Genomic DNA, 57,671 nt, shown 5'->3' with positions numbered 1-57,671 from the left:
GGTCTTGCGCATGGTCATGCCCTCAGTCGCGGTCCGAATGGGTCATGGCGGTATAGAACAGCCAGGACACCAGCAGAATGATCAGGAAGTACACCAGCGAAAACGCAGCCGCCGGCCCCAGGTCGAACTGCCCGACCGCCATTTGCGTGAGGGTCTGGCTGAGGAACGTGGTGGAATTGCCTGGGCCGCCGCCGGTCAGCACGAAGGGCTCGGTATAGATCATGAAGCTGTCCATGAAGCGCAACATCACTGCGATCAACAGCACGCTCTTGAGCTTTGGCAACTGAATGTAGCGGAACACCGCCCAGCCCGACGCCCGATCGATGCGCGCAGCCTGGTAGTAAACATCCGGAATGGCGCGCAGCCCGGAGTAGCACAACAGCGCTACCAGCGAGGTCCAGTGCCACACGTCCATGATCAGCACGGTGGTCCAGGCGTCGCGGGTATGGGAGGCATAGTTGTAGTCCACGCCCATGGCATTGAGGGCCCAGCCCAGCAAACCGATGTCACCGCGGCCGAAGATCTGCCAGATGGTCCCTACCACGTTCCACGGGATCAGCAAAGGAATGGCCATCACGATCAGGCACAGCGAAGCGCGCCGGCCCTTGGCGGGCATGGTCAGGGCGATGGCGATGCCCAGCGGGATCTCGATGGCCAGCACACAGGCCGAATAGATGAACTGGCGCAACAGCGAGTCGTGCAGGCGCGGGTCCTGCAGCACTTGGCGGTACCAGTCGGCGCCCACGAAGAAGCGGCTGGAAGTGTCGAAGATGTCCTGCACCGAATAGTTGACCACCGTCATCATCGGCACGATGGCGCTGAAGGCCACCAGCACGAACACTGGTACCACCAACCACCAGGCTTTGTTATTGGGCACCTTGTTCATTGGTCCGCCTCCACCAGCAGGTCGTTGGCATAGAGCATCAGCCAGGGCGCGGGGAAGCTGATCGGCACTTCCCCTTCCGGCAGCTGGCGATCTTCAGGCAGGCGCGCCATCAGGCGCTGGCCGCCCAGCTCCAAGGTAAGGATGCGGTAAGTACCGAGGTCTTCCACATGGCGCAGCCGCGCCATCAAGGTGTGCTCGGAAGGCGCATCCCAGATCCGTACGAACTCCGGGCGGATGCCCAGCTGCAGGCGCTGGCCGGCCAGCTGATCCATGCGCCCAGCCAGCGCCGTCGGCACCGGCAACTCGACGTCGCCAAAGACCAGGCTGCCATTGCGCAGGGTCACGTCAATCAGGTTCATGCCTGGGCTGCCGATAAAATAGCCCACGAAGCTGTGTCGCGGTCGCTCGAACAACTCTCTGGGCGTGCCGAACTGAACGATCTGGCCGCCGTACATCACCGCGATCTTGTCGGCGAAGGTCGAGGCTTCCAACTGGTCGTGGGTCACATACACCATGGTGATGTTGAACTGCTCGTGGATCTGCTTGAGCTTGCGCCGCAGCTTCCACTTCAGATGAGGGTCGATCACCGTGAGGGGTTCGTCGAACAGGATCGCCGACACGTCATCACGAACCAGCCCACGCCCCATGGACACTTTCTGCTTCTCGTCGGCGCTGAGGTTCTTGGCTTTCTTGCTGAGCACCGGAGTGAGTTCCAGCACCTCGGCGATTTCCTCGACCTTCTGCCGCACGCGGTCAGCCGCCATGCCCTGGTTGCGCAGCGGGAAGGCCAGGTTGTCGAACACGGTCATGGTGTCGTACACCACCGGGAACTGGAACACCTGGGCAATGTTGCGTTTTTCCGGGGTTAGCTCATTCACCCGCTTGCCGTCGAACAGCACCTGCCCCTCAGACGGCGTAAGCAACCCCGAGATGATATTGAGCAAGGTCGACTTGCCGCACCCCGAGGGGCCCAGCAAAGCGTAGGCACCGCCCTGCGCCCAAACGTGATCGAGCTGGCGCAGCGCGTAGTCTTCGGGGCCGGAGGGCTCGCGGGCATAACTATGGGCCAGTTGCTGCAGATGAATTTCGGCCATCAGACGACCCTCGCCGCGCGCCGACCTGGCGCCTGCACCAGGCGGCCTTCGGGCTCGAACACGAACAATTTATGGGTGGGGATGTACACCTTGATCGGTGCGTCCACGGCGAACTCATGCACGCCGGGCAGATGCGCTACCAGCCGCCACTGGTCGTTGCGCACATGCAGGAAGGTTTCCGATCCGCTGATCTCGGCCAGTTCCACCGTCACGGCCAACTCGAGGTCGTCATCGTTGGACGGCACCAGGCTGATATGGCTGGGCCGCACACCGAAGCGGAAAGCGCCCTCCCCCAAGCCTTGCAGGTCGGCATTGAGGGGGAAGTGGGCGAAGTCGGCGAAACTGGTTTCGCCGCCGCTGATCCGCCCTGGCAGCAGGTTCAGCGGTGGCTCGGAGAACAGCTCGGCGGCCAACACTTCGCTGGGCCGCTGATACACCTGGGCAGTCTCGCCGCTCTGGATGATCCGGCCCTCATGGACGATGGTCGTGGTACCGCCAAGCGCCAGCGCTTCGTTCGGCTCGGTAGTGGCGTAGACCGCGATGGTATGGCGCGTGGCGAACAGCTCGCGCATTTCCAGCCGCAGCTCCTCGCGCAGCTTGTAATCCAGGTTCACCAGCGGCTCATCGAAAAGGATCAGCTGCGCATCCTTGACCAGCGCCCGGGCCATGGCGGTGCGCTGCTGCTGGCCGCCGGAAAGCTCCAGCGGATAGCGTTTAAGGAACGGCTCGATGCGCAGCATCTTCGCCGTGGTTCTCACGCGCTGGTCGATCTCTTCCGCGTCGAGCCGTGCCTGGCGCAAGGGCGAGGCGATGTTTTCGTAGACGGTGAGGTTGGGGTAGTTGATGAACTGCTGGTAGACCATGGACACCTTGCGCGCCCGCACCGGCACGCCCGTCACATCCTGGCCGTGCATCAATACCTGGCCTGAATCGGGGCGATCGAGCCCTGCCATCAGCCGCATCAGGCTGGTTTTGCCTGAGAGGGTCCGCCCCAGCAACACATTGAACGAGCCCGCTTCGAAACGCAGGCTGGCGTTATCGATCCAGCGCTGCCCGTCCACGGTGCGGCATACGTTGCGCAGTTCCAGTGTCATGGCTGCAACCTTGTTGTTGTAGTGCGCAAGCTATAGCCACAACCGTGCCAGAGTGAACGAAGCCGCGCGGCAGGGCCTTCGACCGCCTGGTCATGTTCGGTACTGAACACAAGTGAACAAATATGGCTGAACAACTGAACACTCGTGGTGTTGACATTGTTCAGGTTTGAACAACACTGGGGGAACAAAAAAAAACATAAAGGGCACCCTCATGTCCGCCAGCAGCAACGGCATCGTTCACGAACAAGCCATCCGCGAAGCCTGGGCCCGCTCTACCGCTGCGGGGTTGCGCCCGCACGTGGCAGCCGACCATGGCGAGCCGCCGGTGGCGCAGGTGGAGCAGTGGCAGCTGCGCAGGGCTGAGGTGCTGCGGATCACTGAAGCCCAACTGCTGCCGGCCTATGCGCAAGTGCTTGCGCCGATCCAGGCATTGTTGCTGCTGGCCGATGAACATGGCCGGCTGCTGCGCAGCTGGGGCACCCCTAGATTCGGGGCTGCGCAGGCACGTGCCTTCGCCCCCGGCGCCGACTGGAGCGAAGCCCGTGTAGGCTGCAATGCACTAGGCACCGCCCTGGCGTGTGGGCAAGCGGTCGATGTAGAGCACGACGAACACTTTCTTGCCGCCAATCGTTTCATGAGCGGGTCCGCCGCACCGGTCTTCGATGCCGAGCGCAGGCTGGTCGGGGTGCTGGGCGTGTCCAGCGACAGCTTCCTGCCGCCTTCGCACACCCTAGGCACCGTCAAGGTAATGGCCCAGGCCCTGGAAAATGCTCTGCTCGAAGAGCGCTTCGGCGAGGGCTGCCACCGCCTTGTGTTCAACACCGCCCGCAACAACTTGGACAGCCCTTGGGCCGGCGTGCTGGTGTTCGACGCTGGCGGCCGGGTGATGGCGGCTAACCGTCGTGCCGACACCCTGCTCGGCAAAGACCCCCGCGGCCTGGCGATCCAGGCCCTGTTCCGGGCGAACCTCGGGGAGCTTATGGCTCGCCCGGCGGGCCAGCCCTTCCCGCTTCTGGCCGCTGGGCGCAGCCGCCTGCAATGCCTGCTGCAACCGCCAAAGCGCCTGGCCACGCCCTGCCCTGCCACGTCACTGGTGGAGCGAGCCTCTGTGCCCCAGCAACAACAAGCGTTGTTGGACAAGGGGCTACGGCTGCTCGAACGCGATATCCCCCTGCTGATCAGCGGCGAAACCGGCGCGGGCAAGGAAGTGCTGGTCAAGGCGTTGCACGCCGCCAGCTCCCGCGCCGGGGAACCGCTGGTAGCGGTGAACTGCGCAGCCATTCCCATGGAGCTGGTGGAGGCTGAGCTGTTCGGCTACGAAAAAGGCGCCTTCACCGGCGCCAGCCAAAAGGGCAACCCCGGGCTGATCCGCAAGGCGGACAAGGGCGTGCTGTTCTTCGATGAAATAGGCGACATGCCGTTGGCCACCCAGGCCAGGCTGTTGCGGGTGCTCCAGGAGCGCTGCATTCAGCCGCTGGGCAGCGGCGACCCGGTTGCGGTGGACGTTCGGGTTATCTGCGCGACCCACCGTGACCTGGCGAGCGCGGTGGCCGAGGGGAGTTTTCGCGAGGACCTGTACTACCGCATCGCCGGGTGCACGCTGCGGCTACCGCCCTTGCGCGAACGCAGCGATCGCCGTGAGCTGATCCAGGCCATCTGGGAGGAGCATCGCCAGCCGGAGCAACAGGCCGGGTTCAGCGAGGCCGCGCTGCAGGCGTTGATGAGCCACCCGTGGCCGGGCAACCTCAGGCAATTGAGCAATGTGATTCAAGTGGCACTGGCCTTGGCGGACAACGCCCGGATCGAACTGGACCACCTGCCCGAAGAGCTGCTGACGCCGCTGCCCACGCCTATGCAGCCGCGGGTGGTGGAAGTGCCCGCCCAGGACATCAACGCCCTGCTGCGCGCCACCGACGGCAACATCTCCCAGGTGGCGCGGCGGCTGGGGGTCAGCCGCAACACGGTGTACAAGCGCTTGCGCGAGATGAACGCCGGGGCCTGGCCAACCGCAGGAATCTAGGCGCTGGCGTGAGCCTGCGAACCTCTTGGCCTATGTCCGCGGGCGTCGCCGGATGGCCGCCCCCACTCCTACAGGAGGGGATGCCTGGCGCCAGCCGGCGAACCGGAGGGCGTGCTGTTCGTGGGTTTCAATCCGCCAAACGCCAGCTGGTGCCGCCCTTGCCGTCTTCGAGCACTACGCCCATGGCAGTGAGCTGATCGCGAATACGGTCGGACTCCGCCCAGTTCTTGTCGGCACGTGCTTGCAACCTGGCCTGCACCAGCGCGTCCACTGCGGCAGCGTCCACTCGGCCTTCGGCGCCGGCGCGGAGGAAGGCCTCGGCGTCGAGCTGCAGCACGCCCAGCAAGCCACCCAGTTCACGCAGCCGGCCCGCGAGGCCCGCAGCGGCTTGAGCGTCGGTATCGCGCAGGCGGTTGATGTCACGCACCAGGTCGAACAGCACTGCACAAGCCTCGGCGGTGTTGAAGTCGTCGTTCATCGCCGCGGCAAACCGCTCGACAAAGGCTTCTCCACCCACCGGCGCGCTGGCTGGCAAGCCCTTGAGCGCGTGGTAGAACCGCTCCAGCGCGCCCTTGGCGTCACGCAGGCTGTCTTCGGAGTAGTTGATGGCGCTGCGGTAATGGCTGGCCACCAGCAGGTAACGCACCACTTCGGGGTGATACTTGGCCAACACGTCGCGGATGGTGAAGAAGTTGTTCAGGGACTTGGACATCTTCTCGCCGTTGATGCGGATCATCCCGCAGTGCATCCAGGCCTTGGCGTAAGGCTTGCCGGTCGCGGCCTCGCTCTGGGCGATCTCGTTCTCGTGGTGCGGGAACTCCAGGTCGCTGCCACCGCCATGGATGTCGAAGCTCTCGCCCAGGCAGCAGGTAGACATCACCGAGCATTCGATATGCCAGCCAGGGCGGCCAGGGCCCCAGGGGGATTCCCAGCTCGGCTCGCCGGGCTTGGCGGCTTTCCACAGCACGAAATCGAGCGGGTCTTGCTTGGCTTCCTCCACCTCGATGCGGGCGCCGATGCGCAGGTCTTCGATGCGCTTGCGCGACAGCTTGCCGTAGCCTTGGAACTTGCCCACGCGGTAGTACACGTCACCGTTGCCGGGGGCGTAGGCATAGCCCTTGTCGATCAGCGCCTGGATCATCGCGTGCATGCCAGCGATATGGTCGGTGGCGCGCGGCTCCTGGTCGGGCGGCAAGATGTTCAGCCGGCGCTCATCCTCGTGCATCGCGTCGATCATGCGCGCGGTGAGCGCCTCGAAGGCCTCGCCGTTTTCCCGGGCGCGGTTGATGATCTTGTCGTCGATGTCGGTGATGTTGCGCACGTAGGTCAGGTCGTAACCGCTGTAGCGCAACCACCGGGTGATCAGGTCGAAGGCGACCATGCTGCGGCCATGGCCCAGGTGGCAGTAGTCGTAGACGGTCATGCCGCACACATACATGCGCACCTTGTTGCCGTCCAGCGGGGTGAACGGCTCCTTGGCCTTGGTCAGGGTGTTATAGATGTTCAGCACAGCGGCATCAGCTCCAGGAGTCGCGCAGGGTCACGGTACGGTTGAACACGGGCTTGCCCGGCTGGCTGTCCTTCAGGTCGGCGCAGAAATACCCCTCGCGCTCGAACTGGAAGCGATCCTCGGGCTGGGCCTGGGCCAGCGAAGGCTCGGCGCGGCACCCGGTGAGCACGTGCAGCGACGCCGGGTTGATGTTGTCGAGGAAGCTGCCGCCTTCTTCGGATTTTTCAGGGTTGGCGGAGCGGAACAGGCGGTCGTACAGCCGCACTTCGCATTCCACGCTCGCCTCGGCCGGCACCCAGTGGATCACCCCCTTGACCTTGCGCCCTTCCGGGTTCTTGCCCAGGGTGTCTGGGTCATAGCTGCAGCGCAGCTCCACGATAGTGCCATCGGCGTCCTTGATGGCTTCGTCGGCGCGAATCACGTAGGCGCCCCGCAGGCGCACCTCGCCACCCGGTTCCAGGCGCTTGTAGCCCTTGGGCGGGTTCTCCATGAAGTCGTCGCGGTCGATGTACAGCTCCCGCGCGAACGGCAGCTCGCGCACGCCCATGTCCTCCTTGGGATGGCGGGGCAGTTCGAGCATCTGCTGCTCGGCTTCGGGGTAGTTGGTGATGACCACCTTCAGCGGGCGCAGCACGCACATGGCGCGGGGCGCGGTGCGGTCCAGGTCCTCGCGGATGCTGAATTCGAGCATGCCCATGTCGACCACGCCGTCGGAACGGTTGGTGCCGATCATTTCGCAGAAGTTACGGATCGCCTGCGGGGTGTAGCCACGGCGGCGGTAACCTTGCAGCGTGGACATGCGCGGGTCGTCCCAGCCGCGCACGTGCTGCTCATCCACCAACTGCTTGAGCTTGCGCTTGCTGGTGATGGTGTAGTTCAGGTTCAGCCGGGAGAACTCGTACTGGCGCGGCTTGCTTGGCACCGGCAGGTTGTCCAGGAACCATTCGTACAACGGCCGGTGGCTTTCGAACTCCAGCGTGCAGATCGAATGAGTGATGCCTTCGATCGCATCGGACTGGCCGTGGGTGAAGTCATAGATCGGATAGATGCACCAGGCGTCACCGGTCTGGTGATGGTGCGCGTGGCGGATGCGATAGAGGATCGGGTCGCGCAGGTTCATGTTCGGCGAGGCCATGTCGATCTTGGCCCGCAGCACGCGTTCGCCGTCCTTGAATTCACCGGCCTTCATCCGCGCGAACAGGTCCAGGTTCTCTTCCACCGGGCGGTCGCGGAACGGGCTGTTCTTGCCCGGCTCGGTCAAGGTGCCACGGTACTCACGGGCCTGTTCGGGGGTCAGGTCGTCGACGTAGGCCTTGCCGGCCTTGATCAGGTCCACGGCCCAGTCATGCAGTTGCTCGAAATAGCTGGAGGCGTAGCGGACCTCGCCGGCCCACTGGAAGCCCAGCCATTTCACATCCGCCATGATCGCGTCAATGTATTCCTGGTCTTCTTTCGCCGGGTTGGTGTCGTCGAAACGCAGGTGGCAGGTACCGCCGAATTCCTGGGCGAGGCCGAAGTTCACGCAGATGGACTTGGCGTGGCCGATGTGCAGGTAACCGTTGGGTTCCGGAGGGAAACGGGTGACGATCGCCGTGTGCTTGCCGGTATCGAGGTCGGCTTGCATGATCGGCCGCAGGAAATTGGCCGGAACCACAGGCTCAGCCTTGGCGGCGGCAGTCGAAGCGTTGTCGGCAGTAGGCTTGGTCATGGAATCCTTCAAATACGATAAATGCCAGCTAGGGTTTGTACGGAAAATCGCGGGCAGCGACTTAACGTATCGAGCCTGGAACTAGGCCAGCTAAAACAAAGCCCGTATCATAGCCGAAGCTGTCAAGCCACTGACAGGTCGTCACTGCAAAACCGTGGCGCTACTTGAATTTCCGACAAGAGTGAATGTTATGTCCAAGGTCAAACTCACCACCAACCACGGCGATATCGTGCTGCAACTCGATGCAGACAAAGCCCCTGTGACCGTTGCCAACTTCGTCGAATACGTTAACGCCGGCCATTACGAAAACACCGTGTTCCACCGGGTGATCGGCAACTTCATGATCCAGGGCGGTGGTTTCGAGCCGGGCATGAAAGAAAAGAAGGACAAGCGCCCGAGCATCAAGAACGAAGCCAACAACGGCCTGCCCAACAAGAAATACAGCGTTGCCATGGCTCGTACCATGGAGCCGCATTCGGCCTCCGCGCAGTTCTTCATCAACGTCGCCGACAACAGCTTCCTCAACCACACCGCACCCACCACCCAAGGTTGGGGCTATGCCGTGTTTGGCGAAGTGATCGAAGGCACCGATGTGGTGGATAAAATCAAAGGCGTCAAAACCGGCAGCAAGGCTGGCCATCAGGACGTGCCCACCGAAGACGTGATCATCGAGAAAGCCGAGATCATCGAGTGATACTGCTGATCTCCGATCTGCACCTGCAAGAGGAACGCCCGGACATCACCCGGGCGTTTTTACACTTCCTCGAAGGCCGCGCCCGGGCCGCCCGCGCGCTGTACATCCTCGGGGACTTCTTCGAAGCCTGGATCGGCGACGACGCCATGTCCGCTTACCAGGCAAGCATCTGCCAGGCGCTGCGCACCCTTACCGATAGCGGCACCCAGGTGTTTCTCATGCACGGCAACCGGGATTTTCTCGTCGGCGAGGCGTTCTGCCGCGCTGCCGGCTGCACCCTGCTGGGCGACCCTTGCGTGGTGGACCTGGACGGGGAGCGCGTGCTGCTGATGCACGGTGACCTGCTGTGCACCCGCGACGAAGGCTACCTGAAGCTGCGCAGGATCCTGCGCAACCCCCTCACCTTGTGGACGCTCCGCCACCTTCCGGTCCGCTGGCGGCAGCGCCTGGCGCGTCGGCTGCGCAGCGAAAGCCAGGCGCAGACCCGCCTGAAGGCCAGCGACATCGTCGACGTCACGCCAGAAGAGGTGCCGCGGGTGATGGGCCGGGCGGGGGTCGCTACCTTGATCCACGGCCATACCCACCGGCCCGCGGTACACAAACTCGAAGTGGCACAGGCGCCAGCCCGGCGCATTGTGCTCGGCGACTGGGATCGCCAGGGGTGGGTGCTGGAATGGGATCGCCAAGGCGCACGGCTGGAAGCCTTCGAGCTGAATTGAGTCACGCGCCCTCAGGGGCCCCTGTGGGGAATGACCGCAGTACCGTCCACCTGCCGCAACACCTGTACTTGATATGGCTCGAACAGCCTCGCCATCTCACCGTTGGCATGCAGCTGTTCGAGGTAGCCGGCCAGTTCCTCGCCGGTAATGGGCGCCTGCGGGCGAACCAGCGCGTAGTGGTGATAGATCTGGTCGGTGCGGCGCGACACCAGCAAGGTGTCCTTGAGCTCGGGGTATCGGCTGAAGAAGCCAGTGAGATACGAGCGCGTCACCAGGGCTACGTCCGCGCGATTGCGCGCCACCATCAGCAGGTTGCTGTCATGGGAGTAGGTCAGCGTCGCTCGGTAATGGCTGGTCAGGTAATCGGGCTCGGCGTTGAACGTGGCAAAGGCATAGTGATAACCGCTGTAGAGCGCCAGGCGCTTGTCGGCAAGGTTGTTGAAGTAGTGATCATCGCGGCCGTCCATGCGCCGCGCCACGAAGACCTCCGCATCTTCCAGGCCCAGATCCACGGCCACATGCGGCACGGCCTGCCAGCCCCAGTGCGGGTTTTCAAAGATGGCCATATCGACCCGCCCCTGGCGCAGGTCCTGAAAACGCCGTGGCAGCGAGGTAGGCACCAGCTCGAAGCGGAAGCGGTCCTGTACGCGGTTCAGGGACGCCAGCAGGTCAGGAAGCAGCCCGGTATCCGCCCCGCTTTCAGGGTGCACGACATAAGGCGGGAAATGCGCCGCCGCGACGCGAACGACCTCCTGTGCCCGAGCGGCAGCGGCGCTAAACAACAGGCCAAGTAGGGCCGCGAACGCGATGGCGGCCCGCACGAACTTGGATGACAAGGGCGAACGCTCCCAATGGGCTGATCGTCATAAGCTAGGCGCTTTTTCCCCGGCGAACAATGTTGCCGCGGTTTCGTCTTCGTGATACTTACCGCCTGCCGCGCCGTCTTGGAACCTTCAAGGCTTGGCTAGGCTCTAGAAGATGATTCGCTAAAAGGACGCGCGCATGCCGCACTGGCTGATCATCGACCTCGAAGCCACCACCGACGAAGGCGGCTGGGCGGTCGAAGAAATGGAAATCATCGAGATCGGCGCTTGCCTGGTGAACCGTGACGGCCGCGAGCTGGACCACTTCCAGCGCTTCGTGCGCCCTCAGCGCAGGCCCTTGCTGACCCCCTTTTGCCGCGCCCTGACCCATATCACTCAGGCCGACATCGACGGCGCTCAGGGCCTGCCTCAGGTGTGGGCGCAATTCGAGCGTTGGCTGAGCCATCTGCCCTCGCCCTTGGCGGGCTGGGCCAGCTGGGGTGACTACGACCGCCAGCAGTTCCTGCTGGCGTGGCGAGAATATGGCCTGGAGAGCGGGCTGGCGAGCGTTCCCCACATCAACCTCAAGCAGCGCTTCGCCAAGGCGCGCCATCTCCCCCGCCCCCCAGGCCTCAACGGCGCCTTGCAACTGGCCGGCCTGCAGTTCCAGGGTAGCCAGCACCGCGCTTTGGAGGACGCCCGCAACACCGCGCGGCTGCTGCCTTTGGCGTTACCCGAACAGTACAAAAGCGGGTGACGGCCCCGCCTCGCTTGGGCATACTGGCACACCGTTTTTAGCCCCATAGCGAGAGGAAACGCCCATGTTCAAGGTCAACGAGTACTTCGACGGCACCGTCAAATCCATCGCCTTCGAAACCACCGAGGGCCCGGCGACCATCGGCGTGATGGCCCCGGGCAAATATGAATTTGGTACGGCGCAGCGGGAGATCATGCACGTGGTGTCAGGCGCCTTGAAGGTCAAACTGCCCGACAGCACCGACTGGGAAACCTTCGAAGCCGGGAGCCAGTTCAACGTCCCCGCTAACAGCAAGTTCCAGCTGGAAGTCGCCGGCGAAACGTCCTACCTCTGCGAATACCGCTGATCCTGGGCAAGCGGCCCGGCCTGGGCCGCGGAACTTCATTGCCAGGTGGCAGTCTGCCACTTGGGCCCCTTTTGTCATACGCGCGTCATGCCAGGGGCCCAGGCTATTCATATTGCCCTACCAGCCTATGAGGACCCCGCATGAGCCTGCAGCAGACCACCGAACGAACCCTGGCCGTGACTCCTGTACAGGAACACCACACGGTCGGCGGCGCCATCATCGACGGCAACGGCCGGGAAATCCCTATCACCGAGCAGATGGTGCGGGAAGCGTGCCAAACGCTGGATGTTTCCCTCCAGCCCGCCACGCGGCCCAATTGATTTGAGAAACAGGTAGCGCTGGGGCCGGCCATCCGGCCTAGCCCACGGGGCAGGCGGCGCTCCGCGTTCGTGGGCTTCGCCCGCTCATGACCGCTCCCGGCGCCTGCCGACCACGCCTGCCGCGCTTAAACCTTGGAACCCTCACAGAGTGTTGCGCCCAGCGCACTCACATACTGCCGCAGCACGGGCGCATCGCCTTCTATGCGCACCTTCAACCCGTCGATTTCGCGGCGCACCGGGTAGGCCTTGCGCAGCGCGTCGAAGGCTGCCCGCTGTTGCAACGGGTCGTCACTGAGGCTGCGGCGAAAATCGGCGTCGTCCACACGCGGGTCATAAACTCCTCGGCACAGCATCGCCAGGGCCCAGGCCGGGTCGGCCTGGGCGTCAAGGGTCACTTGTGCCAGCCAGGGCGGGGGCAGCAGGTTTTCGAGAAACACCTGCGGCGCTTCGTTGCGCCAGGCGCAGAACGCCTGGTAGATCGCCGAAGTGCCTCGCTGCTTGCCGTCGAGGCTATACCCGGCGATATGCGGCGTTGCCAGCACGCACAACTCGGCCAGGGCCGGATCTACCGTCGGCTCCTGCTCCCATACGTCCAGCACCGCCTGCAGGTCGTCCCGGGCCAGCAACACCTCTTTCAATGCCTGGTTGCTGATGACTGGGCCCCGGGCGGCGTTGATCAGCCAGGCGCCGGGGCGCAAGCGCTCCAGGCGCTCGCGGTCGAACAGGTGCCACGTTGGGCACGGGCCGCCCCGGGTCAAAGGCGTGTGCAGGCTGATCACGTCGCAGTGCTCGATGATTTCGTCCAGGGTGCTGTAGCCTCCGCCCTCGGCGGCCTGCCTGGGCGGATCGCAGACCCGCACCTGCCAGCCCAGGCCACGCAGCACCGCGGCCAGCCGGCCGCCGACCTGGCCGGCGCCGACGATGCCAAAGCTGCGGCTGGGCAAGGCCACTCCGTCGAGTTCGGCCAGGGTCAACAGGCTGCCCAGCACATAGTCCACCACGCCGCGGGCGTTACACCCGGGCGCACTGGCCCATTCGACGCCCGCGGCTTCGAGCCAGGGAAGGTCCAGGTGATCGGTGCCGATGGTGCAGGTGCCCACGAAGCGCACCGCGCTGCCTTCGAGCAGTTGTCGGTTGACCTGGGTGACCGAGCGCACCAGCAGCACGTCGGCATCGCGTACGGCCTCTGGGCTCAGGGTTCGTCCGGGCAAACGGCGGATTTCCCCGAAGCCTGCGAAGAACGCGTCGACCAGCGGAATGTTTTCGTCAGCCACGATCAGCATAGGGTGCCTATGGGCGCTCACTGCGCCTTCTTGCGAATCCAGTAAAGGTAGGTGCCTGCCTCTTCCTGCTGGCCAACCAGCTCGTGTTCGAGGAAAGCACAGAATTTGGGGATGTCACGACGCGTCGAAGGATCGGTGGCGATCACTTTGAGCAGGCCGCCGGCAGGCAAGTCGCGCACGTGCTGGTGCAACATCATTACCGGCTCCGGGCAGTTCAGGCCGGTGGCGTCGAGCACGGCGTCGACCGTCAGGTGTTCCAGGGCATCGGGCATGGGGTACCTCTATGAGCGGGGCGGCAGTGTCTGGGGGCTGCGCCGGGGGTTATCACTTGTCCAGCCGGCGCAGGTGGCAGGTCACTTCTTCACGGTCGTGGTAGAGCTGCTTGCAGCCGATGGCGACCTTTATTCGCCGGGCCTCGAAGCCCTCGCGGATGCGCTCGAGCAGGCGGCGCACTTCGGCATACCGTTGCTTCATCGGCAGCTTGAGATTGACCACCGCTTCGCGGCAATACCCCTCGCCCAGCCAGGTTTCCAGCAGGGCAGCATTGCGGGCAGGCTTTTCCACGATGTCGCAGACCATCCAGTCCACGGGGGGCCGCGGCGCGTAGGTGAAGCCGTCCGCCATCAAGTGGCGTACCAGGCCGGTGTCCATCAGGCTTTGCGCCATGGGGCCATTGTCCACGGCGGTCACCAGCATGCCGCGGTTGACCAGTTGCCAGGTCCAGCCGCCGGGCGCGGCGCCCAGGTCTACGGCGGTCATGTCGCCATGCAGGCGGTCATCCCACTGGTCGCGGGGGATGAAATGATGCCAGGCCTCTTCCAGCTTGAGGGTGGAGCGGCTGGGGGCCTGGCGGGGGAATTTCAGCCGGGGAATGCCCATCGGCCACATCGCGCTGTTGTGCTCATCGGCAATGCCAAGGAACACCTCGCGGCCGCTGATGAAGGTCAGCAGCAAGCGCTGGCCGGTGCTCGACGGGCGTAGCTTGCCGGCCTTTTCCAGGGCTTTGCGCAAGGGCGCTTCGAACTTGCGGCAGAAGGTGGACAGCTCCTTGCCGTCATTGGTGTCCAGCACTTCCAGCCACAGGCTGGCGCATGCCGGATAGTCCTCCAGGGCCTGGAGCAGCACGCTGATACGGTCCGTTTCCGGTAGCGCCACGAATTGCCCGCGCGCCCATTGGCGAGGGAAGATCAGTTCGCGAAAGCGCATGCCAGTCATCAACTGCTCGGGGCCTTGCGCGTCCGCGCATACGAACTCCGCGCAGGCGCTGGCGGGCCTGGCCTTGGCATAGCCGGCCACCCCCAGGCGCGCCGCATGCTCGCTGATTTCCGCGCAAACCTCGCCCTCGAAACCGGGGCGGCAGTGAAGCAACAAGGTATTCATCTACACTCCGCTGGCCACGCCCTATGCTTGAACCCAACGCATTGCGTAAGGCATGGCGTGACAAACCGCCGATGATAGCGCAGCCGCAGCGAGCGTGCGCCTTTGCGTTGAGGGCGCGGCGCCCGATGGTGAACCCGTGGGAACCCAGCCGGCGGCGGTAAAGTCCAGTGCAAAGAACCTTAGCCATTGGCCCGTGCCGTGCGCGCCGCTCAGGAGACCGTTGCATGCCCTCCCTCGACAGCCTGAAAACCCTGCAGACACTCAAGGTCGGCGACCGCGAGTACCACTATTACAGCCTGCCCGCCGCCGCTGCGCAGCTGGGCGACCTGCAACGGCTGCCGATGTCGCTCAAGGTGCTGCTGGAGAACCTGCTGCGCTGGGAGGACGGTGTGACCGTTACCCCGGCCGACCTGCAGGCCCTCGCCGCCTGGCTGCAGCAGCGGCGCTCCGACCGGGAGATTCAGTACCGCCCCGCGCGGGTGCTGATGCAGGACTTCACCGGCGTACCCGCGGTGGTGGACCTGGCCGCCATGCGCGCCGCGGTGGCCAAGGCCGGCGCCGATCCGCAGCGGATCAACCCACTGTCGCCGGTGGACCTGGTCATCGACCACTCGGTGATGGTGGACCGCTACGGGACCGCGCAGGCCTTCGGCGAAAACGTGGACATCGAGATGGAGCGCAACGGCGAGCGTTATGCCTTCCTGCGCTGGGGCCAGAGCGCCTTCGACAACTTCAGCGTGGTACCGCCGGGCACGGGCATCTGCCATCAGGTTAACCTTGAGTACCTGGGCCGCACCGTATGGACGCGCGAAGAGGACGGCCGCACCTACGCCTTCCCCGACACCCTGGTGGGCACCGACTCGCACACCACCATGATCAACGGCCTGGGCGTGCTCGGTTGGGGCGTGGGCGGTATCGAGGCGGAAGCCGCCATGCTGGGCCAGCCGGTGTCGATGCTGATCCCTGAAGTGGTGGGTTTCAAGCTCACCGGCAAGCTGCGCGAGGGCATTACCGCCACCGACCTGGTGCTGACGGTAACGCAGATGCTGCGCAAGAAAGGCGTGGTGGGCAAGTTCGTCGAGTTCTATGGCGACGGCCTGGCAGACCTGCCCCTGGCCGACCGCGCCACCATCGCCAACATGGCACCCGAATACGGCGCCACCTGCGGTTTCTTCCCGGTAGACGACATCACCCTCGGCTACCTGCGGCTGTCGGGCCGGCCAGAAGCGGCCGTGCAGCTGGTCGAGGCCTACTGCAAGGCGCAAGGGCTATGGCGCCTGCCAGGGCAGGAACCGGTGTTCAGCGAACAGCTGGCGCTGGACATGGGCGAGGTCGAATCCAGCCTCGCCGGGCCCAAGCGGCCACAGGACCGGGTACCGCTCGGCCAGGTAAGCCAAGCGTTCAATGACTTCATCGGCCTGCAACTCAAGCCGGCCAGCAAAGAGGAAGGCCGCCTGGAAAGCGAAGGTGGCGGCGGCGTGGCGGTGGGCAACGCCGACCAGGCCGGCGAGGCCCAATACACGGACGCCACCGGTACCTACGCGCTCAAGCACGGCGCCGTGGTGATCGCCGCCATCACGTCCTGCACTAACACCTCCAACCCCAGCGTGATGATGGCGGCCGGCCTGCTGGCGAAGAAGGCGGTGGAGAAAGGGCTGACGCGCAAACCCTGGGTGAAGACCTCGCTGGCGCCGGGCTCCAAGGTGGTGACGGACTACTACAAAGCCGCTGGGCTGCTGCCGTTCCTCGAACAACTGGGCTTCGACCTGGTGGGCTATGGCTGCACCACCTGCATCGGCAACTCCGGGCCGCTCGACGCGCCCATCGAGAAAGCCATTCAGCAGGCTGATCTGACCGTCGCCTCGGTGCTGTCTGGCAACCGCAACTTCGAGGGCCGGGTTCACCCGCTGGTGAAAACCAACTGGCTCGCCTCGCCGCCGCTGGTGGTGGCCTACGCCCTGGCGGGCAATGTGCGCATCGACATCTCCAGTGACCCGCTGGGCGCAGGCCCGGATGGCCAGCCGGTGTACCTGCGGGATATCTGGCCCAGCCAGCGGGAAATCGCCGATGCCGTCGCCAAGGTGAGCACTGCGATGTTCCGCAAGGAATACGCCGAGGTGTTCACCGGCGACGCGCAATGGCAGGCCATCGAGGTGCCGCAAGCCGCGACCTACGTGTGGCAGGAAGGGTCTACCTATATCCAGCACCCGCCGTTCTTCGAGGAGATCGCCGGCCCCTTGCCGGTCATCGCAAACGTTGAAGGCGCGCAGGCCCTGGCGGTCCTGGGGGACTCGGTCACCACCGACCACATCTCCCCCGCCGGCAATATCAAGGCCGACAGCCCCGCCGGGCGTTACCTGCGGGAAAAAGGCGTGGAGCCCAAGGACTTCAACTCCTACGGGTCGCGCCGCGGCAACCACGAAGTGATGATGCGCGGTACCTTCGCTAACATCCGCATCCGCAACGAAATGCTCGGCGGTGAGGAAGGCGGCAATACCTTGCACATCCCTACCGGCGAAAAGCTGGCCATCTACGATGCCGCCATGCGCTACAAGGCCGCCGGCACCCCGCTGGTGATCATCGCGGGGCAGGAATACGGCACCGGCTCCAGCCGCGACTGGGCCGCCAAGGGCACCAACCTGCTGGGGGTCAAGGCGGTGATCGCCGAGAGCTTCGAGCGCATCCACCGCTCCAACCTGGTGGGCATGGGGGTGCTGCCGTTGCAGTTCTTCCCCGAGCAAAGCCGCAAAACCCTGGGCCTCACCGGCCATGAACGCTTCGACGTCCTCGGCCTCACCGGCGCCACCCTCACGCCCCGGATGCACCTGACCCTGCGCATCACACCCGCCGCCGGCGCGCCGGTGGACGTGGAAGTGCTGTGCCGGATCGACACCTTGAACGAGGTGGAATACTTCAAGGCCGGGGGGATTCTGCATTATGTGTTGCGGCAGATGATCGCGGCCTGAGCCAGCGGTTCGCGGGGGCTGTCGCCCGATCTTGCAAAGCCGGTTCATCCGCGTCTTTGCAGGCGCGGGTGACAGCCGGCGAACCGTCGGCAGAAAGAGTTCTTAAACTTCTTCGCCCTTCGGCCGACACCCTGCCAAAGCCCTCAGCGGAACCTGCCTCCCCATGCGCAACAATCAGCCCGTCACCCAGCGTGAACGTACCTTCCCCGCTCACCAGCGGTTGATCTCGACCACTGACACCAAAGGCCTGATCACCTACTGCAACGATGCCTTCGTGGAGATCAGCGGGTATGACCGGGAGGAGCTGATCCGTGCCCCGCATAACCTGGTGCGCCACCCAGACGTGCCGGCGGCAGTGTTTGCCCATATGTGGAACACCCTCAAGGAGGGCCGCCCGTGGATGGGGATCGTCAAGAACCGTTGCAAGAGCGGGGATTTTTACTGGGTCAACGCCTATGTGACCCCCGTGCTGGAGAACCGCCAGGTGGTGGGCTACGAATCGGTACGGGTCAAGCCCAGCGCCGAGCAGGTCCGCCGGGCACAGACCCTCTATGCCCGTCTCAACGCCGGCAAAGCGCCGGTGGCGGCCATGGAACGCTGGCTGCCGCTGCTGCGCGACTGGCTGCCGTTCATTCTAGTGAGCCAGGTGGGCTTCTTGATCGGCCTGTGGTTGAGCGGCGGCTGGGGCTTCCTGGCTGCCGCGGCGCTGTCGGTCCCGCTGGGGCTGCTGGGCTTGAGCTGGCAACAGCGTGGGCTCAACCGCTTGCTGGAGCTGGCCGAACAGACCACCTCCGACCCGCTGATCGCGCAGATGTACACCGATAGCCGCGGCGTGCAAGGCCAGCTGGAAATGTCCATGCTCAGCCAGGACGCACGCTTGAAAACCTGCCTCACCCGCTTGCAGGACACTGCCGAGCACCTTAACGGCCAAGCCCGCCAAGCCGATCATCTGGCCCATGAAAGCTCCGAGGGGCTGGACCGGCAGAAGGCTGAAACCGAGCAAGTGGCCGCTGCGGTCAACCAGATGGCCGCCACTACTCAGGACGTGGCCAACCATGTGCAACGCACCGCCGATGCCACCCAGCAGGCCAACCGCCTGACCAGCCGTGGCCGCGGCATCGCCGGAGAAACCCGCGACGCCATCGAGCGGTTGTCTGCTTCGGTAGGCGAGACCGGCCAAACCGTCACGCGCCTGGCCAAGGACAGCGACGAGATCGGCGGCGTGGTCGATGTGATCAAAGGCATCGCCGACCAGACCAACCTGCTGGCGCTCAACGCCGCGATCGAAGCGGCTCGCGCCGGTGAAATGGGCCGCGGCTTCGCGGTGGTCGCCGACGAAGTACGCCAGCTGGCCCAGCGCACCGCTGAGTCCACCGGGCAGATCCACGGCTTGATCGCCAAGCTCCAGCAAACCGCCAATGCCGCGGTGCAGACCATGGAAGCGGGGCACCGCCAGGCCGAAGAAGGCGTGGCCCGGGTGCTGGAGGCTGACGAAGCCTTGGTGGGGATCAGCGAAGCGGTGGCCAACATCACCGACATGACTACCCAGATTGCGGCGGCCACCGACCAACAGCGCACCGTGGCCGAGGAAGTCAGCCGCAATATCAGCACCATTGCGCAATTGGCCGACCAGACCTCCGGCAAGGCACAAAGCACCGCCCTGCTCAGCGAAGCCCTGACCCAGACCGCCGCCAGCCAATACTCGTTGGTGGAGCGGTTCAACCGCTAAGGCGATCTGCCGGCTTTACCCTTACGGGAGATTCCATGGTCCCGCGCAAGCAGCAGCACGGCTTGCCGGCGACCGGGACCGGGACCGGGACCGGGACCGGGACCGGGGATCGTGCGGTGTTGGGGCCTATTGCGCGCAAGCCCTGCTGCTACGGGGCCCGCGTTGTGGAGCGATCCATGTCGTACGGCCGGTATCTACAGGAACGCGCAAATCCGGTCGGCCGCGGCCTCCAGGTGCTGCTCGTGGGTGAACCCTGAGCTTTTGAGGGGCTTGAGATCGTGGTCGGCGGCGGCCAGCCAATACACCTCGATGGCTGGCGACAGCTCGTAGGCCTCCACGCTGGCGCGGTCCCCCAGGGCATCGCGCTCGCCCTGGAGAATCAACGTAGGCACCTGGATGGCCGCCAGGTGCTCGGTTCGCGGCTTCTCGGGCCTGCCAGCGGCGTAGAACGGATAACCCAGGCACACCAGGGCGTCGGCGCCTAGCTCGTTCGCCAACAGGCTGGCCATGCGCCCGCCCATGGACTTGCCACCGATAGCCAGCCTTCCCGCCACCTGGGTACGCGCCAGCGCATATACTTCACGCCATTTCTCCAGCAACCGCGTTTGCGGGTTCGGCGGGCGCTTGCCACCGTCTACGCGGCGCTGGGCCATATAAGGGAACTCGAAACGCAGCACATCCACCCCACCCCGGGCCAGAAGGCTGGCCACGGTGTTCATGAAGGGGCTGTCCATGGGCGCGCCTGCGCCATGGGCCAGGATCAGGCAGGTGCGCTCGTCCTCGCTGGCCTGGCTGCTGGCGCTGTCCCACAACCAGCCGTTTTCGCGGACTCGCTCGGCCCATTCATCGTTCACGTCGGCTACCTCCGGGCAAAGCCCGACTGTGCCTGAGGCTGGGCGAAAGCACCACGCCGGCGGCAGCAAAAAACTTGACCAGCCAGACAGGAAAACCATAGAGTCCGGCTGCCGGCGAGGCGCCCGGTCGCATTGCGCGACGAAGCGGCTTCCCCCACACTGCCGCCGGCTGCCCCGCCCCGATTGTGGAATAGACATGAGCACGACACAGAGCACCACGGCTTATAACTACCGGGTTGTGCGCCAGTTCACCGTTGCGACTGTGATCTGGGGCATCCTCGGCATGGCGGTGGGCGTTTTCATTGCGGCGCAGCTGGTTTGGCCGGGCCTGAACCTCAACCTGCCCTACACCACCTTCGGCCGCTTGCGCCCCTTGCACACCAACCTGGTGATCTTCGCCTTCGGCGGCTGCGCGCTGTTCGGCACCTCACTGTATGTGGTGCAACGCACCTGCCAGGCCAGGCTGATCTCCGACGCCCTGGCGCAATTCGTGTTCTGGGGCTGGCAGGCAGTGCTAGTGGCAGCCGTGGTATCGCTGCCACTGGGCTATACCACCAGCAAGGAATACGCAGAACTCGAGTGGCCCATCGCCGTGCTGCTGGCCGTGGTGTGGATCGCCTACGCCTGGCTGTTCTTCGGCACCGTGATGGCGCGCAAGGTCCGGCATATCTACGTGGCCAACTGGTTTTACGGCGCGTTCATCCTGGTGATGCTGATCCTGCATATCGTCAACCATCTCGCGCTGCCGGCCAGCTTGATGAAGTCCTACCCGCTGTATGCCGGCGCCACCGATGCGATGGTGCAGTGGTGGTACGGCCACAACGCCGTAGGCTTTTTCCTGACCACGGGCTTTCTCGGCATGATGTATTACTTCGTGCCCAAGCAGGCCGAGCGGCCGGTGTACTCCTATCGGCTGTCGATCGTGCACTTCTGGGCGCTGATCACGCTGTATATCTGGGCCGGCCCCCACCACCTGCACTACACCGCCCTGCCGGACTGGGCGCAAAGTTTGGGGATGGTGATGTCGGTGATCCTGCTGGTGCCCAGCTGGGGCGGCATGATCAACGGCATGATGACCCTGGCAGGGGCCTGGCACAAACTGCGTACAGACCCGATCCTGCGGTTCCTGGTGGTGGCCCTGGCGTTCTACGGGATGTCCACCTTCGAGGGGCCGATGATGGCCCTCAAGACGGTCAATGCGCTGTCCCACTACACCGATTGGACCATCGGCCACGTGCACGCTGGCGCGCTCGGCTGGGTGGCGATGATCACCATCGGCGCCACCTACCACATGGCCCCTCGCGCCTTCGGCCGCCCGGCCATGCACAGCATTACCGCGATCAACGCGCACTTCTGGCTCGCCACCGTGGGCACCGTGCTGTACATCACCGCCATGTGGGTCAATGGCCTGATGCAGGGGCTGATGTGGCGCGCGGTCAACGACGACGGCACGCTGACCTACACCTTCGTGCAGGCGGTGCAGGCCAGCCACGGCGGTTACCTGGTGCGGCTGGCCGGCGGCGCCTGCTTCGCCAGCGGCATGCTGGTGATGGCCTGGAACCTCTGGCGCACCGTGCGCGCCAGCAGCCCGGAACAAGCGGCGCAAGCCGCCGCCATGCCCTCCGAGGCCCAGCCATGAACCACCAGCGGCTGGAAAAGAACGTCGGCCTGCTGGCGTTGATGATGATCCTGGCCATCAGCGTGGGCGGCCTGACCCAGATCGTGCCGCTGTTCTTCCAGGACGTGACCACCCAGCCCATCGTTGGCATGAAGCCGCGCAGCGCGTTGGAAGTGGAAGGTCGCGACGTGTACATCGCCAACGGCTGCGTAGGCTGCCATTCGCAGATGATCCGCCCCCTGCGCGCGGAAACCGAACGCTACGGGCATTACTCGGTGGCCGGCGAGAGCGTGTGGGACCATCCCTTCCTGTGGGGCTCCAAGCGCACCGGGCCAGACCTGGCACGGGTGGGCGGGCGCTATTCGGATGCCTGGCACGTGGCCCACTTGAAAGACCCGCGCAGCCTGGTGCCCGAGTCCGTGATGCCGGCGTATGCGTTCCTCGCCCAGGCGCCCGTGGATGGCAAGCAGACGGCCCGTAAACTGCAAACCCTGCGGGCGCTGGGCGTGCCCTACGGTGATGCGGACATCGCCGGCGCCGAAGCCGCGATGCGCGGCAAAACCGAAATGGACGCGCTGGTGGCCTATTTGCAAGGCCTCGGCACCTTGATCAAAAGCAAACGGTGACGCCCATGGATATCGGAACCCTGCGCGGGCTAGGCACCCTGGCGGTCTTCTTGAGTTTTATCGGGTTGATCGTTTGGGCCTGGAGCAAGGCCCGCAAAGCGGATTTCGACGAAGCGGCGCAACTGCCCTTCGCCGACGAACCGGCCAAGGGCCCGGGCGATGAGTGATTTCTGGAGCCTGTACATCACCGTGCTGACCCTCGGCACGCTGGGCGCCATGGCATGGCTGCTGTACGCCACCTTCCGCGCCCCGCCGCCGGCTGGCGAAGGCAAAACCACGGGCGAAAGCTTCGACGGGATCGAGGAATACGACACGCCCCTGCCCCGCTGGTGGCTATGGCTGTTCGGCGCGACCCTGGTGTTCGCGCTGGTTTACCTGGCGCTGTACCCAGGCCTTGGCAACTGGCGTGGCCTGATGCCAGGCTACGAATACCTGGACCCTACCAAGAAAGCGCATTTCGCCAACGGCCAGGCGGGCTGGAGCAGCGTGCACGAATGGGAACGGGAACAAGCCCAGGCACAGGCACAGTACGCGCCGCTGCTGGCGCGCTTCGCCGCCACCCCGGTCGAGGCCCTGGCCAAAGACCCCCAAGCCATGAAGATGGGCGAGCGGCTGTTCGCCTCTAATTGCGCCCTTTGCCATGGGCTGGACGCACGTGGCGCGCCGGGCTTTCCGGACCTCACCGACCAGGCCTGGCGCTGGGGCGGCAGCCCCGAGGCGATCACCACCAGCATCCTCAAGGGCCGCATGGGCGTGATGCCGCCGTGGGGGCCAGTGCTTGGCGCCCAGGGCGTGGCAGACGTGACCGCCTATGTGCTGCAGCTCAACCAACGCCCGCTGCCCAGCGGCGTGACCGCGAGCGCCGCCAATGGCCAAACGCTGTTCGCCACCACCTGCGCGCTCTGCCATGGCAAAGGCGCTGAAGGTAACCCAGCCATGGGCGCGCCGAACCTGGCCCAGGCCGGTGCGTTCATCTACGGGTCGAGTTTTGCCCAGGTCAGCGAGACCATCGCCAATGGTCGCCAGGGGCAGATGCCGGCGCAGCAACTGCTGCAAGGCGATGACCGGGTGCACGTGCTCGCTGCTTATGTATGGAACCTGGCCCATGACGACGCCGAGCGATAGCCGTATACCGGTACAGCTGCTGGGCAACACCCCGGCGCCTCCACGCGGCCTCGGGAAAATCCAGCCGCGCACTGCACCGGGGCGCTTCCGCCGCCTGCGGGTGGGGCTGGGCGCGGTGCTGCTCGGGTTGTTCTTCGGCCTGCCCTGGCTGCAGATCAACGGCCGCCCGGCCGTGTGGTTCGACCTGCCGCAGCGCCAGTTCCACCTGTTCGGCGCCACCTTCTGGCCGCAGGAGTTCACCCTCCTGGCCGGCGTGCTGATCGTGGCCGCCTTCGCGCTGTTCTTCACGACCGTCTACGCGGGCCGCCTGTGGTGCGGGTACGCTTGCCCGCAAAGCGTGTGGACTTGGCTGTTCCTGTGGTGCGAAAAAATCACCGAGGGCGAACGCCGGCAACGGCTTCGCCTGGATGCCGCGCCAGGATCGCTCACCAAGGCCCTGCGCCGCGCTGCCAAGCACGGGCTGTGGCTGGTGCTGGCGTTGGCCACGGGGCTGGCGTTCGTCAGCTACTTCAGCCCGGCGCGGGCGCTGGTGATAGACGGCTTCACCGGGCAGGCCTCGGCGTGGGCGTATTTCTGGGTGGGGTTCGTCACCCTGGCCACCTACCTCAACGCCGGCTGGTTGCGCGAGCAGGTATGCGTACACATGTGCCCCTATGCGCGCTTCCAGAGCGTGATGCTCGACCGCGACAGCCTGATCGTGGCCTACGACAGTGGCCGTGGCGAAGCCCGTGGCCCCCGGCGCCCAGGCAGTGACCCGCGCGCGCAGGGGCTGGGCGACTGCATCGACTGCACCCTGTGCGTGCAGGTATGCCCCACCGGGATCGACATCCGCGACGGCCTGCAGATCGCCTGTATTGGCTGCGCCGCCTGCGTGGACGCCTGTGACGAGGTGATGAGCAGGATGAACTATCCCAAGGGGCTGATCAGCTACACCAGCGAACGCGCCCTGGCCGGTGAGCCACCCACCCGGTTGCGCCCCAGGCTGTTGGGCTATGGCGCGGTGCTGGGGCTGATGCTCCTGGCGCTTGGCGCCTCCCTGGCCACGCGTGCGCCGGCCACGCTGGATATCAGCAAAGACCGCCTGCTTTACCGGGAAAGCGCCGATGGCCGGCTGGAGAACGTTTACCGCTTGAGCGTGACCAACAAAACCGCGATCGACCAGACCTACCACCTCAGCGCCAGCGGCTGGCCGGGGCTGCGCTTGCAAGGCAACGCCCAGTTGAACGTGCCGGCGTTCGCCGAGGCCAGCGCAGTAGTGACCCTGTCGCTGGCGCCCGAGCAGTGGCCCGGCCGCACCGTTGCGATCAGCTTCCACCTGGCAGCTGGCGATGCTCAGCTCAGCGCCGATAGCCGCTTCACCGGGCCGGACCCTTGAACGGGGCGGCGATGAATACAGGCGCCTGGTACCGCCACCGCTGGCCGTGGTTCATCTTCGGCCTGATGCTGGCTTCGATCGGCGGCACCCTGCTGATGGTAACCATCTCCCTGCGCCAGCCCGATGGCCTGGTTACGGACCAGTACTATGCCGCGGGCCTGGGCATCGACCGCAGCCTGGCGCGTGAGCGGCTCGCGCGGCAACTGGGCCAGCAGGCCGTGCTGCGTATCGACCAGGTCACCGGCCAGGTCGACCTTCAACTGACAGGCGACAGCCAGCCGCCGCAGCTGAGCGTTAACCTGCTGTCGCCTACCCAGCCCGAGCAGGATGCCCATTTGACGCTGAACTTCAGCGGCCAGCCAGGGCGCTATCTGGGGCACCTGGACACAGCCGTGACGGGCCGGCGCTTTATCGAAGTGCTGGGCGAGCAGCAGGGGCAGCCCTGGCGGTTGTTCGAAGAAGAGTGGCTTGCCCCCGGCACCGATGCGCGGCTTGGGGATGAACCTCTGCCCGGCGAACTGCGGCGGCAAGCCCAATGATCAACTGCTACCACTGCCAGCTGCCGGTGGCGTACCCCGGCCGCTTCGCCGCCACTGTGGGCGGCCAGGCGCGGGCGTTTTGCTGCCCCGGTTGCCAGGCGGTGGCCGAAACCATCAGTGCGGCGGGCCTGGGGCAGTTCTACCACTATCGCGAAGGCCCCTCGGCCAACCCTCGCGAGCTACCCCGGCCCTCGGCCGACGAGTTGGCGCTGTACGACCGGCCGGACCTGGCCCAGCGGTTCGCACACAACGTGGGCGACAGCCAGGAGGCGACGCTTCAGGTGCAGGGCATCACTTGCGCCGCCTGCGCTTGGTTGATCGAGCGCAGGCTAGGGCAACTGCCGGGGGTGGCGCAGGTGCAGCTGAACCTGACCAACCGCCGCCTGCACCTGCGCTGGCACGCCACGGCGACCAGCCTTGGGCACTTGATTGGCCAGTTGCAGGCTCTGGGGTACGCCGCCGAACCCTGGCAGGCAGACGTCGCCAGCCTGGCCCTGGCCGAAGAAAACCGCGGTGCCCTGCGGCGCCTGGGTGTGGCCGGGATTTTATGGTTCCAGGCGATGATGGCGGCCATGGCCACCTGGCCGGAATTCAACCTGGACCTGTCACCCCCGCTGCACCAGATCTTGCGCTGGGTGGCCTTGCTGCTCACCACGCCGATCGTGTTCTACAGCTGCGGTCCCTTGTTTCGCGCGGCGTGGCGGGCGCTGCAGGCACGCAGCCTGAGCATGGACGTGTCGGCCGCACTGGCGATCGGGCTGGCGTATTGCGCCGGGATTTACACCGCGATCCACGGCCGGGGCGAGCTGTATTTCGACACCGTGGGCATGTTCGCGCTGTTCCTGCTCGGCAGCCGCTACCTCGAGCGGCGCGCCCGGGAACGCACCCAGCTCGGCGGCCAGGGCCTGGCCCGGCTGTTGCCGGCCTCCTGCCTGCGTTGTGTCGAGGGCGCGGCGGACGAGCGCGTGCTGCTCAGTGAATTACGCCCCGGAGATCGAGTGCGGGTGCCCAGCGGCGGCCAGGTGCCCGCCGATGGGGTCATCCTGGCGGGCGATGGCCAGCTCGATGAGGCCCTGCTCACCGGTGAGTCGCGCCCCCAGCCGCGTGGCCCCGGCGGCTCGGTCAACGCCGGCACGCTCAACCTCGGCAGTGCGCTGGTGGTCGAAGTGCAGGCCACCGGTGGCGGCACGCGCGTGTCAGCCATCCTCCGCTTGCTGGAGCAAGCCCAGGCCCAGAAGCCACCGCTGGCCCAGTGGGCAGACCGGGCGGCGCGGGTGTTCCTGGCCATCAGCCTGCTGCTGGCGGGCGTGGTCGGCGCCGCCTGGAGCTGGTTCGACCCCAGCCGGGCGTTCTGGGTAGTGCTCTCGCTGCTGGTCGCCACCTGCCCCTGCGCGCTGTCGCTGGCGATCCCGACCGTTCTCACCGCAGCCACGGGCAGCCTGCAACGCTTGGGCCTGCTGGTGTTGCGTGGTGACGTGCTGGAAAGCCTGAACCGCATCGACACCCTGGTGCTGGATAAAACCGGCACCCTCAGCGAGGGCCGCCCCACCCTGAACCAGGTAGTACCCCTGGGCGATACCTCGGCGGCCACGGCGCTGGAGTGGGCCGCGGCCCTCCAGGCGCAGGTGGATCATCCGTTGGCGCGCGCCTTTGGCCCTTCGCCGCTGCTGGCCGAAGCCGTGCGCAGCGAACCGGGCCGCGGGCTGGAGGGCACCGTCGCGGGCATGCGCCTGCGCCTGGGTGACCCGGCGTTTGTCGCCCAACTGGCCCATAACGCCGCGCCCACCCTGCCGTCCAACCACGGCCAATGGCTGCTGTTGGGCAGTGCCGCAGGGCCACTGGCTTGGTTTGCCCTGCACGATCGGCTGCGGCCCGGTGCCCAGGCGCTGGTCGAGGATGCCCGTCAACGCGGCTGGCAGGTGATGATCCTCTCCGGGGACCGCTCGCCAGCGCTGGCAGAGGTCGCCGCAGCACTGGGCATACCTGCCCACGGCGGGCTCACACCCGAGCAGAAGCTCGCCACCCTGCAACGCCTGCGCGCTGAGGGCTGTCGCGTGCTGGTAGTAGGCGATGGCGCCAACGACGCGCCCGTGCTGGCGGCAGCGGATGTGGGCATTGCCATGGGCGCCGGCACGGACCTGTCCAAGGCCCGCGCCGATGCGGTGCTGCTCGGCAATGACCTGGCCAGCCTGCCCCGGGCCTTCGCCCTGGCCGGCAAAGGCCGGCGCATCGTGCTGCAGAACCTGGGCTGGGCGGCGCTCTACAACGCCCTGGTGCTGCCGTTCGCCGCACTCGGCCTGGTAACGCCGGCGTGGGCCGCGCTGGGGATGTCAGTGAGTTCATTGGCGGTGACGCTCAACGCGCTGCGCGTGGCCCACGCTTCCTCGACACCTGCACAGGAGCAGCCGGCATGGCAGCGCTCTATTGGTTGATACCGGCGGCCCTGCTGATCGTGGCGGGGGCGCTATACGTGTTTTTCTGGGCGGTGGGCAGCGGCCAGTACGACGACCTGGACAGCCCTGCCCAGCGGATCCTGTTCGATGACGACGACCCGGCGCACCACGCCGCCGGCGAGCGCACCCAGGCGCCACGCGATGAGCGCTGACTGGCTGCCCGCGCTGGCCAGCGCCTGGCTGCTCGGCCTGCTCGGCGGCGGCCACTGCCTGGGCATGTGCGGCGGGCTGATGGGCGCTTTGAGCCTGGCTGCCCCGCCAGGCCAGGGCCGACGTTGGCCGTTGCTGCTGGGCTACAACCTCGGCCGGGTGCTCAGCTACGCGTTGGCCGGGCTGCTGTTCGGCAGCCTGGGCCTTGCCGTGGCGCATACCCCGGCCCTGGCGGTGCTGCGCACCCTGGCCGCGCTGCTGTTGATTGCCATGGGCCTGTATCTGGCCGGCTGGTGGCAGGGGCTGACCCGCGTGGAAGCGCTCGGCCGCGGCTTATGGCGCCGCTTGCAACCGCTCAGCCGCCACCTGCTGCCGGCGCGCACCGTGGGGCAGGCACTGGCCCTGGGTGGGCTATGGGGTTGGCTGCCGTGCGGGCTGGTGTACAGCGCCCTGCTATGGAGCGCCGCCCAAGGCGATGCCGTCAAAAGCGCCGCGCTGATGTTGGCCTTCGGCCTGGGTACCTGGCCGCTGATGTTTGCCACCGGGCTCGCCAGCCAAGGCCTGCTGGCTTGGCTGCGCCAGCGTGGCGTGCGTGTCGCCGCCGGGCTGCTGGTGCTGGCGTTTGGCTTATGGAGCTTGCCCGGCCCGCATCAGCATTGGCTGATGGGATGGCGGCACTGGTTTTGAGACGGTTGTACCGTTATGGGCTAACAGCTGCCTAACAGCACCTCAAGACTCTCCCCTCGCCCTGCCCCGGAAAAAATCAGTTACCCTTGCGCTTTGAGAGTGATTCAAGGAATTTCACAGATGTCCGAGCCACTTAAACAGGGCGCGAGCCATCAGGCCCACTGCAAGGAATGCAGCCTGGCACCGCTCTGCCTGCCCCTGTCGTTGAACCTGCAAGACATGGACGCGCTCGACGCTATCGTCAAGCGTGGCCGCCCGCTGAAGAAAGGCGACTTTCTGTTCCGTCAGGGCGACGCCTTCGGCGCGATCTACGCCGTGCGCTCCGGCGCGGTCAAGACCTTCAGCCTCAGTGACGGCGGCCAGGAGCAGATCACCGGCTTTCATCTGCCCAGCGAGCTGGTCGGCCTCAGCGCCCTGGACAGCGAGCATTACCCAGTGTCTGCGCTGGCGCTGGAAACCACCTCGGTGTGCGAGATCCCCTTCGAGCGCCTCGAAGACCTTGCCGCGCAGCTGCCGCAGCTTCGCCGGCAACTGCTGCGGGTGATGAGCCGGGAGATCCGCGACGACCAGCAAATGATGTTGCTGCTGTCGAAGAAAACCGCCGACGAGCGCATCGCGACCTTCCTGGTCAACCTGTCGGCGCGGTTTCGCGCACGGGGGTATTCCCCCAACCAGTTCCGGCTGAGTATGTCTCGCAACGATATCGGAAACTTCCTCGGCCTCGCGGTGGAAACCGTCTCTCGGGTGTTCACCCGCTTCCAGCAAGGCGGCTTGATCGCCGCCGAAGGCAAGGAAGTGCAGATCCTCCAGCCCGAAGAGCTTTGCGCGCTGGCGGGCGGGGCGATGCAGGGCTGAGCAGCGCCTGCCGGCGGCGGGTATAATGCCCGCCATTTGTGCCTGCCGAGACGTGCCCATGCCCTTCGATGACTCCACCCTCAAGTCCTTGATCCGCCCGGTGGTGGATTTCCCCAAGCCCGGTGTGGTGTTTCGCGACATCACCCCGCTGTTTCAGTCGCCCAAGGCCATGCGCACGGTGATCGACCATTTCGTGGAGCGCTATGTGGAGCAGAACGTGACCCACATTGGCGCCATGGATGCCCGTGGCTTTTTGATTGGCGCGGTGGTGGCCCATGAGCTGAACAAGCCGCTGATCCTGTTCCGCAAGCAGGGCAAGCTGCCCGCCGATGTGATCAGCGAGGGCTATCAGACCGAATACGGCGAAGCCTTTCTGGAAGTGCACGCCGACAGCCTGTGCGAAGGCGACTCGCTGGTGCTGTTCGATGACCTGATCGCGACCGGCGGCACCTTGCTTGCCGCGGTGAACCTCACCCGCCGCATGGGCGCCCATGTGCACGAAGCGGCCGCCATCATCGACCTGCCCGAGCTGGGCGGCGGCGGGCGGCTGACCGAGGCCGGCGTGCCGGTGTTTACCCTCACCGCCTTTGCGCTGGACGAAATGTAAGAACCGGGCGCGCCAACGCCAGGGCGCCGCGCCCAACCCTGTGGGACCGGGCGGGGCCCGGGAATGCGCTCCTCCCGGCTCGCAGGCTGGCGCCAGCTTATACGCCCGGGCCGTAGCAGCCGGGCTCGCCTGCGCTCAGGCGCAGCTCGGGTAGCGCCTGTCGCCGGGCTTGCCCTACAACGCCATCGGCTTGCGGCCGGCGAAGGAATGCGCAAGGGTGCCGCCGTCGACCATTTCCAGCTCGCCGCCCAGCGGCACGCCATGGGCGATGCGTGACACCACCAGGCCCTTGGCGCTGAGCAATTGAGCGATGTAATGGGCCGTGGCCTCGCCCTCCACCGTGGGGTTGGTGGCCAGGATCACTTCCGCCAAGGCCGCCTCGGCCTCGATCCGCTCCATCAGCTGCGGAATGCCGATCGCTTCTGGCCCTAGCCCGTCGAGTGGCGACAGATGGCCCTTGAGCACGAAGTAACGGCCGCGGAAACCGGTCTGTTCTACCGCATACACATCCATGGGCCCTTCGACCACGCACAGCAGGCTGTCGTCCCGACGAGGGTCGGCGCATTGCGGGCACAGCTGCTCTTCGGTGAGGGTGCGGCAGCGCTGGCAATGGCCCACCCCGTCCATCGCCTGGGCCAGCGCCTGGGACAGCCGGGCACCGCCGCTGCGATCACGCTCCAGCAATTGCAGGGCCATGCGCTGAGCGGTTTTCTGGCCCACGCCCGGCAAAATGCGCAGGGCGTCGATCAGTTGGCGGATCAAGGGGCTGAAGCTCATGACGAAACAACCTGACAAAAAACGGCGAAGCGCGGGTTATACCCGCGCTCCGCCGGTGGGTCAACGCTCGCCGGTCAATCGCCGACCTTCACCACCAGCTTGCCGAAGTTCTTGCCCTCCAACAGGCCGAAGAACGCCTCTGGGGCATTTTCCAGCCCATCCACCCGGTCCTCGCGGAACTTGATCTTGCCATCGCGCACCCACGGCACCATGGCCGAGAAAAACTCGGAATGCCGATCCTTGAAATCGTCGAACACGATAAACCCCTGCATGCGCACGCGCTTGGTCAGCAGCACCCGTGGCAGCAGGCTGAAACGGTCCTTGCCTTCGGGCAATTCGTGTTCGTTGTAGTGGGCGATCAGCCCACACAGCGGAATACGCGCATGCGCATTGAGCAAGGGCAACACGGCTTCGAAGACCTTGCCGCCAACGTTTTCGTAGTAAATGTCGATGCCTTTGTCGCAAGCGGCCTTGAGCGCCTCGGCGAACTGCTCGGAGCGGTGGTCGATGCAGGCATCGAAGCCCAGCTCATCCACCACGTAGCGGCACTTGTCTGCACCGCCAGCCACGCCGACGACCTTCAGGCCCTTGAGCTTGGCGATCTGGCCCACCACCGAGCCCACCGCCCCGGACGCGGCGGCGACTACCAGCGTCTCGCCTTCCTTGGGCTGGCCGATGTGGGTCAAACCCATAAAGGCTGTCATGCCCGGCATGCCAAGCACTCCCAGCGCCATCGAGGGTTGGGGTATCCCGGCGGGCAGCGGCATCAGCCCGCTGCCGTCAGAGATAGCGTGGGTTTGCCAGCCCGTGATACCCACCACCAGGTCACCCTTCTGAAATTTGGGGTGCCGGCTCTCCTCCACGCGGCTTACGGTACCACCGGTCATCACTTCGCCGATTTCCACCGGCGGCGCGTAAGAAGGCGCATCGCTCATGCGGCCACGCATGTACGGGTCCAGCGACAACCACAGGGTGCGCAGCAACAGTTGGCCGTCCTGGAGCTCAGGAAGCGCCTGGGTTTCACTGCGAAAGTTCTCGGAGGAAGGCTTGCCCTTAGGGCGGGAGGCCAGGACGATGCGATGGTTTTCAGTGGCGGCGGCCATGGGGGCGGCTCCTTCAGTCAGGGGGACTGAAAGAAGACCGCGCCAGGCCGAGGGTGTTTCCTCGGCCTGGCGGCGCGCCGTTAGAAGGGCATTTTGAAACCGGGCGGCAGTTGCATGCCGGAGGTCATGCCAGACATCTTCTCCTGGCTGTTCTGCTCGATCTTGCGTACCGCATCGTTCACCGCGGCGGCGATCAGGTCCTCGAGCACTTCTTTGTCTTCCTGCATCAGGCTGTCGTCCAGGTTGATGCGCTTGACGTCATGACGGCCAGTCATCACCACGCTCACCAGGCCCGCGCCCGATTGGCCGGTGACTTCGGCGTTGGCCAGCTCTTCCTGCATCTTGGCCATTTTTTCCTGCATCTGCTGGGCCTGCTTCATCAGGCCCGCCATGCCACCTTTCATCATGGTCAGTACTCCACTCGTTCTGTTTCATTGGCCCTGGTTAGCCAGGGCGTCCAGGGGTTCGATGGTATCGTTGCGCACCGTGGCGCCAAAGCGTTCGACCAGTTGGCGGATGAACGGATCGCTGGCGATGGCCTGCTCGGCATCGTGCTGGCGTTCTATCCGCCGGCGTGCGGCGGCCTGAGCGGGGGTTTCCTGCTGCGGCCGCACCAGCTCGATCTTCACCGTGAGGGTACGCCCCAGGTGCTGGTTCAGGGCATCGTTCAGCCGCCGCTGCTGGGTTGGGTTGAAGAACGCGCCTTGGTCGGGGTCCAGGTGCAGCAGCCAGGTGTCGCCCTCTACGCTCACCAGGCTGCAATTGGCCGCGATGCTACCGGTGAGGCCAGACACCGGCAGCTTGGGATACAGCTCCAGCCACTGCAACGCCAGGCCCGTGGCCGGTTGCGCGGCGGGCTTGGGTTCCGGCGCGGGCTCAGGCTCTGCGGCATGGCTGGCAAGGTCGTCCAGGTAACCATAGCCGGCTGGGTCCGCCTCGGCCGGGTAGTAATCGTCGTCCGCCGGCGGCTCGTCGTCGCGCATCCCGGCGGGTTGGTATTCGATCGGCGCGCCGCCGTTGTCATCGAGTTCGGCGTCCACTTCCGGCGCCGGTGGCACGGCGCTGGCAGGGGTAGGCACAGGCATCGGGAGCAGCTCGGGCGGCTCGGCGCGCGTATCGAGCACCGCCTCGGGCGCCGGTGCTGGCGCTGTGACCGGCACCTCCGGCTCGTTCCATGGCAGGCTTGGGTCGTCCACGGCCATGGGCTGCGGCGCCGGCTTGGGCTCGGGATGGGGCCTGGGTTGCGCGACCGGTGCCGGCTGGGGCTGGGGCTGGGGCTGGGCAGAAACTGCCGCCGGGGCCACCGCCTTAGGGGAATCAGCCGTGGCCTGGCTGATCCCCGACACCTTTAGCTGGGCTGGGGGTGCAGTGTCACCGGCCGGGCGGAACGCCAGCATGCGCAGCAGTACCATCTCGAAGCCTGCGCGCGGCTCTGGGGCCAGGGGCAGGTCACGCCGGCCAATCAGGCCCATCTGGTAATAGAACTGCACATCCTCAGCGGGCAAAGCCTGCGCCAGGGCCAATACCCGCTCGCGATCCCCATGGCCGTTGTCGACCGCGTCGGGGAGCGCCTGGGCGATGGCCACGCGGTGCAACACGTTGAGTATTTCGGCCAGCACTCCGGCCCAGTCCGGGCCCTGCTCCGCCAGGTGGCCGATAGCAGCCAGCAGCGCCTTGGCGTCCCCCTCGAGCAATGCCTGCAGCACGTCGAACACCTGGCCGTGGTCCAGCGTGCCAAGCATCGCCCGCACATCGGCGGCCAACACACGGCCTTCGCCGAAGGCAATGGCCTGGTCGGTCAGGCTCATGGCGTCGCGCATCGAGCCATCGGCCGCGCGGCCCAGCAGCCACAAGGCGTCCTGCTCGAAGGGAATGCTCTCGGCACCCAACACATGCGCCAGGTGGTCCACCACCCGTTCGGGGGTCATGTTCTTCAGCGAGAACTGCAGGCAGCGCGAGAGGATGGTCGCCGGGAGCTTTTGCGGGTCCGTGGTGGCGAGGATGAACTTGACGTAGGGCGGCGGCTCTTCGAGGGTTTTGAGCAAGGCGTTGAACGAGTGCGTGGACAGCATGTGCACTTCGTCGATGAGGTAGACCTTGAAGCGGCCGCGGCTGGGGGCGTACTGCACGTTGTCGAGCAATTCGCGGGTGTCTTCGACCTTGGTGCGGCTGGCGGCGTCGATCTCGATCAGGTCGACGAAGCGGCCTTCATCGACCTCACGGCACACCGAGCAGCTGCCGCATGGCGTGGAGGTGATCCCGGTTTCGCAGTTCAGGCACTTGGCGATGATCCGCGCGATGGTGGTTTTACCCACCCCACGGGTGCCGGTGAACAGGTAGGCATGGTGCAGCCGCTGGTTGTCCAGCGCGTTGACCAGGGCCTTGAGCACATGGCCCTGCCCGACCATTTCGCTGAAGGAGCGCGGCCGCCATTTACGTGCAAGAACCTGATAACCCATGGAAACCCGTCACAACCTGAAGCTTAGGACCGCCAATCGTAGCCGAGCAGGGCTTAAAAAGCATCCGCCACGGCAGGCGGGGCATGCATCGGCGGTAAAGTTTCCGGATTCGTCCCATGGCCGGGTTTCGCTTTGCTGGGCACCCTTTATCGCGCCAAGGAATGACGCCCATGACCACTATCGCTTTGAAAACCCGCTCCCGCACCGACTGGCTGATCGTGCACTGCTCCGCCACCCGCGCCAGCGCCACGGTGCGCGCGGCCGACATTCGCCGTTGGCACCTGGCCCAAGGCTGGGCGGACATCGGCTATCACTATGTAATCTGCCGCGACGGCACCCTGGAAACCGGCCGACCCGAAGGGGCTGTGGGCTCCCATGTAAGGGGTTTCAACCAGGCCTCGGTGGGCATCTGCCTGGTGGGCGGGCTCGATCCCAACGGCAAGCCAGAGAACAACTTCACTTCCGAGCAATTCGCCTGCCTGCACACCCTGCTCGGTGATCTCAAGGGCCGCTACCCGGGCGCGCAAATCCGTGGCCACCGGGACTTCTCCCCCGACCGCAACGGGGACGGGAAGATCACCCCGAACGAGTTCATCAAGGCGTGCCCGTGCTTCGACGTCACGCAATGGCTGGCCAGCCACCCACTCTCCTGACTCAGTCGTAGCGCAAGCGCACCGTGTAGTGCGCCTCGATCCCGGCCATTTGCGGCTGGAAGTGCGTGTTGGTGATCACGTAGCTCACCACTTCACCATCGGGCCGGTGATGCTCCAGGGTATCGCCGGCGCCGGCATTGAGGGTCACCTCCCAGATCAGCGCCTTGTTGGGTTCCAGCCGCGTTTCGAAAGGGCCGAAGCGGGTGCCGTCGATGCGCAGGATATAAACGATATCCAACGGCGAGTTGAGGGGCTGTTCCACGGGGCACACTCCGTACCAATGCATGTTCACGAAACGCTGGAATATGAAGCAGCCACCGGGCCTTGTAAATGCGCTCCGCGTCGTAATTACCCGGCGGCCGCTAGCGCACCAGCACCGGCACCAGGCTCATGAACGTAGGTACCGCCGGCCATCGGCCAGAGCCATCGAAGCTTAAATACGCCTCCACATAAAAGCTCTCGTTGAGCTTCAAACGGCTGAGCAAGGCTTTGGGAATCACCAGGTCACCGTTCTGGCCCACGCCTGTCGCCAGTTCCGAGGCTTCGATCTTCCGGCCCTCGACCACCGCCTCATCCACCCCGCCGTCGCTGCGGTCCACTCCTGTTACACGCACCATCAACCGCTGGTAATCGGTCATCATTCTCCAGGCGCTCAGCCTCAAGGGCGCGCCGGTCGCGGGCACACGGCTGAGCGACAACTGCGAGCCATCGACCAAGGCACACTGCACCGTCGGGAAATTCAAGCCGCGAGACTCGTTCACCGTCAGTTGCAACACGTCCGACCCATGCACCACGCCCTGTAAGTCTGTGGTTTCGTAGCGGACCGGCACACGGTTGTCCAGGTGGGCGGCGACCTCGTACTCGCCGATCTCCAGCGTATCGCCCGCACCGCCGACGATGGGCACGCGCACGCCGCCAACCTGCCCTGGCTCGCCGAAGATCAGCGCTGCGGTTTCGCCAGGCTTGATCACCGCATTGGCAGGGATACGGATCTGAATGCCACCCACCGCTTGTGCGGCCCTTAGCGTTTGGTTCGCCCCGCTGCCTGTGGCGCCAACGGCCTGCGGCACGGGCAGCACTCGCGGCACCGGGGTGGCCCGCACAGGCAGTTGAACGGTGCCGGATTGCGCCGAGTTGCCAGCGTAATCGGTAATCCGATAATGAACGAAACGGGCGCCATCTCCGCGCGCGCGGATCGCGTCACCGCTAAATATCAATGTCATCGGCGGCAGCAGGTCTGCCACCCATTGGGTACCAAGCTGCTCATTCGCGTTGAGGCTACGGTCCCAGTACCAAGTGATCTGATCACCAGGTGCCTGGCCTCCATAGGCCGGCAGCGTTGCGCTGAGCTGGTCCCCGTTGGCCTGCAGGTAGTCATCGGTCACCCCGCTGCCCACCTCCGGAGGAAACACCAACTGGGCCGGTGGCGTTCCCAGGGCAGGAGGAACCCGATCCACGGTAACGGTGACCGCTTCGCCCGGGCTTACGCTGCCGTTCCCTAGGGTCACGTTGTAATCAAGCTGATGCGGCCCGTGGGTAAGGTTGAGCTGAAGGTCGAACAGCAGGTCGTCTTCGTCAAAGTCTCGATCCAGTTGCTGGTCGTGAACGAGGGCGCCATCCCAGCAGATCTTTACTCTCGGCCCCACCAGCCCGCCACTGACCGGCCACTTCGGCAGTTTTACCTGCAGCGGGGCAGCGAGCACCGCTACGGGTAGTACGTTGACGGGGCCGCCCGGCAAAGTCGGCAGCGCGGCCGGTACTTCGGCAGGAAGGAGGCTGGCCTGCTCTAGGTTTTTATCATGCATGGTTCACCTCCTCGAGGCGTCGCTTACCAGTTATAACGAAGCCCAGCGCTGACACCCCAGGGTTGTTCGAGCGCATCACCATGGGCGTAGTCAAAGCCTGCATTGGCCTGTAGACGGCTACCGAAATTCACCGCAACGCCCAGCCCCAACTCCGCACGGGAGCCCGCAAGGTCATTGTTGAACCGGTTGCCGTTGACCGAGACGTCATTGCGCTTGGCGAACTCATGAGCCAGCGCGGTGCGTACATAGGGTTGCACGCTGCGGCCCTCGCCCAGGTCCAGGGTGCGGCCCACGGTAGCGCCGACCTTGCCCTGCAACGAACGCGAATGGTCACCATCGGCAGCCAGGCCGTTGTCCAGGCTGAAGCTTTTACCCTGCACGACGAGTGTGGAGACCTGGGCATACGGTTCTACGAACCAACCATCGTTCAGCCCGATATGGCGGCCGAACTCCACCGAGCCCCCCAGGCCGAGGTTGCTGTAGTTACCATCGGTGCGGGTACCGTCGCTGAGGGCGACGTCCGCTTCGTTGCGAAACCGGTTGGCCTTGGCAAGCGCATCGAAGTAATACCCGCTGCTGGCGTCCAGCCAGGTTGCATAAAGCCCGGCGTAGTAGCTGTTCACCGTACCGCTGGTGCCCCGTTGCAAGTCGAGGTCCGATTGGCTGTAGCCCGCCAGTACACCAGCGATCCACTGGCCATCCCCCCAAGGCAGGGGTGCGTCCGCGCCCAGAGACAAACCGTGCTGCTGCTGCCGGTAGCCAATGCCAGAGGTGGCCTGCACGTTGAACTGGTTGCCATAGCCACGCATCCAGCCGCCTGGCGCCGCGGACCGCCAGCGCAACTCGCCCATGCGGCTGCGCAGTGTGGTCAGCTCGCCGTACCACACCGAAGGCGCCGTGTTGAACAACGCCAGGGCGGAAGCGGTGCCAGGGCTTACTGTTCTGTCCGAACCATCCAGGTACCAGCTTTTGCCATCGTCGCTCGCCAGTTGGTAAGACCAGGTGCCCAGGTCTACCCGCCCGTTGAGCAGCGAGAAATCGGCGCCGCCATCCGCGGTGCGGGCCACTTCGATGTGTGGTTGGGCGGCGTCACTGCCACTGCTGGCCACATTCAGCACATGGCTGCCGCTGGAGGTGCCGGTGACGTTTACAAAATCGGTCAGGCCGGTGGAGAAGTCCGTGTGCAGGTCGAATTGGCCACCGCTGCCGCCGAGGTTTTCAACGTTCAACGTACGGTAGCTATCACCCTCGCCCAGGCGCACCACGCCGCCATTGAGCACAAGGTTTTTCTGAGTGGTGTCTTCCACCAGCGCCCAGGTGGCACCACTGGCGATGCTCACGTCATCCACGTGTTCCAGCCGGCCGGTGAAGCGCGCGCCATCGCTCATCGCGAGGCTCGCCGTGGCGGTATCACTGGCAAGAAAGTCCCCCACCAGGCTGGCCCCCTGCCCCAGGGCGACGGCGAAATGAGCGTTGTCACCCGCGGCCAGATTACCCTCCAACGTGGACCCGCTAACGTTCAAGGTCGCCTGGGATCCGTCGGCCACGTCTACCAGGGTGCCGTTACCGCCTATGAGGGTGGCGCCGTTGCTCAAGGTAATGTCGGCCTGGCCTCGGCTGCCGGGATAGCCGACCGAAATTGCAGGGCCTGACAGGCCTTTGACGTATGTACCGCTCAGTGCGATGGTTGCGCGGTCCGTGGGTACCAGTTCTTCCACCACGATGCCGTACTCTCCGCCGAGCACTGAGCCGCCATTGGCGACGAGGTTCGCCCCCCCCATGTAGATTCCGGCGACGTCCGTGCCGGCCACGTAGGTGCCATCGAGCGACAAGGTGGTGCCGGTAGCCAGGGTGGCCCCGGTTTCGCGGCCTATTAAGCCGCCGCGGGTGACTGCCGCCGTACTGCCCGGCTGCAAGCGTAACGCCGTGTTGTCGGCCCGCACCATGACGTTAGTGAGCGTTGCCGAGCTGTTGACCAGATCGACCCCAGTGAGCGCCACCGCCCCGCCGACCACGGCGCCGCCGTTGAGCACCAGCCTGCTATTGGTGACCCGCGTAGAGGCCAAGGTGGCGTTGCTGCCTGTCAGGGTAGCGCCGTTGATTACTTCGTAATGATCCACAGCGCTGGAGCTGTCGATCTGAGTGTCTTGGGACACGAGTTGGAGGCCCCACGCCGTAGGGCTAAGGCAACCCACACCTACTATGACGGCCAGGCGAATACGCGCAGCCAATGGCCGCGGCTCAAATAAGAAAAGCTTCACAAGAATGCTCCCGGTTACTTACAGCTAGAAGGGCTGAATCGGGCGGCAAGGTTAAGGAACCCCCGCACGCCCGTAAGTCGGAGAACTCCTAAACCACTAACCGAGCCGACAGCTGGTGCAGGCAGCGTCGATGCTGGTGCCACAGGGGCCACTAGGTAAGTAAAACGCCGCGATGACGTTGTCCGGGGCAGTTGCCACGGCTTGCTTGTCACCGGCTTGGATGCTGTAGCTCACCTGGATCATGCCTTCGTCGGAGCTGCTGCCGTTGTACCTAAACGTCACTGCCCCGTAGGGGTCATACGGCACCAGCCAGCTGAAACCGGTCAGCTCATCGGCGGCCAGCGTATGGTTTTCGCTGAACTCGCCGCCGTCGTCTTTATCGATCGCCGTTATCTGGTCTCCGTCGAGTGTGGTGCCACTGAAGCCCTTCCAGTTAAGGGTGACCACATCGCCTTCCACCTGGTTGTGAGGCGCTTGCGACAGATCGGGGATCAACACTTCTATGTACTTGATGCCATCGACCACGGTCAGATGACTGCACCCAATGATCAAATAGCCTGGAATCGACGCATCATCTCCCTGTGCAAAACTCACCGGCGTTGCCACCAGTGGCAGCGCGGACACATCGACGGTCGTGCTTGGCGACTGCTGGTAATTTTCCTCTGGCGCATTTGCCAAACGGATGCGGTAGAACACCTCTACCGCAACCTGAGCCAGCGTGGTTTCTATGGCGGCCCAAGGGATGGTGACCTCGACTTCATTGGCTGCAATGTCGTCATCCGTCAATGTGTACTGCTCGAACGGCGCGGCCCCCCAGAAAAACTCGACGGTTTCGCCGGCTTTCGCGTCGGGATACACGGTAAACGTCAGGGTCGCTGCCTTCCCCAGGTCGGCCTCGGGAATCTCATCTTCCTGGCCACTGGAACTGGTCACCGCCACCGGTAGCAATTGATCGTTGACCGGGTCTGGCCAACCGGGGTTTTCCGGGCCGGCTTTGCTCAGGTCCAGCAGCACTTTTTCGACGGGCGAAGCTGCTGAGGACCAGTCCAGCCGCGACACGGTATAAGTCACGTCCACCTCGACCTCTGTAGCCGAGGTGCCGAAAACGCTGAGCAGCACCTGCTGCGGCACATCGACCAAGGCCTGATACGCGCCGGGGTTCAGCGTATAAGGCGGCAACGTTTGGCCGCCGAAGGTCACCGTGACCTGGTCGCCAGCTTTCCAGCCTTGCATCTCAGGAACGTCTACATACACACCGTCCTTGGCGTCAGCCCTGTCGATTACAGGGTCTGCCGCAGGCACCGTAGGAGCGCCCAGCGTACTGGGCAGCGTGCCCAGAACCAGCGTGACCGCCGCGCCTTCTGACACGGCCGAGATATTCCCGGCCTTGTCGGCCAGCACGTAGCCCAGGAAAAACCGCCCGTCGCCTTTGGCCACCATGTTGGCCTCAGGAACTTGCACGGTGGTGCCGCCGGCCTGGGTGGCTTGAGGCGAAACCAGCAACTGTGGCGGGTTACCACCCGGCAGCTCTTTCTCAAGCCACACGTACACCATGTCCCCCGGCTGATGGTCCGGATACCCAGGTATTTGCAGGGAGAAACCCGCCGCCAGGTCGGCGTCGGTCACGATTTTCGAGGCAGGAACGGGTGCAGGTGGGTGCTCGATACCGGACCCTTCATAAGGGGCGACCTTGTCCAAGCGCACGAGGAAGGGTTCGCTAGGTTCGTCGGCGCCATTATTGATGCTGATCAAAACCCGCAGGTAGACGTCGCCCTCCCAAGGCAGGGCTGCAGGCGGGATAGTGTACGTATGGCTTTTATCTCCCCTCGCGAGCGTGGCTTCGTGGAGCAAGATGTAAGTGCCATCGGGGCTTCCACTGGCCGCTTCGAGCTTGAATTTGGGCGGCAGCAGGCCGCCGGACACCGCCCACGTACCTGTGATATCCAGGCCATCGCGCCATTCAGGGCGGAGCAAGGTCCGGTCGTTATCGGGGTCGCTCAAGTCTTTATCGACGAAGTACTTAGGGTCGATGGTGATCACCGGCCCCGCCAGCGGCCCGAGCGAGTCGAGCAGGCGTTGGTGGCGGGCTTGGCGGGTGGCAACGGACACGCTTGCATCGTTGAAGATAGTCATAACCGTGTTCTCCTTGGCCACGGCAACCTGAACAGGCTGCCGGGCTCGGCAGCTGTCAGAAGGTGAAGCTAAGGGTTGGGTCTTGCAAAACGGCCTGGCTTTGGGTGCCTTCGAGCACGCTCAGCGGCAGGGGGAGCAGAAGGTAGCCCGAAAAGCTGAATCCAGGCGCCAGTTCTACAGCGGCCTGCACAACGATATAGGGTTCTGTGTTCGGGCCCTCCGATGTCACCACGTTGTCAGTCAGCGTTCCCCCACCGGCAATCTTGGTAAAGACTGGCGGAACCGGCAGGGGACTGCCCGCCATATTGGCTGTCAACGTAGCGGAATTGCCATCAGGCGCTACCTCAGCCATGACAGTGACGATATTGCCTTTGATCACCACCACCTTGCTGGTAGTAATGTTCGAACCGACCTTGATCTTGATGTCTTCGATGATGAAATCAGTATCGATACTGGCCGGTGGCACGTACTGCATGTCCCCTGGCTCGAATTCATCGCCGGGTTCTGGCACAGGTTGTTGAAGCGTGCCTTTGAGCCCAGTGGTATCCCATTCCCAATCACCCGCCGCGCCGCCTCGAACGAAGTATTTTGCGCTAGCGCCTGCCACCGCAATCTGAATAGCCGGCGATACCACGGCCTGCTCTCTGACCACGGTGATCAGGGCTTGGGTGGCCTGGTTGGCACGAGTTGCAGTAAGGCGCACCCGTGCCCAGCGCGAAGTGAGTTCAGGGGCCGTGTACAACCCGCTGCTGGAGATGGTCCCCTCGTTGGCCGCCTCGCCGTCCACTAGTTCGACCGCCCACTGAATGTCATCGGAGGCGTTGGTAGAGAACTGGAAGGTATTGCCGGCGCCGACTATAACTTCCTGGCGGTTGAGCGCCAGGCCGGTGCGTTCGCTAGATACATTGCCGTACATCACCAGGTCGCCTGTTAGTACGGCACCTTTTAGATGAACGGGACGCTCACCCGCTAGTACAATATTTGAAAGGCGAGCGGTATCTACTGTAAGAAGGCGCTCTTCAAGGCCTTTAAATACCGCCGACCCCAAGATCACCGCAGGATTTTCGTTACTTCCGAAGCATTTTTCTACATCCAAATGATCTGTCCGCATCCACCCGCCAGAAACAAAAGAAAAACTTACAGAACCTGTTTCATTCACGATAGGAGAAAGCCAGGTCTGCATACTTAATGTTGTTTCTCCAGTACCTATGTCGCCCTCTACCAGCCAACTAATCGCCCCTTCTATCCTAAATACTATGCTGGCTGAATCTAGATGGAGGGGGTCATTATAAACTCTACCTATATAAAAAGTCCTCAGCTGCATAAGTGCAACGGCCGCAAGCGCTAAACGGCCAGTATCCTCGGCACTTAAATCCCACTTGCAATCATATGTTCCACTAGCCCCTACTAACCGAAGCCAAGGCCTGAGCTCCACAAACCCGGCCTCCAGGCTACCCCGAAGGCTATTTTTACCATCGGTCATTTCACCAATGAACGCTGGGAACAACAGATTTTGGTAAACAAACTTCTGGCTCAGCACCAACATCGCCGAATGCCCATCAGGGCTGGGGTCGAGCAGATAACGCCAGGTTGGATCGGCCGCGGTTGGCCGGTCTCCCACGGTGCCGCCTTTCATGCTAACGAAGGCAAGCACGGCGCCGTCACCGTACCGAGCGCTGTCGCGCTGTTTGCTTCCGGGTGCAGGCTGGGTGAGCAACAGTATATGCTCCGGCTCGAACGGCGACCCCGCCTCGCCCTTCAGCTCGCTGAGTACATATTCCCGCACTTCCGGTGGCTTCAGTTCAAACGCTCTTTTGATCCAGGCGCCGGCTTTCTTTTTTTCGTTGAGTGTGGCGCCAAACTTTAGTAGCGGTTCGCGACCACTTGCCGTGTCAATGATCACCTGGTGCTCGCGCACTGAGACGCTTTTATCGCGAAGCGTCACGATTGATTGATGGACGTCACCGTTGATGGGAGATTCGTAGGCGATGGATTTCAACTGCCGGGTGGCACCAGAGGTATCCCAGTCGAACCGCATGCCGCCCAGCCCCTGAATACGCAAAGTAGCAGTAGGCGCATCGAGGTCTGCGTTCTCGAATGACAGCCGAGGTTTGTCGAACACATAGTTGTGAATTTCCGCAACCCGGCCACTGCCCAAGTCTATGGTGCCGTTGACCGGTTCGAGGTAGCTGTCGCTGTTGAAGCGCTCGATATATTGCTGCAACAACAGAGTATTGGTTGTGGCCTGGTCGAATGCGAGCATCGCGTCCCAACGTTTGGTCCGAGGCTCTTCTCTGAACCAGTCCAACAACTGGTCGATGTTTTCATAGGTGTTGTTCATAGGGCTTGTCCTTTATTTTCCTTGGCGGATTGATGTTGTTCGGCCAACAAGTGGTCACCGGCGCGCACGATCACCGTGGCGTCGCCTGCCTCCAACAACGTGTGCAGCACACCGTCGCAATAGAACCGGCCTTCACCGGCGTCGTTGGCCGCTTCAATACGCGCGCTGATCACATCCAGTGGGTCGTAGTGGTAGGTGTTAGGGGTTTCGCCGGCCAAGCCCTCCACGTGCACCAGGCGGCCGAGCTCGTCGTAGCTGAAACTGCGCCCCCATTCGTCGTTCAGCAGGTTGCCGTCGGCGTCGTAGGCCAATGCCACTTCCGGGGGATAACCGCCGTCCCCTTCGTTGACGATGCCGGTGAGTTGAACCGGGTCTTCAGGGTTCTCGAACAGGTACAGGGCCACGTTCATGCCCTCGCCAGCCGCCTCGGCCAGCGCCTTGCCGGTGCGCCCGGCACGGTAAGCCTGTTGGGCGCGGCGGGAGGCCTGCTCGGTCCAGGTGGTGATCACCAGGGTGTGGTTGTCGAGCGCGTCGCATTCGAAGATCTGCGCACTGATCTGGTTGCCGTACGGGTCCAGCGGGCATTCCGGCCCTGTGCAGGCATAAATGCTCAAGCGCCCACGGCTGTCGTACTCGAAGGTTTCGTCTCGCAGCACGCTGCCGTCGGCAGCGGTGAGGGTTTTACGGGTGATCCGGTCCAGCTCGTCGTACTGCTGGGCCAACGTCTCACACTCGCCTTGGGCGAACTGGAAGCAGCGCTCGGTTTCGCGGCCGTAAGCGTCGTAGCGCAAGCTCGTGGCCAGTGACGTGCGTGCCTGCGTGTCGACCGTGGTAACCCGGCTATCGCGCCCCAAGGCGTCGTATTCAACCGTGCACTCCAGGCCATTGGCACTGCTGGCCTGCAGGCGCCCGCCATGGGCGGCATCGTAGCGGTAGCTTTGCTGTTGGCCGGTGACGTCCGTGTAGCTGAGCAAACGCTCTTGCACGCTATAGGCGTAATGCATCACCTGCTGGCGACCATCGTGCTGCCGCGTTTCGCTGAGCAGCCGGCCGTTGCTGTGGTAGCTACGAGTGAGCACCTCCTGCTGGGCACGCAGGCAGCGCACCAGGCGGGCATCCTTGGGGTCGTATTCGTAGCGTTCCTCGTTGCCTGCCAGCGCCGCGGCACCCTCGCCCACTCGCCGCAGGATGGGCTGGTCGCCGAGCCTTGGCTGGTACTCGTAGGCCAGGGTGATTCCTTTGGGAGTGATCACCGTTTCGGGGCGGGTTTGATTGTGCTTGTAGCTGAAACGCCGCTTACGGCCACCGGTCACCGCTTCGATCATTCGGCCCACCCCGTCGAACGCCTGGGTGCCGAGCAGGTGTTCAGTGCCCGCGGGATCTACCACGGCGATCCGAGTAGGCAGGTCCTCGACGGAATGAGCGGCATAGCTGCGCTTGACCTTGGCACCGTCTGGCAACGTGGTTTGCAGGTCGCGGTCGAACAGGTCGTAGGTGTACTGGGTTGTCTGCTTGAGCGGGTTGACCTCCTTGACCTTGCGGCCAAGCCCGTCATAGGTGTACTCGTACAGGTGGGTATCGCGCCCCGCCTGGTCTTCCCGGCGAAGTGTTTTCACTGCTTGTTCGAAAGCGTTGAGGTAGGTCACTTCTTCGCCGCTGATGACGCTGCCGTCCCTACTCTCAAGCCGGGTACGGCGCACCTGGGTAACGCCTTCATTGGGTACCCCCAACGGGTCGACCAGCTCGACCCGGCGCACCCCATCCGCGCCCAGGGTGGCGCAGCGCTCACCCCAGTTGTCGTACTCGTAGTGTTCGGTCATCGCCACCGCGCTGCGTTGGCTGCCGAAATCGTCCCACTCGGTGGCTTGCCTCAATTGCCCCAAGCCGTCGTAGCGCGCCGCATAGGTTTGCATCTCAGCACTGGCGCCGGGCTCGCGACGGTGCTCGGCGATAGCGCGGCCCAGGCCATCCACCTGGGTGCGCAGGCGCAGGCCCTTCACATCCGTCACGGTTTGCTCGGCGCCGGCGCCTGCGTTATCCACCAGCCGATAGCTGAACACCCGGCTGGCTTCCTGCGGGGTGCCAGGGGCGATGGTTTCTTCGACCACCCGCTGCAAGGCATCGTAGCGCCTGCGGATGTCGACGTTTTCGTCGTCGCCCTGGGTGTCACGCTCTAGCAGCATCAAGCCGGTTACGGTCGATTGCTCCAGGTATTTGACCTGCTGGGTGCCGTCGAATCCTTCGGTGGTGATGTCGGTTTTCAGTACTGTGGCGCCGCCCGCTTCACCGTCGCCCAGCGCGTAGGCATAGCGCTGCACGGTGGCCAGGCGCTCGTCACCCGAAAGCACGGTGCGCTGCGTGGCCAGGCGGCCCAGCGTGAACGCCTGAGCAGGGTCGGCGAACCAGGTGTAGGTGTCCAACCGCACCGGAGCCGCGGACTTGGCTTCGGTCAAGGTCTCGGTGTGCGGCAGCACTGGCCCGGGCCAGGGCGAGGTATCGAGTGCCGGCAGCTGCTGGTAGGTGCTGGTGGTTACCAAGGTCGCGGCGCCGGGCTCGGCGAAACGGGTGCTTGGTTCCACAGTGCGGGTATGCTCGTAACGGGTAAAGCCGTGGGGATCCTTGGGGCAGCCGTCGCTGTCATGGCCGCCGGGGTAATACGTGTATTGGGTAACCACACCGGTTTCAGCGGTGTGCTGAACCAGGTTGCCGTGGCTGTCGTAGTCGGTTTCAACCACCTCTTCGCGCACCGCGCTCTGGCCGTCCAGGCGCCACTGTGTAGTGACCTTCTTCGGCAACTGGCATTGGTTCGGCTGCGCGGCGAAAGGCTCACCCGGCCGCCAATGGAACTCACTGCTCACGGTGTGCACATGGCCTTCCTGCTCGGTGCGCTCCTCTTGCAGCAGGTGCAGGCTGTTATAGGTACGCTTCACTCGGCGCTGCTCGCCCGCGCCGGTATGGGTCGCCTCGCTCCAATAGGTGAAGTGCCAAGCGGCCTGGTAGAGGTTGTCTTCTTCCTCGTGCCAGGCACCTACGCTGGGGTAGCCCAGGAAGTTTTCGCCCGAGTAGGCATAGCGGACCACCTGATCGGGCTGGCCGCCGCCGGGTGCTACCGAATGCAGGGCCACCCGCGGCAAACGCGGTTTGGCATCACCGGGCACGCCATGGCCGGTGGCATCGTACTCGATGGTTTCACGGGCACCGGCAGGCGTTTGCACCTCGGCCACGCAGGTGTAACCGTTGACTTGGCGATAGCTCAGGCGCCAGCTGGCCGCTTCCTGGGTAGGTAACACCAGGCGCTCCAAGCGCCGGGCATTGAGCTCAGCCTTGAAGGTGACCGGGTCTGCCTGGCCTTCGGCTGGGAACACGAAGTCGAGGAATTCACCGCCAATGGCGTCTATGCGCAGCAACATGCGCCCAACGTCGTCGGTTACGCACCGCAGCCGGGCGTTACCCTCATGGTCGCTGTAGCTGAAGTGAAGCCGATGGCCGGTTGGCGCAAGGATGGTTTTCGGTAGCGCCAGGTCCCCCACCCCCGGCACCTCCAGCTGTTCGACCGTGCCGTCGCGGTGCACCAGGCGGTAGCCGGCGCCGTCCCTGAACAGGCGGCAAACCGGCACCTTGCGCTCGACCATGGTGTATTCGTTATCTTCACCCACTGCGTTGAGCGAGTAGGCTTCGCCGCTGCTAAGGCGCAACCGGCCTTTGCCATAGGTGTCCACCTGGCTCAGGTTCAGTGCCCAGCCCAGGCCGTAGCCGGCATCCACGTTGTTGAACGGATCGAAGCCCAGGCGCAGGGCCAACTCTGGCCCGGCCAACTGATTGGCCTGCACCGGCGGCAGCGCCAACTGCAGGGTGTACTGCCCGGTACGTGGGTCTACCCCCCCTTCTAGAAAGCTCAGGAAATTGAACGCGTTGGAATGCAGCGCCGAAGCGGGCGCGCGGGGTGTCTTCTTGCTGTGGGTGCCAGCGGCTGTGCCTGTTGTAGCACCGTTGCTGGACCCTGACGCTCCACCGTCGTCGGCGGGCAATGCGCCGGCGGGGTACACCATGCGCAGGTCGTCACGGCCGCTGGTTTGGTTGTTTTCAGGGCGAAAACCAATGGCTACGCGGTGCAAGTTACCGACGTTATCGCGTAGCCTCATGCTCAAGGGGGAGGCCATTTCTTTTTGCCAGGCCTTCACTTGGTCACCCGCGGCTTGATCGGGCCATTGATAATGCATGTCGCCGCGGCGTTCGAGCAGCACCGCCACGCTGCCCACCGGCGGCGTGCCCGCCAGCTCGTCGAACAGCGGCACTGACTTGGGTGGATCCGGGTAAGGGCCGTTGGCGGGTGTGCGAATGGGCAACCCCGCCTGGCGCTGCTGCGCGTCGAGCCGTCGCAACGGGAGGCCCAGGCCCACGTATCGGCTGCCCGGAGTGCCCGCAACCGGTGCCGTTCCGTTCAGCGCCGCCGCGGTATAACTGAAACCACCCTCCCCCCAGAACTCAGACTCCCAGCGCACTTGGTTCACCACCAGCTCGTCCGGAGCCGGCTGCGAATCGTCCGGGTTGCTGATAAGGCCCATCGAAACGAAGGTACGGCCCGGCTGGGCCAACGACAGTGAATAACGGGTGGTGGTATCACTGGCCATGCTGTACCACTGTTCCAGCTCACCGTCTCCGCCCGTGTACTCCCGGCCACGCCAATAGGTGGGTTTATCGAGCTGGGAACTCTGCCCCTCGTCCCCGCCGTCGGGGAAGCGGTAGGCGTGCCGATCGAAGGGCAGCACCCGCTGCGGGGTAATCGTCAGCGAGGTGGGGCCTTCGTAGGCGGCGCTGTCGGATTCGTAGCGGCCACCCATGCCACCGCTCGCGATGAAGGCGGCGGCTAACTCCAGCGGTGCGGTGGAATGAGTGTGCACGTACAGCGTGCGAGTGCGGGTGCGCTGCACATCACCCTCGGCCAAGGGAGAGACGCTAGCCTCGGCCTGTGTGCCTTGCGGCAGGTCATAGCGGTTACGGGCTGTACGAGTCGCCCACAGGCGGCCTTCGGCCAGGCCCTCTTCAAAAGGCTCAAGCATCGGCACTTCGTTACGCGTGGTTTTGTCGATCAAGTGCACCGAGGCCAGCTCGACCGGCGAAATCGGCACGTGCCAGGTGCCGGTTATGGGGTCGAGGATTGGCTTGGTCATGACGGAGATCTTCACCGGCACCTGCTGGCCACCGTTGGCATAGAGCACGTTGCCGTAATCCACGGTCAGCGAGAATTTTGCCAACTCCGACCAAGTGTTCTGCGCGGCACTGGCTTGCCCGGTCTTGACCACCGCATAGCCGGCGAGAACCCCGGCCGCGTTGAAATACACCACATCGAACGGCAACGTCGGGTTAGCAGGCGGGCTATACACCCCCTGCTCGGTAATGCTGCCCTCACCGATCACTGACCAAGGGTTTTCGTTTACCCCCACGGTGTGGGTTCGGCCATCGGCCAGGGTGATGACCCCATCGCTCAATTCCAGCACCTTGAACCTGCAGGTGCTGCCCGGCATCACCCGCTCGGCCAGCGCTGGCTCCACACTGAGTGGGTGCTCATGCTTCACCACGATCAACCCTGCCCTGCTCGCCGGGCCAGCGTGGGCCGCCCGGTTGTGTTGCCCAACCTGCACCCATCGCACCGCCAATGGTGTATTCAAGTCCGTGGGCGCGGTGTATTGCGCCAGCCGCGGCTGAGCAGGGTCGGCTTGCACCGCTTCCCCGGCCAGCGGTGTATCTACCAGCGCCCACTGGAGGGTGTTTTCGTCCAGGCTCAGGGCGCCTAGCGTTCGGCTTTTGGCGTCATCGCGCCACAGGTTCAGGACCTGCATCGGTGCCTGCTGCATAAAGGCTTCGCGGCGGATCTTCACCACCGTAGAGGCCTGCACGGTTTGCCCGTTGACCATGCGCTGGGCAATGAGGCTTACCTCGATCACATCCGCGGGAAACGAGGCCGCCGCCGGGGCGGTAAAATTCCCCGCCATGTCGATGGTGCCAGCCTGGGCCTGCGAGGTGTGCGGAACAGGTGGCAACCAGGTAACGCCGGGCAGCGGCGTACCATCGCTGGCCTGCAAGGTAAACCGCAGGGTTTGCCCCGCCACCAACTGCGCTTCGTGGGGGACGATGGCCAACTCGCTACCGCTGCCCTTGAGCTGCCCGAACACCGCCCAATCCTTGGGGACGTGGCGAACGCCTTCGCGCAGCACCTGGTCGTCGCCGAAGGTGGTGTGCCGGATGCAAGCCGGCAGGGCCCCAGAGGTTTCAGAGGCGAGTAGGTCAGCCAACTCATCCTTGACCAACCAGGTCACGCCATAGAGTGGCTCGCCGGCGGCATTGGTATCCGAGGGGATCAGGTAGGGGAAGTTTGGCCCCGGCAATCCGCTGCCGAAGGTATCCGGCGTATTGAGCTGCATGAACACCAGCAAGGCGCCGTCGTCGGAGGTCTCCGGGTTGGCCTGGAAGGCCAGCCGCAGGTCCTTCACGCTAAACCCGTCGCGAACGTTCAGGTCTACGCTGGCCAACGGCACCTGGCTAAAGGCCCGGGGTAATCCCTGTACATGGGCCAATAGCGTGCTGGCAATGCGGTTGGCGCCCTCGCTATAGGGCCACAGGTTGCAGCTGGCGTTGGTGGCCGTGGTCAGGTCGAGGAACAGATGGGCGCGGTTCCCGAACGCATCGATGGCCACCTTGACCTCGGCGGTGAGGTCAAGGTGATAACCGGCTTCGGCGCTGATCGACTGGGTGGTCAGCAATTTACCGCTGGAGGCCGACCGCCCCGGGATTTGCCGATACACCCCGGCCCCTGCCACCAAAGGCAAGCGCACGGCAACCCGGGTACCGATGACCTGGCGCCCCAATCCCAACTGGGGAGCGCCCAAGCTTAAGCCCTGGGCCTCGAGGAATTCGCTGGCATCTTGCAGTAAGTTGATCCTGGCGCTAAGGGCGGGCAACCGGGACATGGACGCGTCATAGGCCAGGGCCAGGTGCTCATTGATTTGGCGTTGGCTGATGGCCATTACCGCGCCCCAACCCAGAGTATGGCTTTGTTTCTTTAGTTCCAGGAGTAGTTCGTCAAGTCTCATGTTTTATCTCCGCTTATTAAGCGACCAACTGCAATGGAGTTGATTTCTGCAGCATGAAGTTCTTTGTATCGAAGGCAATTTTCACAACGATGTAAAATTGTTCGTTCAGCATAAGTTGCTGCAAGAAACTTACGGGCAACACGGTGGCAATTTCATCCGGGGCCGACGCGAGGCCATCGAGCAGGGTATAAGTGAGCTCACTGCCGTCTTGCCTGGACACACCAATGGCACTGACCAGAATGCGTTGCCCCTGTGCCATTAGTAGCCAGGCGGGCTGTATCACATCGGCTTGGCCACCATGCGAGGCAATTAAATCCCTAATGGATAAGGGAGAGCCGCCGGGCGCCTGCGGGCATTTAATGTTCGTTAAAGCACTAGCAGGCAGCCTGTTCACCAGTAGCTGGTAGTTCGGGGATTTCATTACCGCCCCACTTGCGAGCTGGAGGGTGTAATAAATGGGCGCGCGCTTGGCCTCCCCGCCCATGTTGGGCGCCAGGTATTGCGCCGGGATGAAGAACGCACGCTCTTGGCCACTGATAGGAGTGCTGGTTTGGTAACGCCCACCCGCGGGGTCACCGTCGTAGTGAACGCTCAGCACTTCGCCCGGCCGCAAGGCAAAGTCGGCAGGGACCTCCACGCGCAGGCCTGCGGTCACGCGCGACGCCTCAACGAAGCCCTTGAAGTCCCCCTGTTCCTGGCCTTCGGCAGTGGCCTGGGGCACATTTGGCCAGGTCAGAATGCGCCCGGACTGCACCTGTACCCCCAGCGGCTGCCCGCTGAAGCTGGCGCCTACGCGGTCCACCTGCCACTCGAAGGTAACGTCCTGGCCATCGTTGGCCAGCAGCCAGGCCTGCGGCAGCGTAACGCCCAGGTAGCCGGTTTTCACCGTGGTCAGGTCGGCAATGGCCTGGATGCGCAGGTCTTCGGTGCCTCGGGTGGTCGAGACACGGAGCAGGACGATGTCCCCTCGCTGAACCACATCGGCCAGCGGAATAAGAACGTCCAGCCCGCCCGGGAAATCGGCAGGGTCAATCTCGGGTATATCCTCGGCCCGGGTCACCCCCGGCAGCTCGACCGGCCCCTCGCGGTCGGGCAACTGAGGCACTACTTCGTAACGCTGGCGGGCAAACTTCGCCGGTACCCCGGCGCTGCCGCCCAAGGACAGCTCTACGTAAAGGTCGACCGGTTTTTTCAAGGCCTGAGCGGCGGCCAGGAAGGTTTTTTCCACTTGCCACATCAAGGGTTGGCCGAGGTGCTTGGCCTCGATCACGAGCTGGTAGCTCCTGGCCTGGGGGCTGCCCTCTGGATCGCGAATGGCATGCAGGGTGGCCACATCCCCCACCCGCAGGGAGGTATACGCCGGGCCTACCACTTCGACATTCCCAGTGCTGAGCGCAGGTGCGATCTGCAACTGATGAGAGTGTCGCACCTGTATCACAGGCGGCAGACGGCCCACGTGCAGGGCCAACCGTTGGCTGGATGTAGCCTCGATGTCGCGTTGCTTTCGCAACTCCCAGTTCAAGAACGCTTGGCCGCCAACGGCAGGTGTGATTACCATCTTCGGCAAAACGAAACGTAGGGTTCCGGTGGCGTGGTCGTAGTCGGGTTCGCCGGGGCTGAGCGTCCAGGCCTTCGTCCAATCCGAGACACGGCCATCGGTAGCAACCGAATACCAATGGACCACCACCTGATCGGTTATCTCAAGTCCGCTGTAAGTGATTGTCGCTGGCAACCCTTGCGCCGGCACTTGGACTTCATCCAAGTAGCCTGCTTCGATTAATTCGGCGATGACGGGGGGCAAAGTAGGATCTTGCGCCGGCATGGCATACACTCCGTGGTAACTGAAGCACCACTGTGGCAAACGCCTTCCATGCTGCCTACCTAGCAACTTTGCTAGGTGAGCGATGTGCACCCTTTATTTCAAATTTATCGGAAACCAAGAATTCTCTAACAGCGTGAGCGATGCTGCTCCCCCTAACAAAGTTGCTAGGTCTAAATCCTTGTGGTGCACGGCATACTCTTTGAGACGTCAGGAACACTCACTGGCTATTTTCAATTGCCTAGACCTACGGGAAAACCGACATGGCCAATGAAAACATTCACACTAATGCCCAGAACTTCCCCAGTTTCGCCAGCGGCGGCGTGGACCCGCGAACGGGCTTGTATACCTTTAGCCTGGCATTGCCGAGCATCATCTCGGGTGAACTATCGGGGCCGGAATTTTCCCTGGCGCTGATGTTCAACCCTATCGGCGGAGACAATTGGGGGCTAGGTGCGGGTTGGTCGACCAATCTGTCGCACGTACACCTGAGCGAACCGCGCATGCTCAAGCTCAGCACTGGCGAACAGTTCAGGGTCGATGGCAGTGGTTCGGAGCCTGGTATATCGGAGCGCAAGCTGCCCAGCTTCCGTTACCTGCAGCACAGCCCGTCGGCTGCGCAGATCATCCATCGCACCGGTGCGGTGGAACACTTGAGCAACCCTGGGGTGGGCGATTATCTAATGCCGCACATGCTCCAGGGCCCGACTGGCCATGCACTGCACTTGACCTACGAGAGCGATGAGGGCCGGCCTCGGCTGTCGACGATCAAGGATGACCACGACCAGGTGCTGCTCCAGTTGATCAAGACCGGTACAAACCTGATCCGGATCATCACCCCCAGTGGCGAACTCGCCATGAACTTCGCCAACGGCAGGCTGCGCAGCCTCGACCTGCCCGAGGACGTCGGCGGCGCCTGGGCGTTCGAGTACACCGGCGACAGCGTTCCCTATGCCAACATCACCCAGGTGACCCAGCCACTGGGCGCGATCGAGCGCCTTACCTACGACGGCTATCACTTGGTGCCCGGCAACGGCATGCCCAATGTACCCAGGGTGAGCCGCCACGAAGTGGATGCCGGGCCGGGGTCCGCTGTGATGGTGAGCCAATACCGTTATGGCGACGACAACCACAACTTCCTGGGCTTCGGCGGGGTAAACAACTGGCAAAGCGACGGCACCGACAACCTGTACCGGGCATCACCGGACTACACCTACAGCGTGGTTCACATTCAGCAAAACGATGATGAAACCCGGACCACCACCCGCGTGTACAACAGCTTCCATCTGTTGATCAGTGAAACCACCCAACAAGGCCAGTGCATCACCGAACGAACCACGCAGTATCACCTCAAGGCCGGTGCCGCCTTCGAAGCACAACCGCCGCAGTTCCAATTGCCCAGCAGTGCGACCACCCGGTGGCGGATTGAAGGCCAGGCCAAGGCGCGCGTCGAAACCACCACTACCGAGTTCGACGTTTACGGCAACCTCACTTACCAACGCCTGCCCACTGGCCAGGAGACCGAGTACACCTATTACCCGGCGGCAGGGGAAACCGACGCAGAAGGGGTCGCCTGCCCAGCCGACCCGTGGGGGTTCGTACGGCACTACCGCACCATCACCGTACGGCCAGCGCGCAAGCCAGGCGACCTGTGGTTCGACGACGTCACCGTGACGACCTACCGCCACGGGCGGGTCGAGTGCGTGAGCGCGACACCCGGCAAACCCACGCCGCAAGGTGCTGCCATACAAGCGGTGAGCATCCATACCCAGAGCACGCGAGGCGGGGTCACCGCGCACCACGAGCAGGCGATCGAGTATTACCACTCCCCTGCCAGCGAAGGACGCCACCAGCATGGTCGGATAAAAACCCTCCGGGAAACCTTATGGCAAGCGGCAACACCTGAGCAGCGCACCACGTCCGTGGAACAGCACCGGTATGAAAAAACCCAACCAACCGCCGAGCGGGCGCTCGGCAGCCGCTTGCGGACCCACGTGCAGTACTCGGCCCATGATGGCTGCGGGCACGCCGCGGTACGCGAGCAAGACCTCGCCAGCGGCTTGACCTTGTGGAGCAAAGACACCGAGGGCACCGAAGTTGTATATGTTTACGATGCCTTGCAACGGCTGATAAGCGCCTGCGTGCAGGATCCAGAGGCACCCGCCGAGCGGACCTTCGCCTACCACCACAGCGGTAACAGTGGCCTGCCCGAGGCTGAGCAAACCAGCGCCGTGGGCGTAACCACCCGCACCGTATACGACCGCCTGGGCAGGGAAATCCAGCGCCATCGCAGCGAGGGCTGGCAAGCGGGCGAACGCCCCGGCAGCGATGGGGGGCTGTACTGGGAGGGCCGCTATGACGCTTTCGGTCGGCTGGTCGAGGAAATCGACTACGACGACTGCGGCAACGAGGGGGCGGTGGTGTCACTCAGCCGCGCTTATGAATACGACGACTGGGGCCAGGTAAAGGCGACGCTGCTCCCTGATGGCACGCGTCAGGTTAGTGAAACGTCACCGTTCGGCGAAGCCGGGCCGATTACCACCCACTGGCTGGAAAGCATCGCTGCCAGCGGAGGCCAACGCGCCGTCCAGGGCAAAACTCGCACCGAGCTGGGGATTTTCGGCAAGCCCGTGCTCACCGAGGTAATGCTGGCCGAGGGCAACGTTGAGCAGCGCACCCGTTACACCTATGACGGCTGGGGCCAATGCATCGAGCAAACCGAGCAGTTTCGCCTCGGCACAACCCTGGGCACGCCGCAGCGCACCCTTATGCGCTACGACCCCTGGGGCCGCGTGGAGCAAACCACACAGCCCAATAACGACGTGTTCGGGCAAGGCTTCGCCGCCCATAGCCGCGAGGCGTGGGTCACCCAACTCAACTATGCCCAGTACGGGGCCCCAAATCCAAGCCCTGTGCTTTTGGCGCAACGCACCTTCGACGGCCTGGGCCGGGTGACCGAACAAACCCAGGGCGGCCGTACCCAACGCTACAGCTATGACGGCGCCAGCCCTTCGCCGAGCCAGGTCCGGCAGGCCGATGGGCAGGTAATCCACTACACCTACAAGCCAGCCCTCACCAGCAGCCCGTTGACTGTCCAAGGTGGCGGCATGAACTTCCGCTACGGTTACGATCTCACCACCGCGCAGCTGCTCGCCGCCGAACCCACCGATGCACAGGGGCAGGCCTTGACGCACGGCCCGGCGGCCATTGCCAACACCTATCGGTACTCGCGCACCGGCCAATTGCTGGAGGACCTGCGCACCGATCAGGGCCAAACCTACACCACCCACTATCGCCACAGCTTTGCCGGCCGCCGAGTCAACCGCACCGACCTGGCCTCCGGCGCCAGCCGTTATCACTACGATAGCGCCGGGCGGCTGCACCAGCAGCACGCCGAGCAGGGCGCCGCCGTCGAAACCGCCACCTTGACCTACGATAGCTTCGGCCAGGTATACCAACGCACCTGTGGCGCACAGACCACTGAGTCGACCTACGATAGCCTCGGGCGCGAGACCGAACGGCGCACCTTGCGCGATGGCAGCCTGCTGCGCCGCTACACCCACGCATTCAACGGCAATGGCCATCTGGCCAAGCGCTTGACCTTCAACGACACCGACCAACAGGTGCTGTGCGAAACCTTCGTCTACGACGTACGCAACCGCCTCATCGAACAGGCCAACGAAGGCTCACCCAAGGACTTGCCGCACGACAGCTTCGGCCAGCCATTGGCCCACCAGCTGTTCGAGTTCGATGCGCTGGACAACCTGACGGCGGTGTTATCAACGTATGCCAACGGCGAAATGCGCGTGACCGAGGCGTACTTCGAAGGACCGGACCCCTGCCAGCTCAGTCGTCTGATGCACACGCACATTGCCGTGGACAAAGCCGTTAAAACCGTTGAGGAGGAAACCTTCACCTACGATGCCAACGGCCGCCTTGAAGGGCGCAGCAGCGGCTGGCAATTGAGCTATGACGCCTTCGGCCGTCTGGCCAGCCTAAGCCAACCGGGCGCCGCCCGCCGCCGCTACCGCTACGACCCGCAGGGCAGCCTGTGCGCTGTGGATGACGGCAGCGGCGACCAGCAGCGCTTCTACGATGGCCTGGCCGTGGACCACCTGCGTCGTGGCGCGCAGGTTCAGCGTTACTTGACCGCCGCGGGCATTCCCTTGGCGATGCTGCAGGCAGGTGAGGCCGGGGCGACCGCGTTACTCACCGACCGCAACGGTAGCGTGACCGGGGAATGGCGCGAGAACACCTTGCACGCCGCCGTCTACGACGCCTATGGCAACAGCCAAGGGGCCGAACCGCTGAGCTGTGAGTTGGGTTTCAACGGCGAGCTGCGCGAAGGGCCAGGCAGCGACCTTTACCTGTTGGGGCGCGGTTACCGTTTGTACGACGCGACGCTGATGCGCTTTCTCGCCCCGGATGACGCCAGCCCGTTCGATGAAGGTGGCTTGAACCCCTATGCCTACTGCCGGGGCAATCCGGTGATGCTCTCCGATCCAACCGGGCATATGCCGCAATGGACGGCCAGCAACCTGCCGTATTACGTGCCGCCACCGGAAATGCAACAGCAGGAGCAAGGCGGTGGCTGGTTGAGTGGAATACTGAAGACCGTTGGTTGGTTGTTCATTGGCTATGAGGCGTTCTCGCTGCTCAAGCTAGGCTTCCTGGCCGCCACCGCCGCCACCGGCGGGCTGGTAGCCGTGGGGGCCGCGGCCGCCGGGGTGGTGGCATTGGGGGTTGGTGTGGCCTCGATGCTCGACGAGGACAACGAGGCCCTGACCTACGCCGCAATCGGCCTGGGGGTGTTCAGCGGCATGGCTTCGAACCAGGCGTTCAAGGCGCTCAAGGCGGGGCGAGCGGTGGGAGCGGCACGGGGCATTGGGACGGGGATAACGGATTTAACGCCAGGTTCAAACATAACCGGGGACTTAGCCGACCATGTAGATGATTTAGGGCTACCCCGTCTGTTTGACGAAGGTGGCCCACCCGGGTCGGCGAACCGCCGTGCCAGTACCGGCGCGGTTA

General features: G+C 64.3%; 42 protein-coding genes and 1 pseudogene (1 of these 43 running past the window's edge). 21 read left to right on the top strand and 22 right to left on the bottom strand.

The window, feature by feature from the left end; translation table 11 throughout:
• The 4 genes in view from OGL93_RS18600 to OGL93_RS18585 are tightly spaced (at most 4 nt apart) and all read right to left on the bottom strand, a layout consistent with a single transcriptional unit that may run on beyond the window.
• On the bottom strand, positions 1-18 hold the beginning of the coding sequence (locus OGL93_RS18600; protein WP_263264326.1) for a carbohydrate ABC transporter permease. 783 nt of this gene lie to the left of the window's left edge; only the first 18 of its 801 coding nucleotides appear in the window; the start codon lies at positions 16-18; its stop codon lies off the left edge, out of view.
• A gap of 4 nt (positions 19-22) precedes the next feature.
• The gene (locus tag OGL93_RS18595; RefSeq protein ID WP_263264325.1) at positions 23-886 is read right to left on the bottom strand and encodes a sugar ABC transporter permease; all 864 of its coding nucleotides are present in this window, start codon (positions 884-886) and stop codon (positions 23-25) included.
• A complete protein-coding gene (locus OGL93_RS18590) occupies positions 883-1,980 on the bottom strand; it encodes an ABC transporter ATP-binding protein (protein ID WP_263264324.1) in 1,098 nt (365 codons plus the stop codon). The genes OGL93_RS18595 and OGL93_RS18590 overlap by 4 nt, the downstream gene beginning before the upstream one ends.
• A complete protein-coding gene (locus OGL93_RS18585) occupies positions 1,980-3,074 on the bottom strand; it encodes an ABC transporter ATP-binding protein (RefSeq protein WP_263264323.1) in 1,095 nt (364 codons plus the stop codon). The genes OGL93_RS18590 and OGL93_RS18585 overlap by 1 nt, the downstream gene beginning before the upstream one ends.
• A gap of 211 nt (positions 3,075-3,285) precedes the next feature.
• On the opposite strand from OGL93_RS18585, the gene OGL93_RS18580 reads away from it, so the two are divergent.
• Complete coding sequence (locus tag OGL93_RS18580; protein WP_263264322.1) at positions 3,286-5,094, top strand: sigma-54-dependent Fis family transcriptional regulator; 1,809 nt, start codon at positions 3,286-3,288, stop codon at positions 5,092-5,094.
• Positions 5,095-5,221: 127 nt separating this feature from the next.
• Here OGL93_RS18580 and cysS read toward each other — a convergent pair whose 3' ends face one another.
• Positions 5,222-6,604 carry a cysteine--tRNA ligase gene (gene cysS / locus OGL93_RS18575; protein ID WP_263264321.1) on the bottom strand — a complete coding sequence of 461 codons (1,383 nt, stop codon included), beginning with the start codon at positions 6,602-6,604 and terminating at the stop codon, positions 5,222-5,224.
• A 7-nt stretch (positions 6,605-6,611) separates the two neighbouring features.
• Positions 6,612-8,312, bottom strand: a complete 1,701-nt coding sequence (locus tag OGL93_RS18570; RefSeq protein ID WP_263264320.1) for a glutamine--tRNA ligase/YqeY domain fusion protein — start codon at positions 8,310-8,312, stop codon at positions 6,612-6,614.
• Positions 8,313-8,502: 190 nt separating this feature from the next.
• Here OGL93_RS18570 and OGL93_RS18565 point away from each other — a divergent pair, with 190 nt between their 5' ends.
• Together OGL93_RS18565 and lpxH are read left to right on the top strand one after the other, a co-directional pair.
• The gene (locus tag OGL93_RS18565) at positions 8,503-9,006 is read left to right on the top strand and encodes a peptidylprolyl isomerase (protein WP_263264319.1); all 504 of its coding nucleotides are present in this window, start codon (positions 8,503-8,505) and stop codon (positions 9,004-9,006) included.
• Positions 9,003-9,725 carry a UDP-2,3-diacylglucosamine diphosphatase gene (gene lpxH, locus OGL93_RS18560; RefSeq protein WP_263264318.1) on the top strand — a complete coding sequence of 241 codons (723 nt, stop codon included), beginning with the start codon at positions 9,003-9,005 and terminating at the stop codon, positions 9,723-9,725. The genes OGL93_RS18565 and lpxH overlap by 4 nt, the downstream gene beginning before the upstream one ends.
• Positions 9,726-9,736: 11 nt before the next feature.
• Here lpxH and OGL93_RS18555 read toward each other — a convergent pair whose 3' ends face one another.
• Positions 9,737-10,510, bottom strand: a complete 774-nt coding sequence (locus OGL93_RS18555; protein WP_263264410.1) for a transporter substrate-binding domain-containing protein — start codon at positions 10,508-10,510, stop codon at positions 9,737-9,739.
• Positions 10,511-10,727: 217 nt separating this feature from the next.
• Here OGL93_RS18555 and OGL93_RS18550 point away from each other — a divergent pair, with 217 nt between their 5' ends.
• From OGL93_RS18550 to OGL93_RS18540, 3 genes are all read left to right on the top strand, one after another.
• A complete protein-coding gene (locus OGL93_RS18550; RefSeq protein ID WP_263264317.1) occupies positions 10,728-11,285 on the top strand; it encodes an exonuclease domain-containing protein in 558 nt (185 codons plus the stop codon).
• 64 nt (positions 11,286-11,349) lie between these two features.
• Positions 11,350-11,631, top strand: coding sequence for a pyrimidine/purine nucleoside phosphorylase (locus tag OGL93_RS18545; RefSeq protein WP_263264316.1), 282 nt, complete (start codon positions 11,350-11,352; stop codon positions 11,629-11,631).
• Positions 11,632-11,771: 140 nt separating this feature from the next.
• Positions 11,772-11,951 (top strand): PA1571 family protein, encoded by a 180-nt coding sequence (locus OGL93_RS18540; protein ID WP_263264315.1) that lies wholly within the window; start codon positions 11,772-11,774, stop codon positions 11,949-11,951.
• A 125-nt stretch (positions 11,952-12,076) separates the two neighbouring features.
• On the opposite strand, the gene pdxB is transcribed toward OGL93_RS18540, so the two are convergent.
• The 3 genes from pdxB to rlmM all read right to left on the bottom strand — a co-directional run bounded on the left by pdxB (position 12,077) and on the right by rlmM (position 14,614).
• The gene (gene pdxB / locus OGL93_RS18535; protein WP_263264314.1) at positions 12,077-13,234 is read right to left on the bottom strand and encodes a 4-phosphoerythronate dehydrogenase PdxB; all 1,158 of its coding nucleotides are present in this window, start codon (positions 13,232-13,234) and stop codon (positions 12,077-12,079) included.
• A 17-nt stretch (positions 13,235-13,251) separates the two neighbouring features.
• The gene (tusA, locus tag OGL93_RS18530; protein ID WP_263264409.1) at positions 13,252-13,494 is read right to left on the bottom strand and encodes a sulfurtransferase TusA; all 243 of its coding nucleotides are present in this window, start codon (positions 13,492-13,494) and stop codon (positions 13,252-13,254) included.
• A 64-nt stretch (positions 13,495-13,558) separates the two neighbouring features.
• Positions 13,559-14,614 carry a 23S rRNA (cytidine(2498)-2'-O)-methyltransferase RlmM gene (rlmM, locus tag OGL93_RS18525; RefSeq protein WP_263264313.1) on the bottom strand — a complete coding sequence of 352 codons (1,056 nt, stop codon included), beginning with the start codon at positions 14,612-14,614 and terminating at the stop codon, positions 13,559-13,561.
• 224 nt (positions 14,615-14,838) lie between these two features.
• Here rlmM and acnA point away from each other — a divergent pair, with 224 nt between their 5' ends.
• Positions 14,839-17,580 (top strand): aconitate hydratase AcnA, encoded by a 2,742-nt coding sequence (gene acnA / locus OGL93_RS18520; RefSeq protein WP_263264312.1) that lies wholly within the window; start codon positions 14,839-14,841, stop codon positions 17,578-17,580.
• A gap of 163 nt (positions 17,581-17,743) precedes the next feature.
• Positions 17,744-19,309 (top strand): PAS domain-containing methyl-accepting chemotaxis protein, encoded by a 1,566-nt coding sequence (locus OGL93_RS18515; RefSeq protein ID WP_263264311.1) that lies wholly within the window; start codon positions 17,744-17,746, stop codon positions 19,307-19,309.
• A 194-nt stretch (positions 19,310-19,503) separates the two neighbouring features.
• On the opposite strand, the gene OGL93_RS18510 is transcribed toward OGL93_RS18515, so the two are convergent.
• Positions 19,504-20,163 carry an alpha/beta family hydrolase gene (locus tag OGL93_RS18510; protein WP_263264310.1) on the bottom strand — a complete coding sequence of 220 codons (660 nt, stop codon included), beginning with the start codon at positions 20,161-20,163 and terminating at the stop codon, positions 19,504-19,506.
• A gap of 196 nt (positions 20,164-20,359) precedes the next feature.
• Between OGL93_RS18510 and ccoN the strand changes: the two genes are divergently transcribed.
• The 11 genes and pseudogenes from ccoN to OGL93_RS18455 all read left to right on the top strand — a co-directional run bounded on the left by ccoN (position 20,360) and on the right by OGL93_RS18455 (position 30,198).
• Positions 20,360-21,802: a cytochrome-c oxidase, cbb3-type subunit I gene (gene ccoN, locus OGL93_RS18505; protein WP_263264309.1), complete on the top strand. Its 1,443-nt coding sequence runs from the start codon at positions 20,360-20,362 to the stop codon at positions 21,800-21,802.
• Positions 21,799-22,407 carry a cytochrome-c oxidase, cbb3-type subunit II gene (gene ccoO, locus OGL93_RS18500; RefSeq protein ID WP_263264308.1) on the top strand — a complete coding sequence of 203 codons (609 nt, stop codon included), beginning with the start codon at positions 21,799-21,801 and terminating at the stop codon, positions 22,405-22,407. The genes ccoN and ccoO overlap by 4 nt, the downstream gene beginning before the upstream one ends.
• A gap of 5 nt (positions 22,408-22,412) precedes the next feature.
• Positions 22,413-22,574, top strand: a complete 162-nt coding sequence (locus OGL93_RS18495; protein ID WP_263264307.1) for a cbb3-type cytochrome c oxidase subunit 3 — start codon at positions 22,413-22,415, stop codon at positions 22,572-22,574.
• A complete protein-coding gene (ccoP, locus tag OGL93_RS18490) occupies positions 22,567-23,532 on the top strand; it encodes a cytochrome-c oxidase, cbb3-type subunit III (protein WP_263264306.1) in 966 nt (321 codons plus the stop codon). Before OGL93_RS18495 ends, ccoP begins: the two co-directional genes overlap by 8 nt.
• 79 nt (positions 23,533-23,611) lie before the next feature.
• Positions 23,612-24,907 (top strand): annotated as a pseudogene (gene ccoG, locus OGL93_RS18485) (cytochrome c oxidase accessory protein CcoG); the annotation flags it as partial.
• Positions 24,908-24,918: 11 nt separating this feature from the next.
• Positions 24,919-25,446, top strand: a complete 528-nt coding sequence (locus OGL93_RS18480; RefSeq protein WP_263264305.1) for a FixH family protein — start codon at positions 24,919-24,921, stop codon at positions 25,444-25,446.
• Positions 25,443-27,878 (top strand): heavy metal translocating P-type ATPase, encoded by a 2,436-nt coding sequence (locus OGL93_RS18475; protein WP_263264304.1) that lies wholly within the window; start codon positions 25,443-25,445, stop codon positions 27,876-27,878. Before OGL93_RS18480 ends, OGL93_RS18475 begins: the two co-directional genes overlap by 4 nt.
• Positions 27,857-28,051 (top strand): cbb3-type cytochrome oxidase assembly protein CcoS, encoded by a 195-nt coding sequence (ccoS, locus tag OGL93_RS18470; protein ID WP_263264303.1) that lies wholly within the window; start codon positions 27,857-27,859, stop codon positions 28,049-28,051. The genes OGL93_RS18475 and ccoS overlap by 22 nt, the downstream gene beginning before the upstream one ends.
• Positions 28,041-28,736, top strand: coding sequence for a sulfite exporter TauE/SafE family protein (locus tag OGL93_RS18465; protein WP_263264302.1), 696 nt, complete (start codon positions 28,041-28,043; stop codon positions 28,734-28,736). The genes ccoS and OGL93_RS18465 overlap by 11 nt, the downstream gene beginning before the upstream one ends.
• A 120-nt stretch (positions 28,737-28,856) precedes the next feature.
• Positions 28,857-29,591, top strand: a complete 735-nt coding sequence (fnr, locus tag OGL93_RS18460; protein WP_263264301.1) for a fumarate/nitrate reduction transcriptional regulator Fnr — start codon at positions 28,857-28,859, stop codon at positions 29,589-29,591.
• 58 nt (positions 29,592-29,649) lie between these two features.
• Positions 29,650-30,198: an adenine phosphoribosyltransferase gene (locus OGL93_RS18455; protein WP_263264408.1), complete on the top strand. Its 549-nt coding sequence runs from the start codon at positions 29,650-29,652 to the stop codon at positions 30,196-30,198.
• A gap of 174 nt (positions 30,199-30,372) precedes the next feature.
• Here OGL93_RS18455 and recR read toward each other — a convergent pair whose 3' ends face one another.
• From recR to dnaX, 4 genes are all read right to left on the bottom strand, one after another.
• Positions 30,373-30,975, bottom strand: coding sequence for a recombination mediator RecR (gene recR / locus OGL93_RS18450; RefSeq protein ID WP_263264300.1), 603 nt, complete (start codon positions 30,973-30,975; stop codon positions 30,373-30,375).
• A gap of 74 nt (positions 30,976-31,049) precedes the next feature.
• Positions 31,050-32,078, bottom strand: coding sequence for an NADP-dependent oxidoreductase (locus OGL93_RS18445; protein WP_263264299.1), 1,029 nt, complete (start codon positions 32,076-32,078; stop codon positions 31,050-31,052).
• 80 nt (positions 32,079-32,158) lie between these two features.
• Entirely contained in the window at positions 32,159-32,485 is a 327-nt protein-coding gene (locus OGL93_RS18440) for a YbaB/EbfC family nucleoid-associated protein (protein WP_263264298.1), read from the bottom strand.
• A 24-nt stretch (positions 32,486-32,509) separates the two neighbouring features.
• Positions 32,510-34,537: a DNA polymerase III subunit gamma/tau gene (gene dnaX / locus OGL93_RS18435; protein WP_263264297.1), complete on the bottom strand. Its 2,028-nt coding sequence runs from the start codon at positions 34,535-34,537 to the stop codon at positions 32,510-32,512.
• A gap of 170 nt (positions 34,538-34,707) precedes the next feature.
• On the opposite strand from dnaX, the gene OGL93_RS18430 reads away from it, so the two are divergent.
• On the top strand, positions 34,708-35,190 hold the full coding sequence (locus OGL93_RS18430; RefSeq protein WP_263264296.1) for an N-acetylmuramoyl-L-alanine amidase: 483 nt from the start codon (positions 34,708-34,710) through the stop codon (positions 35,188-35,190).
• A 1-nt stretch (position 35,191) separates the two neighbouring features.
• Here OGL93_RS18430 and OGL93_RS18425 read toward each other — a convergent pair whose 3' ends face one another.
• The 7 genes from OGL93_RS18425 to OGL93_RS18395 all read right to left on the bottom strand — a co-directional run bounded on the left by OGL93_RS18425 (position 35,192) and on the right by OGL93_RS18395 (position 52,643).
• Positions 35,192-35,452: a hypothetical protein gene (locus OGL93_RS18425; protein WP_263264295.1), complete on the bottom strand. Its 261-nt coding sequence runs from the start codon at positions 35,450-35,452 to the stop codon at positions 35,192-35,194.
• Positions 35,453-35,552: 100 nt separating this feature from the next.
• Complete coding sequence (locus OGL93_RS18420; RefSeq protein ID WP_263264294.1) at positions 35,553-36,995, bottom strand: hypothetical protein; 1,443 nt, start codon at positions 36,993-36,995, stop codon at positions 35,553-35,555.
• Between the two features lie 23 nt (positions 36,996-37,018).
• On the bottom strand, positions 37,019-39,151 hold the full coding sequence (locus OGL93_RS22255) for an autotransporter outer membrane beta-barrel domain-containing protein (RefSeq protein WP_263264293.1): 2,133 nt from the start codon (positions 39,149-39,151) through the stop codon (positions 37,019-37,021).
• Positions 39,152-39,352: 201 nt separating this feature from the next.
• Entirely contained in the window at positions 39,353-41,389 is a 2,037-nt protein-coding gene (locus OGL93_RS18410; RefSeq protein ID WP_263264292.1) for a hypothetical protein, read from the bottom strand.
• Positions 41,390-41,444: 55 nt separating this feature from the next.
• Positions 41,445-43,730: a hypothetical protein gene (locus tag OGL93_RS18405; RefSeq protein ID WP_263264291.1), complete on the bottom strand. Its 2,286-nt coding sequence runs from the start codon at positions 43,728-43,730 to the stop codon at positions 41,445-41,447.
• Positions 43,727-50,821: a hypothetical protein gene (locus OGL93_RS18400; protein ID WP_263264289.1), complete on the bottom strand. Its 7,095-nt coding sequence runs from the start codon at positions 50,819-50,821 to the stop codon at positions 43,727-43,729. The genes OGL93_RS18405 and OGL93_RS18400 overlap by 4 nt, the downstream gene beginning before the upstream one ends.
• A gap of 16 nt (positions 50,822-50,837) precedes the next feature.
• Positions 50,838-52,643 carry a hypothetical protein gene (locus OGL93_RS18395; RefSeq protein ID WP_263264288.1) on the bottom strand — a complete coding sequence of 602 codons (1,806 nt, stop codon included), beginning with the start codon at positions 52,641-52,643 and terminating at the stop codon, positions 50,838-50,840.
• A gap of 260 nt (positions 52,644-52,903) precedes the next feature.
• On the opposite strand from OGL93_RS18395, the gene OGL93_RS18390 reads away from it, so the two are divergent.
• Positions 52,904-57,671 (top strand): RHS repeat-associated core domain-containing protein (locus OGL93_RS18390; RefSeq protein WP_263264287.1); only part of this gene is annotated, 4,768 nt, incomplete at its 3' end.

The organism is Pseudomonas sp. RIT-PI-S, assembly GCF_025642975.1.
Lineage (GTDB): Bacteria > Pseudomonadota > Gammaproteobacteria > Pseudomonadales > Pseudomonadaceae > Aquipseudomonas.
This window is presented reverse-complemented; position numbering and strand designations above follow the sequence as displayed.

Excerpts from the sequence above, each read along its gene's own strand:
- OGL93_RS18445 (WP_263264299.1), bottom strand. The coding sequence starts at position 32,078 with ATGGCCGCCGCCACTGAAAACCATCGCATCGTCCTGGCCTCCCGCCCT.
- OGL93_RS18585 (WP_263264323.1), bottom strand. The coding sequence starts at position 3,074 with ATGACACTGGAACTGCGCAACGTATGCCGCACCGTGGACGGGCAGCGC.
- OGL93_RS18565 (WP_263264319.1), top strand. The coding sequence starts at position 8,503 with ATGTCCAAGGTCAAACTCACCACCAACCACGGCGATATCGTGCTGCAA.
- OGL93_RS18440 (WP_263264298.1), bottom strand. The coding sequence starts at position 32,485 with ATGATGAAAGGTGGCATGGCGGGCCTGATGAAGCAGGCCCAGCAGATG.
- OGL93_RS18465 (WP_263264302.1), top strand. The coding sequence starts at position 28,041 with ATGAGCGCTGACTGGCTGCCCGCGCTGGCCAGCGCCTGGCTGCTCGGC.
- OGL93_RS18410 (WP_263264292.1), bottom strand. The coding sequence starts at position 41,389 with ATGACTATCTTCAACGATGCAAGCGTGTCCGTTGCCACCCGCCAAGCC.
- ccoN (WP_263264309.1), top strand. The coding sequence starts at position 20,360 with ATGAGCACGACACAGAGCACCACGGCTTATAACTACCGGGTTGTGCGC.
- OGL93_RS18570 (WP_263264320.1), bottom strand. The coding sequence starts at position 8,312 with ATGACCAAGCCTACTGCCGACAACGCTTCGACTGCCGCCGCCAAGGCT.
- OGL93_RS18400 (WP_263264289.1), bottom strand. The coding sequence starts at position 50,821 with ATGAGACTTGACGAACTACTCCTGGAACTAAAGAAACAAAGCCATACT.
- OGL93_RS18430 (WP_263264296.1), top strand. The coding sequence starts at position 34,708 with ATGACCACTATCGCTTTGAAAACCCGCTCCCGCACCGACTGGCTGATC.
- OGL93_RS18590 (WP_263264324.1), bottom strand. The coding sequence starts at position 1,980 with ATGGCCGAAATTCATCTGCAGCAACTGGCCCATAGTTATGCCCGCGAG.
- dnaX (WP_263264297.1), bottom strand. The coding sequence starts at position 34,537 with ATGGGTTATCAGGTTCTTGCACGTAAATGGCGGCCGCGCTCCTTCAGC.
- fnr (WP_263264301.1), top strand. The coding sequence starts at position 28,857 with ATGTCCGAGCCACTTAAACAGGGCGCGAGCCATCAGGCCCACTGCAAG.
- ccoS (WP_263264303.1), top strand. The coding sequence starts at position 27,857 with ATGGCAGCGCTCTATTGGTTGATACCGGCGGCCCTGCTGATCGTGGCG.
- OGL93_RS18545 (WP_263264316.1), top strand. The coding sequence starts at position 11,350 with ATGTTCAAGGTCAACGAGTACTTCGACGGCACCGTCAAATCCATCGCC.
- OGL93_RS18495 (WP_263264307.1), top strand. The coding sequence starts at position 22,413 with ATGGATATCGGAACCCTGCGCGGGCTAGGCACCCTGGCGGTCTTCTTG.
- OGL93_RS18395 (WP_263264288.1), bottom strand. The coding sequence starts at position 52,643 with ATGCCGGCGCAAGATCCTACTTTGCCCCCCGTCATCGCCGAATTAATC.
- OGL93_RS18550 (WP_263264317.1), top strand. The coding sequence starts at position 10,728 with ATGCCGCACTGGCTGATCATCGACCTCGAAGCCACCACCGACGAAGGC.
- ccoO (WP_263264308.1), top strand. The coding sequence starts at position 21,799 with ATGAACCACCAGCGGCTGGAAAAGAACGTCGGCCTGCTGGCGTTGATG.
- ccoP (WP_263264306.1), top strand. The coding sequence starts at position 22,567 with ATGAGTGATTTCTGGAGCCTGTACATCACCGTGCTGACCCTCGGCACG.
- rlmM (WP_263264313.1), bottom strand. The coding sequence starts at position 14,614 with ATGAATACCTTGTTGCTTCACTGCCGCCCCGGTTTCGAGGGCGAGGTT.
- OGL93_RS18455 (WP_263264408.1), top strand. The coding sequence starts at position 29,650 with ATGCCCTTCGATGACTCCACCCTCAAGTCCTTGATCCGCCCGGTGGTG.
- OGL93_RS18540 (WP_263264315.1), top strand. The coding sequence starts at position 11,772 with ATGAGCCTGCAGCAGACCACCGAACGAACCCTGGCCGTGACTCCTGTA.
- OGL93_RS18475 (WP_263264304.1), top strand. The coding sequence starts at position 25,443 with ATGATCAACTGCTACCACTGCCAGCTGCCGGTGGCGTACCCCGGCCGC.
- OGL93_RS18595 (WP_263264325.1), bottom strand. The coding sequence starts at position 886 with ATGAACAAGGTGCCCAATAACAAAGCCTGGTGGTTGGTGGTACCAGTG.
- acnA (WP_263264312.1), top strand. The coding sequence starts at position 14,839 with ATGCCCTCCCTCGACAGCCTGAAAACCCTGCAGACACTCAAGGTCGGC.
- pdxB (WP_263264314.1), bottom strand. The coding sequence starts at position 13,234 with ATGCTGATCGTGGCTGACGAAAACATTCCGCTGGTCGACGCGTTCTTC.
- OGL93_RS18405 (WP_263264291.1), bottom strand. The coding sequence starts at position 43,730 with ATGAACAACACCTATGAAAACATCGACCAGTTGTTGGACTGGTTCAGA.
- OGL93_RS18580 (WP_263264322.1), top strand. The coding sequence starts at position 3,286 with ATGTCCGCCAGCAGCAACGGCATCGTTCACGAACAAGCCATCCGCGAA.
- recR (WP_263264300.1), bottom strand. The coding sequence starts at position 30,975 with ATGAGCTTCAGCCCCTTGATCCGCCAACTGATCGACGCCCTGCGCATT.
- OGL93_RS18515 (WP_263264311.1), top strand. The coding sequence starts at position 17,744 with ATGCGCAACAATCAGCCCGTCACCCAGCGTGAACGTACCTTCCCCGCT.
- OGL93_RS18420 (WP_263264294.1), bottom strand. The coding sequence starts at position 36,995 with ATGCATGATAAAAACCTAGAGCAGGCCAGCCTCCTTCCTGCCGAAGTA.
- OGL93_RS18480 (WP_263264305.1), top strand. The coding sequence starts at position 24,919 with ATGAATACAGGCGCCTGGTACCGCCACCGCTGGCCGTGGTTCATCTTC.